Raw genomic sequence first — 57671 nt, forward strand, 5'->3', positions numbered from 1 at the left:
ATCCTGATCCAGACACTTTCTACCGGTCAATGCAACGGATCAATCCGACTGATTACGTCGTTCGTGAAGTACCGACAATGAGATCGGTCGAGGAGCACTCACGGGCTGATTCTGTTCACTCATCATAACCGCTCACCGACGCTTTCAGAAGCGTCTACACAAGGCCGAATCGGTCGATACAGAGCGTTCACGTATCTATCTGTCTGATTTACTCAGTACCGGTCAAGACTGCCGTGAAAGAGACAGGGTGCGTATTCAGCACAAGATCATAACGCAAACGAGAAGCAAGATAGCGCGTTGCGTACAGCACCCGGATTTTGAAAGCCAACTTTGCGTACATCGACCGGCCCGGCAATCGCTCGGCGGCGAGCGAAGATACGGTTTCTGCGTGCGCCAGATAGTCCTTCAAACTGACTATGACAGTAAAATATAATTATTTGATTATACTCTGCCGCTCTGAGCGCTCGGGTAGATAATGCTGACGGCAAGCTCGTTTATTCTTTCTCTTAGCCTCAAAACGGGTGAATAGTCGCTTGAGTGCGAATTATCGGTTTGGGTTCGGCCTGACATAGGTCCGACCGGGTATGTCGATCGCTGAGTACGCACAATACTAGAGTAGACGTCTTAAAACGATTTTAGAAACTGTGAAAGATATTAAGTGGTGTATAGATCTTGACTCTCGGACGATACCGTGCGATCGACGGTCGGCTGATTCGTACGCTTGAATCGAGAGAGGTAGAACGTATATATAATATTGAAATCTGATAGTAATGTGTCGTAGCGGCGATGAACAAGTCACGCGAGAGCAGCCAATGACACTCTCGAGTTCGAGGAACGGGCGCGGAGGGCAAACCGGCTCGTAGTCCCCGATTGCGGCCTAAAATAACAACAGTACGTTTGTTATGAAAGTTACGCAAATCAATGAGCGGTTGACGAACAGTGACGGATCACCCATAGGTTTGGCGCTCCGACCGAACGAGGCGCGGAGACCTGCTGTGAAAGATATTTGTTCGGCCGCTACATACTGATCCAACAATCATCAAAAAGTGTATAACTAGGGCTCTGAGATGTTTCCAAAAATCGCTTTTAGGAGGTTTTCAAGCGCCTGATTGGACTATTAGACGTGAAGAAAGATAAGTCAGTACTCGGATCAGTACTTGGGTACTCAGCTCCTTGTTTTATATATGTATTCGTATATGTTTATACTGTCGTGCGATAGAAATTCATACCGGGAGAACTAGTGGTGAGCCATGGACCGAGACACGCTCAAACGAGCGCTGGAAAACGCCGACCTGACGGGGTATGAGGCTGAGGCGTATCTGACACTCGTCGACCACGGACGACTCCCTGCTGTCGACGTCGCAAAAAAGTCCAGCGTGCCGACCTCGCAGGTGTACGAGACGCTTCGGTCATTAGAGGGGAAAGGGTTCGTCGAGACCATCGATCAGGACCGGCTACACGCGGAGCCGTCAGACCCCGTTAACCTCCTCACGCACCTGCGCGACCGCGGAGAACTCTTCACTGACGCCGCCGAGGAGCTCGAAAACCGTTGGGAGCAGCCGGACCTCAACGAACACCGCGTCGGCGTCGTCAAACATACCGAGACGGTACTCGAACACGTCCGAACGCAGATTCGGGAGGCCGAGGTCGCCGTCGAGGTCGCGTTGACCGCCGAACAGTTCGAGTCGCTGCGTACGGACCTGAAGGCGGCCGCCGACCGAGACGTGATCATTCACGTCGCGGTGTATTACGAGCCAGACTTAGCCGCGCGGAGCGAGGAGTGGGACCTCTCGGATCCGAACTTGGAGATGCGCGTCGTCAAGATTCCGGGGCCGTTTCTCGCCGTCCTCGACCGGAGTCGAACCTACTTCGCGCCGAACTCGCGTGCCGGGGAGAACTACGGTATTCTGATCAACGACAACATCCTCTCGTTCATCAACCACTGGTACTTCCAGACCTGTCTCTGGTACTCGTGGGAGCCGCTGTCGTCGAATCAGCAACTCCCGAAGACGTATATCAGCCTCAAGGAGTTCATCCGCGACATCAGCGACGTGTATCACGGTGGCGCGACGGTCGTGGTGACCATCGACGGCCTCAACGTCGAGACGGGGGAGTTCCGGACCATCACCGGGACGGTTGCGAACATCTACTATCCGGACATATTCGTCAACCACAGCCCGTCGCTGGAACGGCTTTCGACGTACTCAGTCGTCTGGCTTGATACGGGGACGGAGGAGCTCTCCATCGGCGGTTGGGGGGCCGTCTTCGAGGACCTCGAAGCACAGAAGATAACACTCGAAGCGATCTCCTTCGACGGCGTCGATCAGTCGTAGGTCGTCTCGACGCGCAGTTCGACCGCCTGGTCACCGACGCGGACCGAGTAGTCACCGGCCGTGGTCTGTCGCACGCCTTCGGTGTCGACTCGACCGAGCGACGCCGCGTCGAGTTCGACGGACACCGTGGCCCTCTCGCTGGGGGCGAGCGAGACGCGTTCGAAGCCGCGGAGCTCTCGGACCGGCGTCACCCTAGAGCTGGTGTGGTCGGTAACGTACACCTGTACGACGTCGGTCCCGGGTCGGTCGCTCACGTTCTCGATCGGGACCTCCACGGTCGTCGTCTCGTGCGGGCCGACGGTCGAGTCCTCCAGCGCTACTTGGCCGTACTCGAACTCGGCGTAACTGAGCCCGTGGCCGAACTCGAACAGCGGGTCGTACGACGAGGGGTGTTCGTCCTGTCCGATCGGCGTCGGGTGCGGGAAGTGGTTGAAGCGGGTCGGCAGATGGCCCTCGGACTTCGGGATCGTAATCGGGAGCCGACCGCCGGGGTCGTTCTCGCCGAACAGCGTTTCGGCGACGGCCCGACCGCCCATCGTCCCGGGGTAGTACGCCATGAGCAACGCCGGCACGTTGTCGGCCATCCAGTCGACGACGAGCGGCCGGCCGGTGATCAACACGCCGACGACGGGGGTCCCCGTCTCGTGGATGGCCTCGACGAGATCGCGTTGCGCGTCCGGAAGGCTGAGGGAGTGCCGGTTGGGGAACTCGTCCGGTTCGGTGCCGGTGTCGGCCGTCGGACCGAACTCGTGGAGGTACCATGGCTCACCCACGGCAACGACCGCCACGTCGGCGTCCGCGGCCGCGTCGGCAGCGGCGTCGATATCGAGTTCGTCGTTCATTGTCGTTCCCTGTTCGTACGCGACGTCGCCGTCCGTGGCCGCCTCGATGCCGTCGCGCACGGTGACGATGTCCGTCCCATCGGGGTCGGGGACGCTCCAGCCGCCGAGCTGGTGGACGGGGTCGTCCGCGTTCGGACCGGCGACCAAGACGTCGGCGTCGGCGTCGAGCGGCAACAGGTCGTCGTTTTTCAACAGCGTCATCGACTCCCGGGCCGTCTCGAGGGACGCCTCCCGATGTGGCTCCGCACCGACCACGTCGCGTGCCTCGCTGGGGTCGACGAAGGCGTCCTCGAAGAGTCCGAGCCGGAACTTCTGTTCGAGCACGCGCTCGACGCTCTCGTCGAGGGTAGACTCGGCCAGTTCGCCCTCCTCGACCAGCGCAACGAGGTGCTCGGCGTGTTCGACGGCGTCGACCGAGGCGATGTCAAGGCCAGCATCGCGCGTCTGCCGGACAGAGCCGCGGTGGTCGGCGGTTATCCTGTGATCGTCGTGGAGCATCCGGACGCCGTTCCAGTCGGAGACGACGGTCCCGTCGAAGCCGAGCGTGCCTCGAAGCAGGTCGGTGAGATACCGTCGCGAACCGTGTGCCGGCTCGCCGTCGATGGCGTTGTAACAGGGCATCACCGACTCGACCCCCTCGTCGAGCGCGTCGAGGAACGATGGGAGAAAGACGTTCCACAGCACGTACTCGGACACCTCGACCGGAGCAGCGTCCTCGCCGCGGGCCGGTTCGCTGTACGCCGGGAAGTGCTTGGCCGTCGCGATGACGGACGAAGGATCTTCGATTCCCTCGCCCTGATACCCCCGAACCTTCGCGGCCGCCAGTGTCCCGCAGAGGTACGGGCTCTCACCGAACGTCTCGAAGGCGCGACCCCAGCGCGGTTCGCGGGCGACGTCACACGTGGGAGAGTAGTTCTGGTGAGCGCCGGATCGCCGTACTTCGGTCGCCGTGACGTCGGCGGCCTGCTCTACCGCCTCGGCGTCCCAGGTCGCCCCGACGCCGAGGCCGTTCGGAAACGCCGTCCCCTCGGCGACGTACGCGTGACCGTGGACGGCGTCGACGTTGAACAACAGCGGGATACCGAGACGGGTCTCCGAGAGGGCGACCTCCTGGAGTCGGTTGACGCTCTCGACGATGTCGTCTAGCCGCATGTCGGCCGCGCCGCCCCAGCCGAACGACGCGACCGCACCGACGTGGTGGTCGCGGACCTCGTCAGCGACGTCGTCGACGGTCTTGAACTCGCTGAGCTGGCCGGCCCACGTGCCGACGAGTTGGCCCGCCTTCTCCTCGAGAGTCATCCGGTCGAGGAGGTCCTCGACCCGGTTCGAGAGGGTGGCAGTCTCATCTCTGTATAGGGGTTGCTCGCTGCTTGACTGCATACGCATAGAGGGTGACCAAGTTGTTTTATAATTTTTGATGCTGAGAAAACGCCCTCAGCTGGCCGAATCGCCGGGAACGACGACGAGCCCCGACTTTGTGATCCGCAGCCGCTGGTCGGCGCCGACGTCCTCGAAGCGTCGTTCGGTCCCGTCTGGCCAGACGACGCGGAGCGATACCGTCTCGCTGGCGCCGAGCCCGACGTGTTCGACCCGGGTGTCCTGCGAGAGGAAGTCGGTGTTGGTGGTGTGACGGACCACCTGCTCTCCGTCGGCCGTCACGGTGACCTCGGCGCCCAGCGCCGTCGCGCCGCGCTCGTCGACGACGCGGAACTGGAGGCCGTTCCGGTCGCCGGTCGCGGCGTTGTCGTAGACGACGAACTCGGCGTCGTACGTCGCGACGACCAGTTCCTGGGCGCCGTCACGGTCGTAATCGAGCGTGGCCAGCCCCCGGCCGTTCGTCTCGCGCATCCCGTTCGTCTCCTTCCTCACGCGCTCGTACGCGCCGTCGTCGCCGGCTACGGTCCGGTTAGACTGGAACACCATCGGGTACGTGTACACCGGGTCATCGCGGTCGACCCTGATGACCCGCTGGGTCGTGTGGACGAGGTCGCGGTCGCCGTCGTTGTCGAAGTCGGTCATGCTCGCGGCCCAGCCCCAGCCGCCGCGCCGGACGCCGAGCCCGTCGGCGCGGTCGGTGAACTCGCCGCCACCCCGATTGACGAGGAGCGTGTTCCCCTCTGTCCGGCTCGAGTGGACCACGAACTCGAGTAAGCGTTTCAGCCGCTCGTACCGCTCCGGCTCCATGTTCGCTTCGAGGTCGGGGAACCAGATGTTCGAGACGAACACGTCTGGCCGCCCGTCACCCGTCACGTCAGCGACTTCGGACGCCATCCCGTTCCGGGCCGTCGAGCCCCCGAGCGACCGTCGCTCGAACTCGCCGTCGCCCCGGTTCACGTAGATCGTGTCGTTGTTGTAGTCGTTGGCGACGTGGATGTCGGGACGACCGTCGCCGGTCAGGTCGGCGAAGCTCGCCGCGAGGCTCCAGTGTGCCCCCTCGACGTCGTCCGTCCGGACGCGCTCGTAGGCGCCGCCGACGTTCTCGTAGAGGTAGTTCGGGTTCCCGTTGTCGACGTCGATGCTGGCGTTCGGGCTGAAGTACCCCGCCGGCTTCTGCTCGCGCCACGACCCCGACTGGTAGACGAAGAGGTCCGCGTCGCCGTCGCCGTCGTAGTCGGCGGCCGCCGCGCCGAGCGGATACGTGAGGTTTCCGAGCCCGTACTCGGTGGGTTCGAACGTGCCCCGGTCGTTGTGGAACGCGTGGACCGTCCCGTCGCGGGCGAAGAGGAACAGGTCCGGCCAGCCGTCCCCCTCGACGTCGACGAACGAGGCGCTCTTGATCTCGCCGTCGACGGACGGGAACGAGCCGCGCCGCGAGAACGTTCCGTTCCGGTTCTCGAACAGCGCCGGCGCCGCCCCGCCGACGGCGAGGACGTCCGGCCACGAGTCTCGGTCGACATCGGCGACGTACACGCCGGAGTTCCCGTTGCCGACGCCGCCGCCGCTCGCCTCGTACGCCAGTCCCGCGTCCGCTGTGGCGTCCTCGAACTGGATCCGCGGCGGCTCCGTCGCGGCGTCGTCGCCTCCCGTCCCGAACACTCCGGCGGCGGAGCATCCGGCGAGGAGGACGAACAGACAGGCGAGGCCGGCGCGCAAGCCTCGTCGCATCTCAGACCACCGGAAGCGCGCGCTTCTCGCGGGGCGGCGCGAGGTAACTGCCGCGGCGGAGCGTCTCCAGGTAATCGGTGATACCGTGGTCTTCGGCGGGCACGTCGTGGTCGTACTCGTCAGTGTTCATCGTCTTCCGCGTCTCGACGAAGTCGGCTATCGTCTCCTGGATCGCGTTGAACTGGAACCCAGCGCCGTCACGGACCGTGTCGGCGACGCCCTCGGTCCGCCGGAGGATGCGCGGTTCGAAGTCGTCGTCGCGGGCCCGAGCCACCTTCTGGGTGTGACCGACGCGGTCGTACGTCTCGGCGTGGGCGTCGATGTCTTCGACGTCTGACTCGGTGACGCCGCTGTCACCGCCGAGTTTGTCGCCGGTGGCGCCAATATCGTCGGGGTCGTGCGCCGGACAGAACATTTCGGCGGTCCGCTCCGCTTGGCCCTGGTCGTACCACCGGTCGAGATCGATCCGGAGCGTCGAAGAGGCGATCGTCGTCCCGCCGGCCATCGGCCCCTCGTCGATAGTGACGCGGTCCTCGGTCGGGAGGTTGTCGCGGAAGCCTGACTTGTACCCCATCGACAGCGGCGCGTCCTCGGGAACGTCGTCGTGGTCGAGCTTGTCGGCCGGCAGTCCCTTGCCGACGTAGCCGACGTGGCGGCCGGCCTTCGAGAAGATCCCGTCGAACGTCGACTCCACGGTGAGTCCGTTGAGTTCGTCGAGCTCACCGAACAACGCCTCCTCCGCGGCGAGGAGGATCGAGCCGACGTCGCTCGTCAGTATCATCACCGCGTCGTACTCGTCCGCGCGGGCGGGATCCTCGCCGACGGCTTCGAGGACGGACTCCGGCGTCGAGAGCCCCTCGGGGAGGTCACCAACCGCGTCAAAGTAGGCCGGTGCGTACCCGAGCATGAAGAGGAGCCCGCGGTGGAACGGCGCGCCCGCATCACCTCCGGTCCCCCACTGGAACGCCCGTTCCAGCGTTCGGAGCGCGTCCTCAACCGTCTCCCGCTCGGCGTCCGTCGGCGGGGCCGACCCCTCGTAGCGCATCCCGATTGCGACGAGCTGCTGTGGGGGGACCGTGTTGCCGTGGGAGTCCCGGACGAGGAACTCGCCCCAGCGGTGCTGTCCGGCAGGGATGATACCAGGGTCCCCTCGCGGGAACGTCGGTTCGGAGTCGTCCGTGGCCCCGTCGGTCGAGCCCGACGACTCACCGAACCGATCACGCTCCGTCTCAAGGCACGCGGAGAGGGCGCTAGTGCCGCCGATCGCCACCGCGGCACGAACGAACTCACGACGCGGAATGTCTCGCCGCTCGTCTGAAGGCATTACCCGTGGTAACAAGTGACTCGGGTTAATTCTTTTGTTGCGGTCACGCTCGGGTGTCCTACCGGGAGATTTCGGCTCGGTTCTCGGGACCACGATTCCGTACACGGCCGAGATCTGTCATTATAGACCGCTCACCATAACATTTATTAACAGATGACTAAACTTCATAATCGTTCCATGGCAAATCCCAACGACGACTATAGCAATATTGTCAGCCGGCGACGATTCGTCGCCACAGCAGGCGCCTCGGGCGCGGCGGCGCTCGCGGGTTGTGCGGGCGGTGAAGACGGAAGCGACGACGGTGACGGAGGCAGCGGGAGCGACGGGAACGACGGGAGCGACGGTGGCGACGGATCGGGCGTGATCGACACCGCGCTCGTCGGCGCCACGAACAACGGCGTGCCGTCGAACCTCCACGTGAACCCGATGGGGACGCAGAACTACGACTGGATCGCCGGCAACCACATCTTCGAGCGCTTCGCCGCGTACAACTTCTCGACGAAGGAGTTCGAACTCGCGGGGCTCGACGAGTGGTCGTTCGAAGAGACGTCCGTCACGCTCACCCTGCGCGACGACCTCACGTGGGACACGGGCGACGACGTGACAGCCGCCGACGTCATCCGACAGTTCCGCCTGATGGAAAAGACCGGCTCCGCGCTCTGGGACTACGTCGAGAGCGTCGAGGAGGGCGACGACGACAAGACGGTCGTCTTGAACCTCTCCGAGCCGACGAACCCGGAGATCATCAAACACACGCTGGCAAACGGTGACCTTCGGATCCACGCGTACGGGCCGGTGTACGAGGAGTTCGTCGACAAGGACGCCTCGGCAGTTCAGGAGTTCAAGTGGGAGGAGAACATCCACGGGAACGGCCCGTTCAACTTCGACGAGAAGCGCGACCAGGGATGGACGCTCACGCGGAACGAGAGCTTCCACTCCGCGGATAACGTGAACTTCAGCACGTACGAACTGCTCACGCGGACCGACAACACCGCGCTCCAGCAGGGCCTCTTGGGCGGCGAACTCGACGCCGTCACGAGTCTGTTCACACCGCCGACGACCGTCGCAAACTTCCCGGACCGCGTCGAGGAGGTTCAGCTGCCGGCGAAATGGGGGTACGGCGCCCTCATCAACCACAACGATGAACACTTCGGGAAACGGAAGGTGCGACAGGCGGTCGCACACGTGATCAACCGCCAACAGGTCGCCGACAACGCCGGTCCGCGGACGAAGGACCCGGCACCGAAGGTCACCGGCATCGCGCCGGCGGACCAGGAGTCGCGGCTGGGCGACGTCTTCGACAGCTTCGAGAGTTACGGCATGGACGCCTCTCAGACCGAGGAGGCCGCCTCGCTGCTCCGCGAGGCCGGGTACTCGAAGTCCGACGGCAAGTGGCGCGACGGCGACGGCAACGCGATCGGCGGCGAGTACCTCACCCCGGCCGGCTGGACCGACTGGACGACGGCGACGAACACCGTCGTCGACCAGCTCAACTCCTTCGGCTTCGACTTCGACATCAACTCGCTCCCGGTCGGTGACTTCTTCGGCAGGTACATCGAGTCGAACTTCACAATGGGCGCATTCTACTGGCTGCCCGGCGGTGCGCGGTCGTCGTTCCCGTACTTCCCGCTGCGCTGGCAGATGAAGATCCCGGACATCAGCGGCGGTCACGGGTTCACCGAGGGCGAGAAGACGGTGCCCGCGATGGACGGCTCCGGCGAGATGACAATCGACCCCCTCGAGGAGATCAAGACTGTTGCCACGACCCAAGACGAGGCGGCGGCACGGGAGACGATCCAGCGCGTCGCGTGGCATCACAACCAGAACATCCCGGTGTTGAGTCTGGTCGGGAAGGTCGACCAATCGTGGCTCACCGACGCCGACTGGGACGTCGTCGGTCCGGACGACCCGGCCCGCGGAGTCAAGTGGCCGTCGCACTGGCTCCCGAAGCAGGGCAAGTTGAGCGCGAAGGAGTAATCCAGCGACACTTAGTACGCAATGGTCAACTACTACGTGCGGCGGACCGCAAGAGTGTTCGTCACGATATTCCTCGTGGCGTCGTTAACGTTCGGCTTGGTCCGGCTCCTCCCCGGCGGTCCGTTCACGTTGTTGCGGGCGCAGCTGTTGCGGCAGGGAGTGCCGGCCGACGAGGTCGACGCCAGGATCGCTAACCTACAGAATATCCGACCGGACGAGCCCCTGTGGATGCAGTATATCGATTACATGACCGCGCTGGCACAGGGCAACTTGGGCGAGTCGATCTCGCTCGGCGAGCCGGTCGTGTCGGTGCTGGCGAGGGCGGCACCGTGGACGGTGTTCGTCGTCCTCGTTTCGACGATTCTCGTGTTCGTCGTGGGCATCTTCCTCGGATCGTTACAAGCGTACTGGGAGGGCGGTCGGTTCGACCAGTGGGTCACCGGCGTTTCCATCTCGATGATGTCGATGCCGTTCTACGTGGTGGCCGTTCTCTTGTTGTACGTGTTCGCTTACCAGTTCGGCTGGCTGCCGACCGCGGGGACGATAAGCAATAGCGTCGACCGGAGCCTCAGCGTCCCGTTCGTCGTCAGTGCGCTGAAACACAGCGTCCTGCCGATCGTCTCGTACACGCTCGGCGCCGCCGGCGGCCAGGCGCTCGCGATGCGGGGCAACAGCATCCAAGTGCTCGGCAACGACTACGTCCAGGTGGCGCGGCTGCGGGGCCTCTCCGACGGGCGTATCGCGACCCGGTACGTCGCGCGGAACGCCATCCTCCCGCTGTACACGGGGTTCCTGCTGCTGCTCGGCTTCCGCCTCGGTGGGACCGTCATCTTGGAGCAGATCTTCTCGTACACCGGGCTGGGCTACTACATGATCACGGCGCTGAACGCGAACGACTACCCGCTGATGATGGGGACGTTCCTCGTGATCACCGTGGCGCTCGTGGTCGGCGTGTTCGTCGCCGACCTGACGTACAGCTGGATCGACCCGCGGATAAGCGCAGGTGAGTCAGATGAAGCCTACTGAAACCGATAGTACAGCCGTCGACTGGCGAGGTGACAGCACCTCGTCGCCGGACGTGACGAGACGGGAACGGCTCGGAGAGATATACGACGCGCGGGTGCGGACGCCGGCGCTCGTCGCGTGGTCCGACTGGCGAACGCGGTTCGGCCTGCTTATTATCGGCGGCTACGTTCTCATGGCCCTCGTCGCGGTGTTCGGCCTCTGGCGGGAGCCGTCGACGAGTCAAGGGCCACGGCTCCTCCTGCCGTTCACCGACATGAGTTACCCGCTGGGAACGACCCAGTCGGGGGTCGACCTCATGGCGCTCATCGTCCACTCGACGCCGACCATCCTCATCCTGATCACCGCCGGAGCGGTCTGGGCGACCCTGATAGCCGTCATCATCGGCACGGTCGCCGGCTACAAGGGCGGTAGCGTGGATCGCGGGCTGATGTCGGTTTCCGACCTCGTAATGGCGATTCCGGGGCTGCCGCTCGTTATCATCTTGGCGGTGACGCTGAACCCGGAGAACCCGGTGGTCCTAGGCATCATCATAAACATCAGCTACTGGGCCGGACTCGGTCGGTCGCTCCGGTCGCAGGTGCTCACCATCCGAGAGAACAACTACGTCGAAGCGTCGCGGACCATGGGAATTAGCACGCCGCGTATCATCATCAAGGACGTCATCCCCAACCTGATGCCGTACATAACGGTCAACTTCGTGTTCGCCGCGCGCTACGTCATGTTTGCGTCAGTCGGGCTCTACTTCCTCGGCGTGTTGCCCTACTCGACGCAGAACTGGGGCGTGACGCTCAACTTCGCGTACAGCAACGGGGCGCTCTTCTCGTGGCAGGCGGCCCACTGGCTGTTGGCCCCGATGCTCGCGATCATGGGGCTCTCGCTCGGGCTCATTCTGCTCGGGCAGGGGCTCGACCGCGTGTTCAACCCGCGCGTCCGAACGCGGATGGCCGGCGAGTCGAAATCGACAGCCGCCGACGACGACGACGACACCGTGACGGAGGTATTCTGAATGGCATCACACACGACGACGGCCGACAGCCGGTACGACGACCCGACGGGCGCGACAGATCCGATAATCGAGATGAGCAACGCCAAGGTCACTTACGACGGCGGCGAGACGTTCGTCTTAAACGACGTCAGCTTGTCCGTCGAGCGAAACGAGGTCGTCGGCGTGGTCGGGGAGAGCGGCAGCGGGAAGTCGATGCTCGCCTCGGCGATGCTCGACGCGATCCCCGATCCGGGCCGGCTGTCCGGCGAGGTGCTCTATCACCGCCCCGACGGGACGACCGTCGACGTGCTCGAACTCGGCGACGAGGAACTGCGCCAGTTCCGCTGGGAGGAGGTCGCGATGGTGTTCCAGGGCGCGATGAGTTCGTTCAATCCCACGATGAAGATCGGCGGGCACTTCAAGGAGACGCTGAAGGCCCACGACGCTCGCGTACCCGAGGGGATGGAGTTCGCCCGAGAACTGTTGTCCGACCTGTATCTCGACCCCGAGCGCATACTCGACTCGTACCCGCACGAGCTGTCAGGCGGGATGACACAGCGGGCGCTGATCGCGCTCTCGCTCGTGCTCGAACCCAACGTCCTCGTGATGGACGAGCCGACGGCTGCGCTCGACCTGCTGATGCAGCGGTCGATCCTCACGCTTCTCGAGGAACTCCAACGAAAGTACGACCTGACGATGGTGTTCATCACGCACGACCTGCCGCTGGTGGCCGCGCTGGCCGACCGGATGGCCGTGATGTACGCGTTCGACCTCATCGAGGTGGCGCCGCGCGACCAACTCATCGGGAACTCCGGGCACCCGTACACTCGCGCGCTGCTCAACTCGACGCCGAACCTCGACGCGCCGCTGGAGGAGATGCGACCCATCGAAGGCCAGAGCCCGGCACCGGTCAACGTCCCGTCCGGCTGTTCGTACGCGCCGCGCTGTCCGCTCGCCACGGACGAGTGCCGCGAGGTCGACCCCGAGTTCTACAAGACCGGCGATGACCATCGAACAGCCTGTCACCGCTGGGAGGAGGCCCGAAAGAGCATCAAGCTGAACTTCGAGGCCACGGAAAGCGGTGCGGCGAGCGGCGGCTCGGAGGGCGACTCATGAGACAGCCGGACGCATTCGGCCCGTCCGACGCCGCCGGGCAGGACGACGAGCCGCTCGTGTCGCTCGACGGCGTGGAGGTCCACTTCGAGAAGGACCAGGGCCTGTTCGAGTTCTTCGAGGAGCCGGACACCGTCAGGGCCGTCGACGGCATCTCGCTGGACATCGAGGAGAACGACGTGGTCGTGTTGGTGGGCGAGAGCGGGTGCGGCAAGTCGACGCTCGGCAAGACGGCGATCGGCCTCCAGCGTCCCACGGGCGGGACCGTCCGCTACCGCGGACAGGACATCTGGGCGGCCAAAGACGGCGTCGGCGACGTGGAGATTCCGTTCGACGAGATCCGCTCGTCGCTACAGATCATCCACCAGGACCCGGGCAGTTCGTTGAACCCGAACCAGCAGATAGTCGAGATCCTCTCGCAGCCGATCAAGTTGACGCACCCGAACGTCGGGCTCAACGAGCGCCGCGAGCGCATCTACTCGCTGCTCGAACGCGTCGGCATGAACCCGGCCGCGGACTTCGCCGACCGGTACCCGCACCAGCTCAGCGGCGGAGAGAAACAGCGCGTCGCGTTGTCGCGCGCCCTGTTGATGAACCCGGACCTCATCCTCGCGGACGAGGCGATAAGCGCCTTGGACGTCTCCCTGCGCGTCGAGATGATGGACCTGATGTTGGACCTGCAAGAGGACTTCGACACCTCGTTCGTGTTCATCTCGCACGACCTGTCGAACGCGCGGTACTTCGCCCAGCACGGCGACGGCCGCGTCGGCGTGATGTATCTCGGAGAGATCGTCGAGATCGGCCCGGCAGAGGATCTCATCGAGAACCCGGGCCACCCGTACACGAACGTCCTCCGGTGGGCGACGCCGGACTTAGCGCTCGACTCCGCCGACGCCGGGAAACCGCCGGTGCGCAAGATCGACGTTCCCGACCCGGTTAACCCGCCGAGCGGCTGTCGGTTCCACACGCGCTGTCCGGAGGCGCGGGCGGTCTGTCGCGAGGAAACTCCGGAGCTGCGCGGCGAGCCGGGCGGTCACCAGAGCGCCTGCTTCCGCGGCGAGCCGGATCACGAGTACTGGGACAGTCCGCCCATCGAGGACTGAGTAGCCCGCAGCGTCACCTTTTTTTCCGCGTCGGCGAGAAGATTCGTATGGACGCGAAGCCACAGACGCTCATCGTGACAGGCGCGCTCGGCGGCGCCGGGCGCTGGGTAGTCGATCGCCTCACAGAGGAATCGCACGATATCGTCGCCGTCGACCGCGAACTTCCGGTGGGGACGCCGCCGGAGGGGGTAGACTTCCGCGCGGTCGACCTCGTCGACGCCGGGGAGACGACGGATCTCATGCTCTCGGTCGACCCCGACGCGGTCGTCCACCTCGCGGCGATCCCTGACCCGTTGAACCACGCCGGCGAGCGCGTCTACCGCAACAACGTGTTGAGCACGTACAACGTGTTGAACGCGGCCGGTCGAATCGGCGCGGACGTGACGTGGACCTCAAGCGAGTCCGCGTACGGATTCCCCTTCGCCGAGTCGGCGCAGGCCCCGGACGCCCTACCGATCGAGGAGACGCATCCGCTCCGCCCCGCGGATCCGTACGGCCTCTCGAAGGTCAGCGGTGAGGAGGCTGCGAAGGCCGTCGTTCGACGAGACGGCATCTCCGTCGCGTCGATCCGCCCCTCGTGGGTCCAGTACCCCGGCGAGTACTTCGTCACAGACATCCGCGAGTCGTTCGACCTCGACGCCTTGGCGGCGAACCCGGCCGAGGCGGTCGGGGGCGGCCCCGGGAACTACTGGTCGTACGTCGACGTTCGCGATCTCGCCGACCAGATCGCGAGGACGCTGGAGGTGGCCATCGACGGTCACGAGGCCTTCCACTGCCACGCGACGGAGAACTACCTCGGGGAGGACACGGCCGAGTTGTTCACGGCACTGCTGGGCGATCTCCCCGAACCGTGTACGCTCTCGGGCGACGCGTCGGCGTTCTCGACCGCGAAGTCGGCGGAGCGGCTCGACTGGACGCCGAGCCACAGCTGGCGCACCGAGTCGGCCGTGCCGGGCCCCGATTTCGACGCACCCTGAGCGCGCAGTCAGCAGTTTTTTCCGACGGCGACGAGACCGCGCGATATGGAGTATACGACGCTCGGAGCGACCGGAACGGAAGTGAGCCGTATCGGACTGGGCTGTATGAGTTTCGGCAGCGAGGAGCCGTGGATGCTCGACGAGGAGGAGTCGAGGGCGATCATCGACCGAGCCGTCGAGCTGGGGATCAACTTCTTCGACACGGCGAACGCCTACTCGGCGGGCGAGAGCGAGGCGATCCTTGGCCGAGCGCTCGACGAACGCGACCGGGCGGAGCAGGTCGTCGCGACGAAGGCGTTTTTCCCGGTCGAGGAGGGGCTCAACCGGAGCGGGCTCTCGCGGAAGGCGATAGAACAGGAACTCGCCGACTCGCTGGACCGGCTCGGGATGGACACCGTTGATCTCCTCCAGATCCACCGCTGGGACGAAGATACGCCTATCGAAGAGACGCTTCGGACGCTCGATGACGCCGTCCGTCGCGGCGACGTGCGACACCTGGGTGCCTCCTCCATGTGGGCCTACCAGCTCGCGAGAGCACAGGAGACCGCGCGGGCCAACGGACTGGAGCGGTTCCAGACGATGCAGAACCACTACCACCTGGCGTACCGCGAGGAGGAGCGAGAGATGCTGCCGCTCTGCGAGAGAGAAGACATCGGCGTCATCCCGTGGGGGCCGCTGGGGCAGGGATACCTCACTCGGCCGCACGACGAGCTACAGGCGACCACGCGCGGTGACCCGTCGAACCACCACAACCCGACGCCGGAGTACGGGGCCGGCGGCGGTCGGGACATAAACGAGCGAGTCCAGGAGCTCGCCGACGACCGCGGCGTCTCGATGGCACAGCTGTCGCTCGCGTGGCTCCTACACAAAGACTGGGTGACCGCCCCCATCGTCGGCACGACGAGCGTCGAGCACCTCGAAGAGGCCGCGGAGGCGGTCGAGATCGACCTCTCCGACGCCGACATGGAGTACCTCGAGGAGCCGTACGAACCGCAGCCGATCATCGGTCACGACTAGGGGACGGAGCGGTCGCTCGAGGGCCGACCTCGGTCCCGCTACTCGTCGGGCGACGACGGCGACAGCCGACCCGACGCCACCATCGCCTCCAACGGGTGGTCGGACCCGTCCGCGGGTAGATCGACCCGGCCGGTCCGACGGACCGACTCGTATCCCGCAAACACGATCTCCGCGGTGTTGAGTCCGATCCGTCCGCTGAGCGACGGCTCGCGCCCGGCTTCGAGCGCGTCGACGACCTCGGCGACCGCCCGGTCCTGAAACCCGGAGCCGTATCGGTCAGTCTCGGATCCCGTGGCGTGCATCGTCTCCCCGTCGACGTCGACGGGCTCTCGGTCCCCACCGTGTGAGACGGTCAGCATCGGACCGTCAACGACGTCGATGCGTATCTCGCCGTCGGTCCCGCGGAGCACGAACGAGGCGTCGGCGAAGTCGCTCCCCTCGCCGCCCGAGATCAGTCCGTAGACGCCGTTCTCGTACCGCCACTGGGCCCACATCTGGTTCTCCTGATGCGTCCCGAACCGCACGTCTTCGTCCCGGTAATCGAGCGCGGCCAGCACCCACTCCGCGCCGTGTTCGTCGTTGAACATTCCCGCCAGATCGATCGTGTGAGCGCCGGTGTCGTAGAAGTCGCCCCACGTGATCTCGATCCGTCGCAGGGCACCGATCTCACCCTCGTCGAGGAGTCGCTTCGCCTCGACGAACGGCTTTCCGAACCGTCGCTGTCGGTTGAACGTCAGCTGAACGTCCTTCCGCCGACACTCCTGTACCATCGACCGCGCGTCGTTCCACGACGTCGCCATGGGCTTCTCGCAGTGGATCGCCGCGACGGTGTCGCTCCGAGCGCAGCCGACGACCACGTCGTGGTGTACCGCGGGCGGCACGGCGACGGTCACGAGGTCCGGGTCCAGGTCGGCGAGCATCCGCTCGTACTCCTCGTAGACAGCCGTCTCCGGAAGGTCGAACGCGTCGGCAAACGCGGCTCCGTTCTCCGGGACGATGTCGGCGACGCCGACGACCTCACACCGGGCGTCGTTCTCGAATCCTTCCGCGTGTCGATACCCCATCGCGTAGCCGTCGACGGACGGGTTCTCCGGGTCGGGACCTGCGCCGATGACGGCAACGGTGTACTTCGTCACGAGTTACCAATATCAAGCCGACCCGAGTGAAAGTCTTTACGCACGGCACGGGGCCATACAGCTAAACGGGATGCGTTCATCAAGGGGAACGTGAACGTACTCATCATCGGCGGCACGGGACTCATCAGCACGGCGATCACGCGTCAAGCGACCGCTGCGGGCCACGACGTGACGATATTCACTCGCGGGAAGACCGATGCGGACCTGCCGGAGTCGGTGGACCGCATCACGGGAGATCGCACCGACCGCGCCGCGCTGGAACGGGCCCGCGACGCGCTCTCGTTGGGGTGTGTGATAGACATGGTCGGTTTCGCCCCCGCGGACGTCGAAACGGCCGTCAAGGTGTTCGCCGGCCACGTCGACCAGTACGTCTTCTGTAGCACCGTCGACGTGTATCACCGACCGGTCGAAACGATGCCGATCCGGGAGCGCGCCGCCCGCGAGCCGCCGGTCAGCGAGTACGGCGCGGACAAGGCGGCCTGCGAGGACCGCCTGTTCGACGCCTACCGGAGCGACGGCTTCCCGGCGACGATCATCCGGCCCTGGCACACCTACGGCGAGGGAGGCGGCCTCATCGACACGCTCTCCAGCGAGACGTACGTCGACCGCCTCAGGAAGGGCAAGCCGATACTGGTCCACGGGGACGGTACCTCCGTCTGGGGGCCCTGCCACCGCGACGACGTGGCCGCCGCCTTCGTCGCGGCGATTGGGAACCAGGAGGCCATCGGCGAGGCGTATCACGCGACGGCGACCGACCCGATGACGTGGAACCAGTACCACCGGCGCGCGGCGGCCGCTCTGGACGCGCCGGAACCGGACCTCGTCCACGTGCCGACCGACGCGCTTCGCGCAGCGGTCCCCAACCGGGTGTCGCCGCTGGTGGATCACTTCCAGTTCTCTACGGTGTTCGACACGCAGAAGGCGGAACGTGATCTCGGCTTCCGACAGACCGTCTCCTGGGAAGCGGGAGTGCGGCGGACCGTCGCGCGGCTCGAGGCCGACGACGCGGTCGAACGCTGGGACGCGGACCCGACGTACGGCAGGATCGTCTCGGCCTGGCGGGAGGCGACCGACGCGTTCGTCGCCGAGTTCGACTAGCCCGCCCCGTCGTCGCGGACGGCGGCCAGTATCCAGATGAGTTATACCGCGGCGTCGCGACGTTCCGGTATGACAGAGTTCGGCTTCCAGCTCTACAGCCTGCGCGACGTCGAGGACCCGCTCACGACCGTACTCGACCGCGTCGGCGACACGACGTTCGCCGGCGTGGAGTTCGCCGGACTCGACGGCGCGACGCCGGCAGCGGTCGCCGAGACGCTCGCGGACGACGGGCTGTCCCCCGCCGCCGCCCATGTCGGCCTCGAGGAGATCGAGGCCGATCCCGACGGCGTCGCAGCGACCGCCTCCAAAATCGGGACCGACGACGTGGTGGTCCCGTGGCTCGGCCCCGAGCATTTCGAGTCGGTCGCCGCCGCCGAGGCGGCCGCCGACCGACTCTCGGCCGCGGCCGACGCGCTCGCCGACCGCGACCTCCGACTACACTACCACAACCACGATCAGGAGTTCGCCTCTCTCGACGGCCGGCCGGCGCTGACGCACCTCCTTGAGGCGGCCGACGGCGTCGGTCTCGAACTGGACGTGGGGTGGGCCGGGGTGGCCGGGCAGGATCCGCTCGCCTACCTCGAAGCTCACGGAGACCGGATCACGCTCGTCCATCTCAAGGATTACGACGCCGCGGCCGGCGACACGGTCGTTGTCGGCGCGGGTGACCTCGATCTAGAGCGAACCGTCGAACTCGCCCGCGAAAACGCGGTCGAGTGGCTCATCTACGAGGCGGAGGCGGGCGCCGACTCGTACGCCACGCTCGAGAAGGCGGCGGACACCGTCGACGGACTCCGGTAAGGAGTCGGCTCGAGAGGCGCTCCCGACAATCGAGGGATCGGCGACTCGGTTCGCGGACCGGTCACACGGTCCGGACGGTCGTGTATCCCTCGAAGTCGAGGACCACCCGCTGGGCGAAGTCGCCGAACACGGCCTTTCCGGTCGGGGATCGCGAGTCGCCGATAATGAACACGTGGTCACAGTCGTGCTCGTCGGCGGTGTCGAGTACTCGGCCCGCGCGTCCGTCTTCGGACCCGACGTCGACGACGATCCGTACGTCGGCGTCGGTGTCGCCCAGCACGCTCCTGACGAACGACCGCGCGTTCGACGCCGCGCCGTCGATGATGCTGGAGTGGTCGTACTCGACGTTCTCGATCCGACCCACGGCTTCGAGGGTCGTCACGTTCTCGTTGTACTCGTCGGCGTCGAGGTGCCACAACGCCACGAGGTCGCCGTCGCTCCCCCGAGCGCTGGCCGCCGCCTCCGCCAACAGGTCGCGGTGTGCGTCCGTCTCTTCGAGGCTTACGAGACCGCGTTTCATACCACGTACACCGACGGCAGGGGCATAAAAACACCGGCGGAACGCGCGGCGTCACCGCGAGCGCCTTCCGGCCGTACCGGGACGTTAATCACCGTCGACACAGTGTCACGGGTATGACGCTCAGAGAAGCGCTCGTCGACGCGGTGTGCGAACAGCGGACCCAGTTGCCGCTGCTGTTGGCCGTCGTCATCGTGATGGGACTACTCCTCGCGTTTTCGCTCCTGTTCCTTCAGCCTGGAACCGCCGCCTACGTCATCGCGCTGGTCGATGCCATCCTCGTCGGCGGCTGCCTGGTCGTTTTCGGCGGCGCGTACTGGTACTGCACACAGCGAGCGATGGACGAGTGAGGCGTCGGCGGTTATCGGGCGATAAACGACGCCGTCTCTCCGGCGAACGTCGCGATCTCCTCGTCGGCGTCGGACTCCGCGACTCGTTCGAGCGCTTCGACGTACTTCCCGTCGCCGAGGAAGCCGAACAATCTGACGGCCCGCGCTCTGACGACGCTCGCCTCCGCGTCCAGCGCCGTCACGGCGACCGATACGTGCGGTCGCACCGATTCGGGCGACTCCTGAGCCAGCGTTCCGAGCGCGTCCAGCGCCGCGCTCCGAACGACGACGTCGTCCGTGGCAGCCAGGTCGGCGAGGGCCTCGGCGTGGTCGGCGACGGCCGCTGGTTCGGCGTTCGCCGCCGCAATGACGACGTTCGACGCGAGCTGGCGCGCGTGCTGCTCGTACTCCTGGCTCTCCCGCTCGCGCTGTTGGATGGCTTCCTTGGTCCCGCGATCCTCGACGTGGGCGGCGTACGAGTCGTCGCCGGCGGTGACCGGTGCGTCCTTGAGCCCGTCGAGGAGGTCGCCGAGGACCGGCACGCAGTCGGCCGGCCGCTCCTCGGCCACGTCACCGAGCAGCCGAGCGCCCGCCAACTGGATGCTCGGGAGGTCCGACCCCACCAACACCGCGAGGTCGTCGACGACCGGAACGACCGAGTCCACGTCGATCGCCGCGATTTCTTGGAGCGCCGCGGCCGCAGTCTGGACGACGCCCGCGTTCTCGTCGCGTAACACCGCGCCCAGTTCGTCGACGAACGGACGGACCCTGTCGACGTCGTCCGCGGCGAGCGCCGCACAGACGCGCGCACCGCGCTGACGGACCAAAGAGCGCTCCGACTCGAGAGCGGCACGGAGTTCGGTCGGCGCTATCGACTCGGGATCGACATCGTCTAACACCACTCCTTCGAGTGGGGCGTCACTGCGGCCCGACATTCGGACGCAAGTTGCTTGTCGACAGTCAAATACGTACCGGTCAGTCGCCCTCGTCGTCTGAGCGAACCGGCGGTGGCGGTTGAACGGTGAGATCCGGCCGCTCCGGCAGTGTTCGATGCTCGTCAAGATATACATACGACATTTTATACTATTTATTTTCGAAATTTTATTGCTACAATCACAGTAAGAGAGCGCTCCGATATAGTCATTAAATTGTTATGTATGCGCTCTTGTGATAAACTCTTGTCTCGTGTTCCACACCAAGCGCGGTCCGACGCCGGGCGCCGTCGCCCGCCCGGGTAGCTGAATAACAACAGTACGACTGTTATTTCGGTCTGCTGTCGTCGATGCGCGCCGAGCGATAGTCCGGGACGGTTAGCGGTCAGGGAGACCGAACAGCGTCTCCCGCGGACGCGCCGCGACTATATCTCGGCGACCCGTTCGTACTCGTCGGAGAGGGCGGCCGCGTCCTCGGGAAGCAGCGCCACGAGGAGGTAGCCGGTGTAGTCGCCGAGGTACTCGACGAGCGTCGCTATCCGCTCGGAGTCGATGGCCTCCAACGAATCGAGCACCACGAACGGGACCGTCTCGTACACCTCATGGGCAAGGTAACCGGCGAGAGCGAACACGAGGCCCGTCACCTCGCGCTCGCTCTCCGAGAGGTGGTCGATGGTATCCTCGTAGGCGGCGCCGGACGCCGACGTACGGATGACATGGAGCTCGAACACGGTCTTCGTGACCTTCCGGCGCCCTTCGCGGACCTCCCGCTGGACCCTCTCGATCCAGATCCGCTCGAGGTTGTCGTAGTCGAGCAGCTCCAGCACGTTGTCCATGTGTTCGTTGAACTGCTCAACCGCGTCCTCCTCGATGCGCTCGATCTTCGTCCGGAGCGACTCGATCTCGTCTGAGACCGCCTCCTGCTCGCGCTCGACCTCGTTTTGATCGGCGAGCCGGTCCTCGATCTCCGTAACGTTGGAGTCGACGCGTTCGAAGTCGTTCTCTAGCTTGCCGAGTTCGTACTCGAGCTGGTTCACTTCCTTATGGAGGTCGAGCACCGCGCCGTAGTCGTCTCTTTCCAGTTCCTCGACCTCGGCTTGGATCACCTCGATCTCTTCGATCAGCGTCTCGCGACGCTCGCGGAGGCTCTCGGTGCGTGCCTCGATCTCTTCCTGCTCGCGTTCGATCTCGGACAGTCGCTCTTCCAGTCGGTCGCGCTCACGCTGTGACCGCTCGTACTCGCGCTTTTCCGTCTCAAGCTCGTCTATCTCGCGTTCGAGCTGTTTCGCTCTGCCGACCGCCGTCCGGCTGCGGTCTCGCAGCTGTTCGAGGGTGGCTTCGATCTGCTCCCGTTCGACGCTGCTGCCGCACGTCCAGCAGGTCACGTCGTCTGCCTCAAGCAGCTTCCCGGTCACGTCCTCGGCGTCCTCGCCGCCGAGCCCGTCGAACGCCCCCGATCCGGCGTCATCGAGCATCTCCTCGTTGAATCCGATGACGCTCTGAAGCTCGTTCACCCGACTCGTTATCCGTTGTTCCTCGTCCCGAAGTTGACGTATCTCCGATTCGAGCTCGTCGACTTTCTCCGCCGGGACATCGGGGAGATCGGTCAGTTCGCTCTCGAGTTCTCGCTGGTCACGAGTGATCGCCTCGAGGCTTTCCTGTTCCGTCTCGAGTTCGTACCGGGTGTCGTCCAGGGCCGACCGCTTCGACCCCAACTGTTCGAGCTTCTCGTCGAGGGCGGACGTCTCGTCGCGGCTCTCGTCAACGGTGACGTCAGCCGCCGCGAGTTCCTCCTGTTTCGCGCTCAGTTCCGCCTTCTTGCCCTCGATCTGTGATCGCAGGTCGCTCCGTCTCTCTTCCAGCGGCGGGAGCTTCTGTTTGAGAGACTCGAGCTCGTCGAGTTCCGACTCGAGGGAGTCCCGCCGTTCGACGAGGCGATCGATCTCCGCTCGAATGTCGTCGACATCGATGGGCCGCATGATGACTTCTCGGAGGTCGGCGTTGACGGCCACGGCTCGGCGCGCCTCGTTCGATTCGAGGAGGAACGCGAACAGGTCCGCGGGGTCGGGGTCGTCGAGGTACGGCTCACCTGAAGACGAGATGCTGTCCCCTCGACGGTGGAATCGCCGCGTGTACGTTTCATCGGCGATCGAGAGTTCAACTGCGGCTTCGTCGGCGTCGCCTTTGACCGCGACGTTCTCGCTCCCGAGCGCGGCCATGACGGCCTGTAGGAAGGAGGTCCGGTTCGTAGCGTTGCGTCCGACGAGCACCGTCACGCCGGGGGAAAACGAGACTGTCGTCTCTTCGATCCCCCCAATGTTCTCTGCCCAAAGGGTGGCGTCGTGATCGTCTACCTGTTCGACCTGCATTATGAACGGATGGCAGCGGTAGACAAATAAATCTTAAGGATGCGTCCCTGAACGGTCGGAAAGACGCCAGAGCAGCGGGTTCGTGACTCGCGAACCGACAGCGCAGTCACTCCGAACACTCACAGCCGCCGCGTTCGAGCAGCCCCTCTATCTCGTACCGCGTGCCACAGTCCTCGCAGAACACGTTGATCTCCGCGAAGACGCGAAAGTCCCCGAGCTGAACGTGACCACCGCTCCGTAGCTGTTCCAGCCGATCTTCCGTGACCGTCGTTACCCGCCCTCGGAGTCGCTGGATGTTCTCCGCTTCGACGACGGTCCGCGGACGGTCGTCCGTGGTGTGCTCGGCACCGCGGTCGTCCCTCAGGTAGGACCGGATCGCTTGGTAGGTGACGAAGTCGTCCTGTAGGCTCTCGACGTCGACCCCGTTGCGCTCGAGTCGGCGGCGGGTCCGCGTCCGGTCGGCGCTGCCGACGTCGTCGTCCGTCAGCAATCGGTAGGTGTTCTCGGTCTCACCGGCGAGGGGTTGCATTCCCGCTTCCCCCATCCGGTCCGCCAGCAATTGCTGGTTGAAATGGTCCGCAAGCGCACGCAGACTCAGTCGGTCGTCACCGTCTGAGGTCCATCGGCGCTCCATTTCAGGGCCCAGCGCCTCTAACCCGTACTCGTCGATTAACCTGGCGACCTTCGTCTGCCGGCCGCTCCTGCTGTCGCCAGGTTCGCCTGAATCGCTCATACTGGAGGCACGTTCACCGAGAGGAATAGTCTTCTGGGAACGAGCCATTCGGTGAGCCGCTCGCACCACTTCGCGCTTCGGTAGTCGATCGGTCGGGACTGGATCGGGAGAGTAAAACGAGGACCGAGACAGCGATGGCGTGGTGGCTCCGCAGTCACAGCCAACCATAACTATCTAAATAAAATAATATATTTGAATTTGATAATTCATTAGAAAGGCCCGCTATCGCCGGTGAGATAGTTTGCGAGTTCAGAATCCACAGAAGCCAATCAGATGGATTTGAGCGCGGTTTTGGCGGTATCTGTTATCGTACCTGTAAGCCAGTCGTGGCTGCCGAGTACAGCGCTGAAAGCGACAGATCGCCGGTAGAAGCCACTATAGAAGCTCGTTCAGAAGCAGCTGAGGTCGACACGCTTGAACTTCCACCAATCGATGACTTCGTGGATCCTGACGCCATCAATCAGCTCTTTGGGAAGCACAGCGGCGCATCCAAAGCGGAGAATTTGGTTAGTTCTCAGGTCAATACTTGGAATGTGTTCATTCGAAATGACGGTCGTATTCGGATCTGTGATAACACTCAACTCACCGATCCGGAACCAGTCTTTGAATCCACACCTGCGTAGTTCCACAGCCACGATTCGCTAACGCTAATTGAGACAAAGCGGTAGGGTATATTAGTGTAGACACTTATTTTCAAAAATCTTAACGAATTTTTAGAGGTACTGATCCGTCCTCAAGAAAGTCAAGGTAGTAAGTCATACTTGATTGATAACCTCACAGATGCGATCTTCGAGTTCGATAGATATTATACAATAAGCCAAATATAAACAGTCACATATCGAAAGCATATAATATATTTCCCTGGTCATTTGTCGGAATCACAAGGCTAAAACCTCGCCCTTCACAGTAGTTGCCGAACCTCTCAACACAGCGCATATCGAAGGTGCTGATCGTCGAACTCGGCGCATTCCATTTATATACTCCTTTATCGGGTATATGTACGTAGATCGTCGTTCACACGAGATCGATGGCTGAAACGAACTGATTCAGCAGCTACTGTTCAGCGCGGGGAGGATGTCAAAGACGGTGAAAGAGAAACTACGTGCTCGAGCGCGGGGAGGTCGTCGATCGGTCGCCACCGGGCTCAATCCGTCGCCATCGAACTCAATCCGCCGCCATCGCGCCCGTTGTCGACATCATGTCCCGGCGCGCAGTCATGATGGCACCGCTGGCGAGCATCAGCAGCGCGATGGCGACCATCCCCGCGTCCCAACCCATGCCGCCCGCGACGGTGTTCACGTCGTTCATCCCGCTCATTCCGCCGCCCATTCCGGAGCTCCCCATCGATACCATCCACACCTGATTCAGGAGCATCACCGCCGCGTACCCGAGCATGAGCAGACCGCTCGCGCTTCCGAGCCGAGCGGCAAGCGGCGTGAGGAGGACGGCACCGTGGACGAGCACGACGACTCCCAACGCGAGCATCAGCCACGCCGACGTGGCCATCCCGGTTCCCGTTGTCGCCAGGTATATCGAATACCCGCCGGAGACGAGCGCGATGATACTTCCGTACAATCGCATCGTGGAGAGGGAATTTGACGTCGCCATAACCAATAAAACGTGCTTGACGGGCTTATAACCCGTCGGAACTGGTCACGGCATACGCAACGGCGACGCCATGAGGAGGCTTATAAATGGGACTTCCCGTCCGGCAGCGCGCATTCGTCGCCGTGACACCCCGCTGCGCGCTCAACGGCCGCGAGGTCCGGCTCGTCGGTGGTCTCCTCGCTCCGCCACGCGTACTGGAGGGTGCGGTCGGGGTCGACCACGAAGACGGCTGAGCGCGCGACCCCGCGGTGGTCGTCGATCTCGTCGGCGCGCACGCCGTACGCCTCGGCGACGCGCCCGTCGCTGTCCGAGAGGAGCGGGAAGTCGATCCGGTGCTTCTGGGCGAACGCGCGGTGGCTGTAGACGCCGTCCGTGGACACGCCGAGCACGACGGTGTTCTCACGCAGCGACAGCGCCTCGCTGTCCCGCAGGGTGCACATCTGCGTCGTACACACCGGGTGGAAGTCGAAGGGGTAGAACACCACCACGACGGCCCACCCGTTGTCGGCGTACTCGGCCAGTCCGTGCGTGTCGATCCGCCCGCCGTCCGCGCCGGGAAGATCGAACGTCGGCGCCGTTTGTCCGGTCTGGAGCATGGGTTAACTACGGCGGGCGGGCGGTATGAGCCTCGGCCGAGCGTGCCCTTGCGCCGCACAGACAGCGGTCGTTTATAAATGCCCGCCCCCTCACGGGCGTATGACCCTCGCGCTCTCCGTCGGACTGGTGGCGACGATCACCCTCATCGTCGCGGTCGCGGGCGCCGTCAACGGGGTCGCGGGGTTCGGCTTCGCTGTCGTCGGAACGATGGTCCTCGCGACGACGCTCGACCCGGCCACCGCCGTCGCGTTTATGATCCTTCCGATGTTCGCCGTGAACGTCGCGCTCGTCGGCGACCTCACCCGCGATGAACTCCGGACCTGCGGCGCCCGTTTCGCGCCCCTGCTCGTCGCCGCCCTCGTCGGGACCATCGCGGGGATGGCGCTGCTCGATCGGCTCCCGGGAGCCCCGCTCCGCGTGCTGCTCGGGCTCGTCTCGCTCGGCTTCGTGGCGACGAACCAACGCGCCGTCCCCCTCCCGTCGCTGCCGAGTGTGAGCGACCGGAACCTCGCCGATACGCCGCTCGTCATGGCGATCGTCGGCGGCGTCTCCGGCGTCCTCTTCGGGGCGACGAACGTCGGCGTGCAGCTGGTCGCGTTCGTCCGGAGCTTCGACCTCTCACACGGACTGTTCATCGGTGTCGTCGCGCTCGTATTCGTCGGGATCAACGGCCTCCGCGTCGTCGCCGCGGGCGCGCTCGGGCTCTACCCGGACGTGGGATTCGCCCTCGCGTCGGTCGCTGCCGCGGTCCCCGCGGTCGCCGGCGTTGCCGTCGGGAAGCGCCTCCGGGGACGCGTAAGCGAGCGCCTCCGTCGAGGAGTCGTCCTCGGGCTGTTGACGGTTATCGGTATCCGACTGATCCTCGGCGGCGCGGGAATCGTCTGAGCGTCGACGTCGCTCACGCTTACCGGTTCAGTCGCCATCGGATCGCGACGGCCGCGACGAACACCGTCGCGAACGTGACGCCCCCGGAGATCAGCGCGCCGCGGGCGCTCGACGCGCCCGTGGTGACAACGGTGGCGGAAGCGCCGCCGCCCGCGAGGACCGCCCCGCCGGCGATCCCGCCGAACCCGATACAACAGAGGCTCAAGAGGCCGACAACTGACAACGACTCCAGCAGGCCGTCGTCGCTCATTTCCGTGGCAGCCGTGAATCCGATATGAGTACAGAACCGGAACCGCTAGCGGTATGGTGTGCGGGTAGCGAGTGGTGACCCATCACGACGACTGCGACGCTGATCGGCAAGAAATGGCATCCGGTCGTTATTCACCGACTCTTGGAGAACGGCCCGCTGGGATTCAACGCGCTCAAAGAGGAGGTCGACGGGATCTCAGGAAAGGTTCAGTCCGATGTCCTCGAGGACCTCGAGGAACACGGGTTCGTCGACCGAACTATCGTCAGCGAAAAACCGTTCCGCGTGAAGTACTCGCTAACTGATCGTGGGCGGTCTTTAGAGCCGGTGATCATCGCTATGCGTGACTGGGGAAGAGAACACCTCACGGACCCCGACGACCAGTGAACGACCCGAGCGAGTCGGCGATGAATGTCATTTCCGTCCTCCCGAAAGAGGCCATCCCGAGCATCGACCATCCGACGTTCGGCGACGACTATTTTGGCGACCCAGACGATGACGTGTTGGTCGTCGAGCCGGCCGACGAAGCGTCGCCTGCACGCGCCTACCCGATTCAGATCCTCAACTACCACGAGGTCGTCAACGACGTCGTTGGTGCCGCAGACGGCGATCCGGTTGCCGTCACGTGGTGTCCGATCGGCGGTCGCTTCAAATTGGTCGACGCCGGTACCGAGCGTTCACGGTCGCATCGCTCGTGCGAACCACGTCTCCGGGTTCTGTCGCTTGACGCGGAAGCTGAGGAGCTCGTCGGCGTCGACCAGATCGAGCAGGAATCCCCGGACCGGTGCGGGGTCGCGGTCGCTCACGATGAAACACTCATCGCCCGAGTCGAGTGCGCGGAACTGAGCTTCGACGCGCTCCTTACGGGTCTCCGGATCGAGTCCGCGGAGGTCGACTGCGTCGGCGGGCGGATCGACCGACCAGATCTCTTCGTAGCGCTCGTCGACAGCGGTCGCTAACTCCGCCGCGTACTCGGGGAGGGCGTCGGCCCCCGGCTCCGGCGTCGACTGCAGCTCCGGATCGAACGGGAGCTCCGCAAGCATCGGCAGGTCAAGCGCCTCGATGGGGTTGTCGCCGCCAAACAGGTCGTGGGGAGTGCCGCACTCCTCGCAGACAAACTCACCCATATTCGAGACGACGCCGAGCACGGGCACGTCGTTCTCCTCGAACAGCTCCAGCGCGCGCCCAGTGTCGGAGACAGCGGCATGGAACGGCGTTGTGACGAGAACAACGCCGTCAACCGGCACCTCCTGAAGAGTCGTCAGCGCCACGTCACCCGTTCCCGGGGGCATGTCGACAACGACCGTCTCTGGGTCGCTCCACGCGGTCGTCTCGAACAGGTCCGAGAGCGCGTCGTGGGCCATCGCACCCCGCCACGCGAGCGGCCCGTCGTCTGAGAGCATCGCCATGCTCATCACCTCCAGCCCACCGGCATCGACCGGGACCGGGTTCCCCTCATCGTCGCTGTAGACGGGGCCGCTCGCGCCGACCACTTCGGGGACGTTCGGGCCGTAGATGTCGGCGTCGAACAGCCCGACTGAGGGGGTATTGTCACTATCGGCCTCACCCGCCGCAAGCGCGCACGCCAGCGTCGTCGCGATCGTTGTCTTCCCGACACCTCCCTTCGTACTCGCGACCGCAATCACCCGGTCCGCGGCTTCGATCCCCGACGACCGACCGTCGAGGTCCGGGCTCGGGTCGACCTGCTCGACGCGCGCGTTCGAGACACCTGGCGCGTCGGAAGCCGCACGCACCATAGCGGCCGACACCCGCTCGGCGGCGTCCCGCGGGAACTCCCGCAGGTCCGCGGTGATCGTTGCGGTCTCGTCCGTGACTGTCACGTCCTCAACGACGCCGGCCTCGAACACGCTCACGCCGGCGTCCGGGTCCCGGACCTTCCGGAGCGCCGCCTCCACTGCGTCGGCGGGCGATTCCTGAGCGTTCGGTTCGTCCGCGTCGTTGACGTCGTCGATTTCTGCGGTGGGGTCTGTCATGGTGTCTGAGTCGGTGTCGTTGTCGGTTCCGGAGCCGAGCAGTTCACAGGTCCGGTCGGCGGTTGAGCATGCTTTCGCCGGGCAGGTCGGCGCTGTCGTTTTCGGTGCCGCCGCTGAACTGCCGCCGGAACTTCCCCGGGTCGGCGTCGAGCGCGCGGACGGCGGTGCTCCGGACGACTTTCGGCTGCGTCTCGTCGTTTGCGACTGCGTCGAGGCGAGCGGTGGCTCGCTCGTCGTCGACGCCGGCCAGCAGGTGGACGGCCCACTCCCGCAGCCGTTCGCTGTCCGCATGCGACAGCTCCAGCAGGACGGGGCACAGCGCCTCGCCGCGCAGCTTGAACAGCGAGACCATCGCGTTCCTGACGACCGCGTGGTGGTCGTCGTCCAGCGCCGCCTCGATCGTCGCCGCGTACTCGCTCCGGTCGAGCCGGTCGAGCGCGACGACCGCTTCGGCGCGAACCCACGGATCTGGGTCGTCGCACGCCGATACCGCGGCCTCACCAGCCCGCTCGCCGCCGAGTTCGCCGAGCGCCTCGACCGCGAACTGACGCACGTCGGCGTCGTCGTCCGCCAGGCCGTGTTCGATCAGCGCGCCGACGGCGGCCGCGGTGGGTCGATCCTCGCCGAGGGCCAGCGCGGCCCGCCGGCGCTCGACGGGGTCACCGGCGACGAGGTTCTCAATCTTCTCTGTGGCGTCAGTCCCTCGGAGCGGCGCGGTGTCGGTCGCCTGTAGCTCCCGTGGGCTCGCGTCGCCGATCGTCACGTCGCGGCTCACCTCGATGTCTTCGAGCCCGTCAGGCTCCTCGCCGAATCCCGGGCTCTCTTCGGGGTGAACACGGGGATCGGTGGGTCCGTCAGTCGCCTCGTCGGGGTCTCTCATTGGGCGCTCACCCTCGTTTTATCGGACGTGTCCGGCGCGTCCGGCGTGTCCGGCGCGTCCGGCGGCCCAAAGAACTCCTCTGGGTCGAGGATCGCGAGCGCGGCGCCGAGACAGACGGCGGTCGCGGCCCCCGGCGTCGCGGGGACGCCCGCGAGCAGCAGCAGGGTCGCGCCGACCGCGAGCCACGCGTCGCCGTCGCGGAGCCCGGAGACGGCGGCGGCGACCCCGCCGAACGCCGCGGTCGCGACGAGGAAGTGCGGGCTCCCGACGACGGCGAACCCGACGAGCAGCGCGCTCCCGGTGACGTACGGCGCGGCGGCGCTCGCGGCGACGACCCCCGCGAACGCGAGCGCGCCGGCGCCGAGCGCGACCGCGTCGCCCTCGGCACGAACGCCGAGGAGGGTCACTCCCGCGAGGAACGCGACGGAACCGGCCGCTCGGAAGGACGACCCGACGAGCCCGGCCGTCGCGGCGAGCGAGAGCCCGACGGCGAGCGCGAACGCCAGCGCGATGACGCCGCGCCGGAGCTGGAAGTAGGACGCCGGCACCCCCAGTGCGCGGGCGAACGCGATCCCCGCGCCGACCGGGATCGCGACGGCTGCAGCGACCGTCGCCGCGCCGGAGAGCGTCGCAAGCACGCCGAACACGCCGACAAACAGGAACCCGACGCGGACGACCGGACGCCCCGTCGAAAGCGCGACAGCCGCGAGCGCGATTCCGGTCGCGAGCGCCGCGACCGTCCCGACTGTCGGGACCAGTCGGGGCGGAAACGCGATCGGTTCGAGCGGCGCGTTGTACAGCACGCGTACCGCGGCCGCGACCCCGACGGCGACAGCGGCGAGCAGGCCAACCGAGCCGACGCGACCGCCGAAGCGACCGAGGGACCGCGGTGAGGTCGCTCGCGCAGTCGCGCGTTTCGTCGGCGAACTCACGAGCGATCACCCCCGTCAGCCCCGTCTCCGTCTGGATCGTCAACGACCGCGTGTTCACGTTCGCCTCCGACTCCCGCGTCGAGCCGGACGGCCAGATCGTCGACATCGGCGGTGACGAATGTGTCAAAGAAGCGCGCGAGTCGCCCGTAGACGCTCGTCCCGGGTTCCTCATCGAGGGTACTCCGGAGCCCCGACGCGAGGACGGAGAGGTGACGGTCGTGGAAGTCGAGCCGCGCGCGGTCGAGGTTTGACGGCTCGACGGGGTCAGTACCTCCGCCCGCATCGGAGTCGGCGGCGGCCAACCGACAGAGATACCCTGCGAACTCGAGCTCCAGCCGGACGTGGTCGTGATGTCGGCGCCCCTCGCCGCCGATCTCGCACCCGAAGTGCTCGTACGCTCGGGCGAGGTCGAGGTTCACGTCGTTCCACGACACGTCCGAGCGGTACGTCGACTCGTACAGCGAGACCGGTGGCCCCTGGTTCTCGATCGTCCCGTCCGTCCCGTCGATCACCTCGGAGTAACCGACGACGAACAGGTCATTATACCGGGCCGAGAGTGTCTCGCGGTCGTCCTCGACTGTCAGGTCCGGCGGCTCAACACCAAGGTTACTCCGGTCGACGTGCGCCGCCATCACCTCGTCGAGCGAACCGTCCGCGAACTGCTCGTAGATACCTCCGCTCGGCTCTGCGAAGGCCGCCGCCGCGAGCGCGTAGACGCTCCCGCGGGCGGCGGTCTGGTCGTCAACTCCGTCGCTCTGAAGTTCTGTGTCAGGCTGCGCTCCGTCGCGTTCGGGTGTCGATCCCGACACGGTCATTCACCCCTCGTTCGGCGGATGCCCTCGACGGTCACGAGCGTGGTGAACACGACGGCGATGCCGGCGAGCGCCCACAGTACCGTTTCGTACGGCGCCCCGCCCTCGTCCGGGCCGAGCGAGAGGTAGTACCACTCGCTGGCCGCTTTCTGGCCGGAGCGCTCGTCGTTCGATCCTTCCCAGACCGCGAACGCGGCGTTCACGTCCTCGTCGGCGTCGATGTCGGTCACGTTCGCGCGGTCGGACGCGAGCGGTCGACTGAACACGACGCTCCACCGGTCACCGGTGTGTGTCGCAGTCGTCTCCACCGTCGACTCCGATAGTTGCGTCGTACTGCCGGCGCCGCCGGCGAGCAGCGACTCCGTCCCGTCGGCTCCGTTCCAATACCAGACGTTCACCTGATTGTCGCTCGACCCCATCGCGATCGGCGGCCGTTCCTCGGACGAAACGGGGAACTGGACCGCGGCGGCGTCGGCGAACGCGCGGAGCGAGTCAGTCGACGTGTTCGCCGTCCCGTCGCTCCACGACAGCCGGAGGTAGAGCCGATCGTCGGTCCGCGCGGCCGCGACGCTGGCTGAGTCGATTGCAGTATCTGAGCCGCCCGGAACCGCCGCGCCGGAGCTGCTCAGCGGGACGCTCACAGTCTCAACCGATTCCCACGCGTCGCCGGACGGATCTGCGAGTTCGCTGGCACCCGTCTGCTGTTCGACCGGGATCTCGTAGGCCGCGCGGGCGTCGACCATCATCGGGAACGCCGCGGTCGCGACCACGACGGCGAGCGCGATCGCGGCCGCCACGGCGAGTTCCCGCGACCCGAGTCCGCTGCCGGCCATCGAATCGTCAGCCGTCATCGTCGAACACCTCCAGCCGGTACTGGTCGTCGTTGTTCACCGTCGAGAGGATCTCCATGAGTTCGCTCTCCTCGCCGCGCTCGGCCTTCTCCCGCTCGCGGGTGATCGTGTTGAGCGCGGACTCGACTTGCGGGCCGAACAGCTCTTCTAAGTAGTTGCGCGGGATGCGCTCCGCGTTTACTGTCTCGCCGCTTTCCGAAGTCTGCGGCGGCGCGTACGGCGGGATGTAGTAGACGTTCGGCTCCGTCCGGTACTCGGGGTGGAGCCGTAAGGCGACCTCGTACTCGTTGACGAGCTTGTGGATGGGGCCCTCCTCGTCGTCGAGGAAGCCGACGTGCCGGAGCTGTGGCGGACAGTCCTCGGCACAGGACGGGGGTCGAACCTCGCCCTCCGGACCTTCGCCCTCGATCCGCGGGTAACAGAAGATGCACTTCTCGCTGGTCTTCGTTTGGGCGTTGTAGAACACCTTCTTGTAGGGACACCCCTCGACGCAGTACCGGTAGCCGCGACAACGGTCCTGGTCGACGAGGACGATCCCGTCCTCCTCGCGCTTGTAGATCGCGGAGCGCGGGCACGCCTCCACGCAGGAGGGGTGCGTGCAGTGGTTGCAGATCCGGGGGAGGTAGAAGTAGTACGAGTTCGGGTACTCGCCGGCGCCCTCGTCCTCGTCCCAGTTCGGCCCCCAGTCGGCGTTCTCCATGGGGCGGAGCGGCTCGTCGCTCCCCTCGTACATGATCGCCTCGTGGTTGAAGTCCCAGGCGCGACCGTAGTTCTCCTTCTCCGGGAGCTCGCCGGGCGTTCGTGACTTCCCCTCCTCGTCCCAGCCGCCGCCCATCTCCTCCCAGTCGCGGGGGTAGCCGGAGCCGGGCTTGGTCTCGACGTTGTTCCAGTACATGTACTCGCGGCCCCCGGACTCGGTCCAGTTGGTCTTACACGCGATCGTACACGTCTGGCAGCCGATGCACTTGTTCAGGTCCATCACCATCGCTACCTGGTGATCGACGCCCTCCGCGAGCGGGACATCACCGTCGTCGGTTTGGCGGACAGTGTCGTCTGTACTCATCAGTCGTCACCTCCGAGAAGGTCCGAGACGCGATCCAACGCACTGCGCGACTTCGATCCAGAGTCGGACGGCGCTGACCCAGTCGCCGACTCCTCGAGCAAGCCGGCAGCGAGCGACGCCGCGCCGTCTTCGACCTTCTCGACTTCGATCCGAACGTCGCTGTTCACGCCGGTCGGCCCCCAGTAGTTCGGGAAGAAGTGGAGGTGCTCGCCCGTGTCCTCGGGGTACTGGACAAGCTGCGTCGGCTTCATGTACATCGGCACGAGCGAGTTGAAGTTGTTGCGGTCGGGATACTGGAACCGCTCCCAGCCGAAGAAATGCCGGACCGTACCGGGCTCCCCGCTCGGGTAGATCTTCGCCTGCACCTCGACCGAGTCGAGGTCGTTGTACACCCGCACGGTGTCGCCGTCCTCGATACCACGTTCCTCGGCATCGTCGGGGTTCAAGAACACGGTCGGCTCACCCCGCTGCAGCCGGAGCATCTTGGAGTTGTCACGCCACGTCGAGTGGATCGACCAGCGGCTGTGGGGCGTGTTGTATCCGAGCGGGTACTCCGATTTCTCCTGTAACACCGGCGCTTCCTTGTGTGTCGGGAGCTGCTCGTCGAGCTCCAAGAACCAGTCGTGGTCGATGTAGTACTGCTGGCGCCCCGTGAACGTCGGCCACGGGTTCTTGTCCTGCACGTAGTCCTTCCACGGCGTGTACGCCTCGCCCTCCTCGATGTCCGAGGTCCAGTGGTCGCCGGCTTCGAGGAGGCGACGCGGCTGTTCGTCGATGTCGTCGAACGTGAGCTGCTCGTCGGTCCCCTCGGGGTTTGATTCCTCGGAGTGGTCGAGGATGAACTCCGCGGCCGCCTTGTCATCCGCAAGCGCACCGGGATCGTCGTCGAGCCAGTCACGGGTGTAGTCGTCGTGGACCGACTGGAGGTCGATCTGTCGGTCGAACTTCCGGTCGTCGATCGGCTCCGTGCCACGCTCCTCGGCGAGCTCCTGGATCTTCGCGGCGAGCTCGCGGAAGATCTGCCAGTCCGTCTTCGACTCGCCGAGGGGCTCCACCGCCGGCGTGAACGGGTGCACGTAGGTGTGCATATCCGTCACCGACAGGTCGTGTTTCTCGTAGTGGCTCGCCGTCGGGAGGACGATGTCGCTGTTGAGCGCCGTCGAGTCCATCCGGAAGTTGATGTCGACGACCAGATCGAGCTTCGGCCACAGCTCCTCTTCGAGCGCGATGTTCCCCTTGGCCTGATTGAAGTAGTTCCCGCGCCAGACGAACATGACCCGGGGGTCGGGGCGGCTGCCGTCGTCGCGCTCGCTCGGGTACAGCGGCATCCATCCCTTGTCTATCGACTCCTGAATTTTCGCTGCCGTGTCCGGGTCGGTGTTCTCCATGATCCCGGCGTGGTAGTACGTCCACAGCGTCGTCGGGACGCCTCGGACGCTTCCGGTCGGGAACGAGAGGTTCTTCCACCCGTTGAACGTCCAGATCTTCTCCTGACCGACGTAGTGGTCGAGGCCGGTCCCCTGTCGACCGAGGTTCCCCGTGAGCGTGACGAGCAGCTGGATCGCGCGGTTGCCCAGGTCGTTGTGGTACCAGTCGTTGACCCCCTTGCCGTGGATGATCTTCGCGCGGTCGACCGCGGCGAACTCGCGAGCGATCTTCTGGTGGGTCTGCTCGCCGACGCCGGTGATCTCGTTGACCCGCTCGGGGGTGTACTCCGACAGCTCGTCGCGGAGGTTCAGCCACACCGAGCGCGTCTCGACGTCGCCGTCGGTCGTGGTGACCGTTCGCTCGGCGGCGAGTTCGGGGTCGAAGTCGAGCTCGATGCTCACAGAGTGGTCGTGCTGCCCGTCGCGCTCGCCCAGCGATCCGGGCGCCGTCCGGAGAGTGCCGTCGGCGTCCTGCATGACGAACACCTTCTCCGGTCGGTCGGCGTCGACGCTCAGCCCGGATACCTCGCTCGCGCGGAGGAACTTCCCGGTGTCCTCGCGGACGAGCAGCGGCATGTCCGTCTGCTCTTTTAAATGCTCGTCGTCGTACAGCTCCTCGTCGACGATGGTGCGCGCCATCCCGAGCGCGAGCGCGGTGTCGCTCCCGGGTTCCGGACCGATCCACTCGTCGCAGTGGATCGCCGTCTGGCTGTAGTCGGTGAAGATCCCGACGCGCTTGGCACCGTCGTAGCCGGCTTCGAGGAAGTACTTGGCATCGGGGATGCGTGTGACGTTGATGTTCGAGCCCCACGCAATGATGTAGTCGGCGTTGTACCAGTCCGCGCTCTCGGCGTTGTCGGTCTGGGTCCCCCACGTGATCGGCTGTCCCGGCGGGAGGTCGGAGTACCAGTCATAAAAGGAATGGCTGACACCGCCCAAAAGGTTGACCAGACGACTCCCCCCAGCGAACGACACGGGGCTCATCGCCGGGATCGGGGTGAAGCCGCTGATCGCGTCGTACTCCTCGTCCTCCACGGTGTCGATGACCTCTTCGGCGATCTCGGTGAGCGCCTCGTCCCAGGAGATCCGCTCCCACTTTCCCTCGCCGCGCTCGCCGGTCCGGCGGAGGGGGTGCGTGACGCGCTGGTCCGCGTTCACGTAGTCGGTGAAACACGCCCCTTTCTGACAGCCGCGGGGGTTCGGGTCGGGAAGCGACTCGTCGAATCGCGGGTAGTCGCCGGCTTGCTCCTCGCGCCACACCTGCCCGTTCCGCGTATAGACTTGCCACGAGCAGCTGCCCGTGCAGTTGACGCTGTGGGTCGAGCGGGCCTTGTCGTCCCAGTCCCACTCTTCGCGGTAGAGGTCCTCCCAGTCGCGGTACGGGTAGTTGCCGATCGGGTCGTCGACGACCTCCAGCGTCGTCATCTCCGTGAGGTCCTGCGCGGAGCCAAGCCCGGTGGCGCCGACGGCGGCTGCCACCCCGACCCCCTTCAGGAAGTCGCGGCGCGCGGCGCCGGAGGCGTCTCGTCTCGATTCGGTCGGTGTGTCTGTCGTGTCAGTCATTGTTTTCGATGAGAACTGTCGCGAGGCCGAGCGTGACGCCGAGCAGCGCGAATGCGATGCCCGCGGGCGTCCCGCCGCCAGCGTTGAGTCCGACGGCGATCAGCCCCACGCCTGCCAGTTTTGTCACTCGATCCGCCCAGCGGTACCGACGGGGCGACAACTCAGCCAACTGGAACGCGCTCGACTCAGTCATCGCCCGATCCCTCCGTGGTCGACGTGGTTCCGTCGGCTCCCGATATCGTCGGTTCCTCGCCGCCGCCCTCCGAATCGTCCTCGAAGCCGCCGAGGATCGCGTAGGTGAGCGTGCCGGCCGCGGCCGGGACAAGCACGAGCGCCGCAATCAGGTAGGGTCGGAGCACGGCGGTCGAGGTGCCGAGAATCTCGGCGACAATCACGTCCATGCCGGCGATAGAGGCGACCATGACGAGCGTGATGCCGACGATACCGACCGCGGTCGGGAACGGGCGGTCGAGGTAGTTCTGGGAGAAGTGCTCTGGCTCCTCCGCGCGGTCGATGAACGGCCAGACCACCACGGCGATGAACACCAGGCTCGGGAGGAACAGGCCGCCCACGAACTCCGAGCTGATGTGAACGCCGAGCACGTCGAAACTCAGCCACGAGGGAGTGAGCTTCAAAAATCCGTACCCCCACATCAGGAACCAGTCCGGCATGACGAGCGAGGGTGTCGACGCCGGGTCGTTCGGCCCGTACTCGGCGATGTTGTGCACGGGGAGCAGTCCAGCAAGCAGCGAGAGCACGGCCATCGTGAGGAAGAACACGACCGCACTCACCGCGGCCTGATTCGGGAACGCGGGGAGCCCAATCACGACGCTGTCGTCGTCGCGGTCGATCAGGCGTGCGCCGCCGTCGGCCGCCTCGGGGCCTCTGCCTGCGGGCGGAGTGCCATCACTCGTCTTCGCAGCACCACCTGGTTCCGCGGCGACGACGTCCTCGTCGCGCTGCGCCTCGGTGTGTTTCTGCCGGATGAGGATGGCCATATGTACGGCGATGAGCCCCGCGATCGCGGCCGGGATGAGGAAGACGTGGAGGAAGAACAGCCGCGGGATCGTCGCGCTCGTCGGGAACTGCCCGCCGAACACGATGCTCGCGAGGGGATCGCCCACGAGGGGGATAGAAGCGGCGACGTTGTAACCGATACCGACTGCCGTGCTCGCGAACTCGTCGTACGGGAGCGAGTAGCCGGTGTACGCGGCGAACATCGCCAGCCCGGCGAGGCCGGTCCCAACGAGCCAGTTCAGCTCACGGGGGTTGCGGTACGCCCCGGTGAAGAACACGCGGAGCATGTGTAAGGCGATCGACGCGACGAACAGGTGTGCCGCCCAGTGGTGCATGCGCCGCAGAAACATCCCGAACGGCACGTCGTAGGTGATGTTGAGGACGCTTTTGAACGCCGCCGGCACCTCTTGGCCCTGGTACTGTGCGACGCTGCCGGCGTACTCGACGGCGGCCGTGCTCGGCTCGTAGAAGAACGCGAGGAACGTTCCGGTGGCGACAAGGATGCCGAAACAGAACAGCGCGACTTCGCCGAGGAGGAAGGAGTCCTCCGCGGGGAACGCCTTGCCGAGGAAGTCGCTCCCGTCGTCCAGATCCAGCCGCGAGTCGACCCAGTCGTACGCGGACTCGGCACGGTCGGTCGCGGCGTCGATCCGAGACATCAGTCACCCCCGGGGCCGATCGGCCCCTGAAAGTCGCCCGTCGCGACGAGGTAGCCGTCGCTCGAGAGCGTGATCGGGAGCTGCGGCAGCGACCGCGACGGTGGTCCCCCGACAACCTGTGCGCCCGTCACCGGGTCGAACCGCCCGGAGTGACACGGACAGACGAGGATGTCGCCGTCGCGGTCGGCGACCATGCAGCCCGCGTGAGTACACACCTTCGAGAACGCGGCGTACCCGCCGACGGTGAACTCGTCGCGCACCGCCTCGCTGTACGCCGACTCCTCGAAGCGCACGAGCAGCGTCGGGGCGTCCTCGACCCCCGGACGCGGCTCGGGAAAGACGGTGAGCTGTTCGCCGGGAGCGATGCGGTCCTCCGCGATCCGCTCGCCGGCGTCGTCGACGAGGGGGATCCCGTCTTCGTACACCGGTCCTTGATACTTGGTGTCGAACACCCGCGTGAGCCCTGCAACGGGCGCGGCGAGGCTCCCAACCGCCGTGATCCCCCCGACTGTCGCGAGGATCTTCGCGTAGTCACGCCGTTTGAGCTCGGCGCGCGCGTCTTTCCAGAACGGCCGGTAGATGCTCGGGTCGACGGCGAGCCCGTCGTCGTTCTCCGGGCAGGCGTCGCACAGCTCGCCGTCACCGGGGTGATCGTCGGTTTCCTCTCGCGTCGGTCGTGGATCAGGTACGTCGTCTCCCATCAGTGGTCCCTCCGTTCAGCGACTTCGATGTGGGGCATGAACCACGCGTAGTACGACACCGTCGACCCCAGCAGCGACATGAACAGCCCGAAGGCGTAGATGCCGAAGTACTGAGTCCGCGCGAGCGTGAGGTACTCGGCGGTGAGCAGCGCCGAAAACACGATGGCGAGGGCGGTGAGCCCACCCATTGCGACGAGCCCCTCGATGGCGTCGCTCGCGTCGTGGTACTCGACGACCCACCGGTCCTCCGTCTCGAACCAGGGGAACGTCGCTCGGTTCACTCCCTCCGGCGGCGGGGCGTCAAGCCCCCCGCCGTCGGTGGCGGCCGCGTCGGTCGCACCGCCCGCATCGCCCGGGCCGCCGCCGCTCGGGTCGGGCCGTGCGGCTTGGTTCATGAAGCGGTGGAAAAACGCCATGGCTCCCAGAAGCCCGAGCAGCGCGACCCAGACGATCACGCCGACCTGACTCGGCGAGAGCTTGTTCGGCGTGTCCGCGAACCCCTCCAGCGGTTGCATCTCGCTTACGCTCTGGTCGATCCTGACCTCCTCCGACGGTGGCTCGCCGTGCAGTCCGACGTACCACGTCGGCAGCAGCACGGCGAGCACGATGAGGAGAATAGCAATCGTTCGTCGGTCCATTATGTTGTATCGTGTAGTGTGTCGATGAGCCGGTCCGGCGGTATGGACTCGGTCTTGCAGATCCGTTCCGTCTACTGAGGCGTTCGTCCACGTGCTCCCGTTTTCCGTGGTCCGATCGTCCGGTATTAATCACAGAACACAGTAGCGTAACATATCATACGGTGGTCCAGAAGCGAGCAAGTAGCTACTCCCGAACTATTCGGGAGTTTAAGTGTCCTTGCCGAAAAGCTGAGACAGTACGGTCGCCGTCACGAGCCGGAGGTGTTCGGAGACGGTCGACTTCGCTAGATCGAGGTCGGCGGCGATCTCGTCGGCTGTGGCACCGTTCGGCTCGAAATACCCTTTTTTGATCGCGACGGTAGCTACTGTTGCCTGTCGTTCCGTCACTTCGGAGAGATCAATCGGGACTATGTTCGACTGGTCGCCGCTTGTATCCCGTTGAACGAGGATCTGGCGAATCTTGGCTGTACCGAGCGCGTTGACGATCGACTGAAGCTCGTCATATCCAGTCAGAATAAACGTAGCGATCAGCTCACCGTCATCGATCCGAGCCTTGTGTGGCGACACAGGGAAGCTAGAAAACGCCGATATAAACCCGTTACAGGCGCAGGAGTTACATGCATCGCGTTCTGAGTCGAGCAGATCCATGTCGCCGTCAGAAGCATCACAGTTGTGATCTTCATCCTTGAGGTCGTACCGGCCGTGAGCTTCTCCTGCAAACTCCAGCAACTCCAGATTGCTCGGTTGGTCTGCCGAGGGCTGGTCGACGACGAAGTCAACGCGCTCGTCGATAGGATCGACCCGCACTTCTCGGAGGGGCATTCTCTCCGAGAGTGCCCCTACTGGACAGCGATCGCAGGCGGATGTCTCCAATTTGACCAGAAACGTATCAGCCACGGATGGTTGCCGATACGACAGTAGGTTTCAAAAAGCTTGGCGCGTAGCAACCTGATCTGCTGTCGTTCAGTAATCTCACCCAGGTGAGGTTTCTCAGAGGGACGCCCGATCACGACCGTTCCGGTGCGAGACTGTTACCAACATTAAGGCGAGAATGCCCCTTCCTCCACGAGCGAGCACCGCGAGCGAGTAGGGAGGCCACCACTATCTCGAGTGAGCCCGCTTCTCCTGACGGTTCACCCCAAATGCGGTCGCAATCTTGCCCGTTCACGACCGGACTCCCACCGGGCCCACATAATGAGGACCACCGGAAGCACGACGGTGGAAGCGATGAACGCGTAGGTGACGCTAATGGCGATCAACGCTCCAAACTGGATCAGGATCGGTGTAATCGAGAGATAATACAACGCGATACCGGCACTCGCAGTCGTGACTGTGGTTCCGAATAAGGCACCGCCAGTTCCTTGAAGCGTAATCTGGACCGCAGCGAGCCCGTCGTCCCTGGCATCGAACTCATCGGTGAACCGATGGACGACGTGGATCGCGTAATCGATGCCGATTCCGACCGTGACCGACAGAATTGTCGCCGTGAGCGTATTGAACGGGATACCGAGGTACCGCATGGTTGCAACCAGAAACAGGAGTGTGACGACGATCGGCGAGAGCGTCACTACGCCCAATATCGGCCGCCGTTCTAGCGCGTAGTACAGTCCCGTCAGGAAGATCACGCCGAGCGAGAGAGCGATCATCAACGCCGTGATCGCCGAGTTGCGGACCTCCTCGGAGACCCGCTGGAACACAATGATGTCTCCGCTCTCGATAGCTTCGTATCGGTAGGACCCGTCCGCCATCGACTCCGCATCCGCGGTGATCGCCGCATCGGTCGAATCGGTCTCGACAGAGTAGACGATCCGTATCTCTCGGTAGTCCGCAGTGATGTATCGGAGCGCCTCCGCTTCGTACGGCGAGGAGAGCAACTCATCGTAAATGCGCTCCACGTTGGCGTCCGGAACGCCGTTACCCGTCCGATCGCTCCGTTCGACGAGCGCGTTGAACGACGCGGACTCGTCGGCATAGGCGTCGATCACGGTCAAAATGCTCGTCGTCTCGGCGTGTCGAGAGTCGTCGGTGACGACCGACGATGGAGGATCGTTCCCCGCCCGATGGATCGACTCCAACGCGTGGTCCTCCGCGAACGATCCCTGTAGATATATCGTTACGGTCTCACCCTCCGTCGTCTCGAACTCGTCTTCGAGGAAACCGAGGCTCTCCGTGACGGTGTACGTTCCGGGCTGCAGTCCTGCCGGTAACGCGTTTAAGTAGTCCGGAAGCTCCTCGGGAGGGAGCATATCCTCGTCCTCGAACGACGATCCGACGTCCTGCCCGTAGTAGCCCGCTGCCCCGGCGGTCACCACCAACACAAGCAGGAACAACACGGGCATGCGGTTCGTGATGTTGAGATGGTACGGAATGAGCCTCCCCAGTATCGAATCTTCGTCACCAAGCGGTTTCGAGGTGAACGCCGGTAACGGCGTTCGGTGCCGGAACTGCTCGATCAGGAGCTTTGCGGCCGGCAAAAACACGGCGAAGATCAACATTACGGCGACGATCCCGACCGCGGCGACGAGCCCGAAGTCAGCGATGGGCGACAGCCCGCTCGCCATGTTTGCGGAGAATCCAATCACCGATGTCGTCGTTACCATGAAGAACGCCACCATGAGCGGGGCGATCGCCCGGCGAACCGTTTTTGCCACCGTCGCGTTATCGACAGGATCCGTAACCGCAGAGTCGTCGATCTCCTCGCGGTAGCGATTGATGACGTGGATCCCGAAATCGACACCGATAGCCAGCAGAAGTGGCGGTAAGGCCACCTGTAACTGGGTAAACGGGATTCCAGCGTGGCCGAGGAAGCCGAACGTCCAGATCAACGACATCGCAAGCCCGACAACGGCTAAAAACAGGTCGAACGGGTCACGATAGGAGATCGCCAAGAAGAGAACCAGCAGGATGATCACCGCAGGAATCGACGCCGAGAGCGAATCCTGTAAGACCTGCATGTTCTCGTGTTCGGAGATTCCCGAACCGAACACGCGGATGTCCCCGTCGGCTGCGTTCGTGATACGCTGTGTTTCGAGTTGGATCTGTTCGAAGGTTTCAGAACTGTCTTTCGCGTCGTGGCTGACGACGCCGATCGCCGCCGTGGCGGATGCGGATTGCGGACTGAAGTCATCTCCAACCAGCCGCGTGAACTCCGGATTCTCGCTTTGGACCCGTATCGCCCGCCGCACTTCGGTGTCAGTTGCCATCCGTATCGTTCGGATCTGCGCGTCGGTCGTCATAGCCGACGGATCGAGTTCGGTCGCCACGAATGCCGCCGGACTCGCCGTCTCTATCACGCGCTGTGAGGTGCGATCCTCCATCTCGCGTTGGACGGAGAGCATCCGCAACAGGCTCTCCTTCGAAAGAACATCTCGATCGTCCTGAAGCAGGAGCGTCGTATCCGGGTCGTCCTCGAAGGTGGAGCCAAACGTTTCGTCGACATACTCGTTGACTTGGTACGCATCGATATCTTCGGAGAACTGGTCGGTTCCGCCCGCCATCCGGATATCGTTCATTCCGGTTGCAAACCCGGCAGTGAGCAGTAGAAACAGGACGACGACCTGTACCGGATGGGTAACGATCCAGTCGCTCAGTGCCGAGACGAGGACGTGCTCGTCATTCATCGTTTCGAACCGGCATTATCGGAGTCTCCAAGCGTACAGCCCCGCCGTGAGAACGACGAAGAGTACGACGGCGACCCCGATGAGAAGCGGGTTCGTCGTCTCGTCGGGCTCACCGACCGTGATCGTCACCCGATGCGTGTCGGAGATCTGGCTTTCGCCGTCGGCATCGTCGTACCGCATGTCGACGGTCGCCGCGTACGTCTTCGGTACCGTGTCTTGGCCGACGCCCACTTCGAAGCGAATCGTCGTCGTTTCGCCAGGTTTCAACTCGGGAACGAACGCGATATCATCGGGGGCGGACAGCGGGTCGTCGCTGAACAGTTTCGGTTCGATATCGGTGACCGTCTCGTCGAGATTATTGGTCACCTCGATGGTGATGGTTTCTGTCTCTCCGGGGGTGATCTGGTGTTGCTGTGAGGCGAGGCGGAACTCGCTGCGGCGGTCCTGTACATCGACGATCACGTCACCGTCGTCGTCCACCCGCTTGTTGCGGTCCGTGGTCCGATACTGAACGTCTACGTCGATGAGTTTTCGAACCGCCTCGGCCTCGCCGCCGACATCGAGGCGCAGTTCGAACGCCGCCGTTTCCCCCGGTTCAAGCGTCCCGACAGCGTACGAGTCCTCGATCGGATACAGGTTCGGATCCGCCAGCTGAGCGCGGACCTCGACGCTTTCGGCGGTGGTCGGTCCGGTGTTCGTCACTTCGCCACGAATCCACCCCTCCTCGTCGACCCGCAGCGTCGACTCGGTCAGCTCGATCTCGAACTCCTGTGCGGGAAGCGGTAACACGCTGCTACTGATCCCGTCGTCCACGTTCTCGATCCCGTCGCGGTCGTCGAACGAGACGGCAGTGTCGAACGTGTACGGACGAACGCTGGTGTCGTCCCTGACGGAAAGATCGTGTGTGACCGTTTTTACCTCTCCTGGCTCCCACGACCCGGCGTGCGTCTCATCGACCGCGGACTCGCCAAAGACGACGTTTCCGTTGGTCGATGTCGTCCTAACGCTCGCATCATACGCCGTCTGCGTTCCGACGTTCTCCATTACCAGCGACAATGCACCCGAGTCACCGATCTGCGCGGACGTCGACGTGTTCCGGACGATGAACTGGGGGTCGTCGTCGATCTCGATCGTGACCGTTCGAGTTTCCGACGCGGACCGTTCATCCGTTATGCCTGACCGATCGGATATCTGTCTCGTGTACGAGTAGTCGAGTTCCACGTCCAGATCGTATTCACCGGGATCGGCGTCTTCGGGAACCGTCAGCCGGAACGAGGTAGCCTTCGGTTGGTCGTTCGTAACTGAGCCCACCGCTTGCGTTCCGGTCTCGGCCGTGATCGGCGAGTCATCGTCGGCCTCGACGGTCACTCGGACGTTCCGTGCTTTGGTAACGGAATTGCGGTTGTTGACTGACCCGACCTGGATCTCCCCGTCGTTCGTAACGAACAGCTCGATCGCTTGGGTCTGGCCCGGAACGACCGTGTTCGACGGCACATGCACGTCGAGGTCCGGTTCGCCGCGAACGAACCGATCGTCGCTCGTCGGTTCTTGTGCGTCCACGAGACCGATACCGCTAACGGGAGTCAACAAGAGGACTGCCGTGAGGAACAGTACGAGAATAACACGTCTGCGGATGCGACTCCGTGTGTCCCGCGTATCGCCATCATCTCGCCGCTTGAATGGAGTGTTAGGCACGTTAGTTAATGAAGAAGGACCAGACCATTATCCATTTATACGAATATATATGCTGTAATCTAATATGTTCGCATCCGAATCTACTGAGTTCGACGTCCTACGTCAGATCGGATGCCGCTCGTCAAGATCGATCCACTGGTTGAAATAGAAGGCGAGGAGATCGTTCAGACACTCTCTCAAGCCACCAGCGATGCCGACATCGTCAAACTGGATCTACTATTAAAACACCGTTCAGTATCTCAAACGGAGTCACCTCCTGGGAACTATTCACGTCACACTCGAAGCTCTCAAATTATTGGGTGACACCCTAACATGTTTGTAACCGCTGGTATTATAAGCGGTCTGTTAGGGGAACCTACCGGCGATGCCACACGCGAAACTCGTAATAGATCTTCCAGATCATACCTGGATTGGTGACCTCTCAACCAATTATCCGGAGGTCGTGTTTCAGGTCGTCACGAGTATCCCAGGTGAAAGAACCGGTATTGGACTCGTCCGACTCATTGCGACCGACCCGCTACCGATTATCACCGACATGCAGTCTCGTGACGACATCGAGGATCTCGAACTGCTCTGGAAACACGACGACGAGGCGCTCCTCCAGATAGAGACAATGAATCCACTCCCGCTTCTGCCGGTCTTGCGAGCCGGTGTCCCGCTCAAGATGCCCTTCGATATTCAGAATGGGGAGGCAACGTGGGAGGTGACGACATCCACGAGTCGGCTCTCGAGTCTCGGCGATCACCTCGACGATTTGGGCATCGGCTTTGCCATCGAGTATGTGCGAGAGATCGACGCAAGCCAAGCGGACCAGTTACTGACAGACCGACAGCAAGAAGTGCTGCTGGCCGCTGTCGGAGCAGGCTACTACCGTACACCACGGGAATCGACGTTAGGTGACGTGGCTGAGTCGCTCGACATCGCGAACGCGACGTGCAGCGACGTGCTCCACCGAGCTGAGGGTCACATCATCCACTGGTTCGCCGAGGAACATATGAACGTGTAACAGCCCTACGGCAAAAATCGTGACCGGCTGTCAAAGCCCGTCGTAACGAGGTTTTTGACGGGCTAGACTGTTTCCACGGTGAACAGTGAGTCGTCGCTGAGGACGACCCGCACGCGGCGGTGCCAGGCGTCGGAGAAGGCCTTCCGCTGCTGGTCGCTCGCCGACCCGTCGAGAATACCCTGGAGGTTCCCGATCGCGGGTCCGCCGTCTGGAACCTCGCCGACGTGGTACGTTACTTCGACAGTCTGGTCCGTGTCGGTTCGGCGGAAGCGGAACGTCGGCTCCGCCGTGTCCGGGTCGAACGACTCGAAGCGCAAGAGGTCACGGCGGCCGCCGTAGCCGCCGGCGAGCCCGCCGAAGCCGTCGTCTTCGGTCGCACCAGTGATGTACGAGATCATGCGGCTCATCACGCCGTATGCGGCGTCGTCCCGCGGACCTGCCGCCTGCACTTCGATCTCGCTTCGGACGGGATCGCTGTCGGGGTACAGCGCGTCGAGTCCGAGCTGGGCGATCCGGTAGGCCCCCGAGGCGGTCGGACAGGAGTGTCCCGCTTCTTTCACCGCGTCCATGTAGGTGATGACGAACGGAGCGCCCGGTTCGAGGACACCGAGTGCTTCCGCGACGGGATCGCGGACGCGGATCGGTTCGACGTCGTATTCGACGGCCCAATTCTCCTCGGTGCGGTTCGTGTCGGTCGGAGTCGTGTTTTCTGACATTGTGAGTCGGTTGCGATCGGTCGTTCGCGATTCGATGCCGTTCAGTACCGCAGCAGGCGCATGCCGTTGCCGATCACGGCGAGGACGCTGGCCTCGTGGACGAGCATCCCGAGCGCGAGGGTGACGTAGCTCGTCAGCACGCCCGCGAGCAGCAGCGTCACCACCACGAGGGCCAGCCCGACGTTCTCGAGGACGTTCCAGCGCGTGGCCTTGCTGAGTTTCACCGCGTAGGGGATGCGTTCGAGGTCGTCGGCCATCAGCGCGATGTCGGCCGTCTCGATGGCCGTGTCCGTCCCGGCCGCGCCCATGGCAACCCCGACGTCGGCAGTCGCCAGTGCCGGCGCGTCGTTGATGCCGTCGCCGACCATCGCGACGACCTGCCCGTCGGCCTGATACTCCGTGACGACATCCTGCTTGTCCTCGGGCAGCAACTCGGCGCGGTAGTCGTCGATCCCGATCTCTTCGGCGACTGCGGCTGCGACGCGTTCGTTGTCGCCGGTCAGCATCACCGTCTCGATCCCGGCATCCCGTAACTCCTGGATAACGCCAGGCGCGGCCTCGCGCAGTCCATCATGGAGCGCGATAGCGCCGACGACGACGCCGTCTCGAACGACGTGGATGGCGGTCTCGCCGCGCTCCTCGCGGCCGCGGACGTACTCGGCGACATCGTCCGGGAGATCGATTCCACGCTCGTCGAGCAACGCACGGTTCCCGACGACGATCTCGCGGCCGTCGTGGCGGGCGACAACGCCCTTCCCGGCGATAACCTCGAAATCGTCCGGTTCGGGAAGCGACCCGGTCCCCGTCGTCGACGGAGTGTCCGATTCGGTGGTCGTTACCCCGCCATCGGTCACGGGATCTCGGCGGTTCCGGGCCGCGTTGAGGATGGCGTCGCCAAGGTGGTGCTCGCTCTTCAGTTCGGCGATGGCCGCCAGGTTCAGCACCTCGTCGTCATCGGTGTCGAACCCTTCGACGTCGGCGACTGCCGTCTCGCCTTTCGTGAGCGTGCCGGTCTTGTCGAAGGCGACCAAGTCGATCTTACCCGCCTGCTCGAGGTGCTCACCGCCCTTCATGAGAACGCCGTTTCGCGCGGCGTTACCGATGGCCGAGACAATGCTCACCGGCGGCCCGATGACCAGCGCACCGGGACAGCCGATGACCAGCAGCGTCAGCGAGAGGATCGCGTTCTGCGTGACCGCGTATGCGCCGATTGCGAGCGCGATGACGGCCGGAGTGTAGTATTTGGCGAAGCGGTCGATCAGACTCTCGGTGGGCGACTGGGCTTCTTGCGCCTCCTCGACGCGTTGAATGATCCGTTGGAGCGTCGTGTCCGTACCGGCACCGGTAGTCGTGACTTCCAGCGCTCCTTCTTGGTTGACCGTCCCAGCGTAGACTTCGTCGCCGTCAGCCTTGTGGACGGGTGCGCTTTCGCCGGTGACCGGTGCTTGATTGACGGCGCTTTCCCCCTCCACGACGTCGCCGTCGACGGGGATCTTCTCGCCGGGTTTGACGATGACGATCTCGCCCGCTTCGACCTCGCGAGCGGGCACCGCTTTTTGCTCGCCGTCACGGCGCACGGTGGCCGTATCCGGCGTCATTTCGAGGAGCTCTTCGAGCGCGTTGCGCGTCTTGCGCATCGTCCGCCCTTCGAGGTACGATCCCAGCGCGAACAGGAAGACCACCGCGGCGGCTTCCCAGTACGATCCAATAGCGATCGCGCCGACAGCGGCCAGCGTCACCAGCGTCTTGATGCCGAGTGTTCGGCTTTTGACCTCGTAGTAGGCGGTCTTGGCGATGTCGTAGCCGCCGATGATCGCCGCGAGGATCAAGATCGCGGTGCTCGCGGCGTCAAAGCCGGGGACATACCCGATACTCCAGCCGCCAGCGTAGAGGAGACCACTCATCGCGACGACGATGGCCTTCCGATGGTGGCGATAGTACCGTTTGATCGATTGGGTATCCATGATAGATCTCCTTAGGCGGGCTGGGGGGTGTAGCCCTGGTTTTCGATGGTCTGTTCGAACATAGCCGGGTCGGCGACGCCGTCGTCGTACCCGATCTCGACGCGACCGGTCGAGTAGTGCACCTCGACGTCTTCGACGCCGTCGACGTTCGAGAGAGCGCGTTCGACGGTGCTTGCACAACTCGGACAGTCGAAGTCCAAGACGCGGAACTGCGTTGTGTCGTTCATTGCGATTTGAGATAGTGGCCATACCCCAATAAGTATTTTTTAGATGATATGTTTGGGTACGGAAATAGGTTGTTGGAACAATCAAACGGGTCGTCTAGGGCTTTCGCTCTCGCAGGTCGGGACCCTGCTCTTCGAGAGACACCAACTCCGCTCGCACCCCGCTATTTTTCCGCGTGCTCACAGTCAGTCCTCGTATGAGTAATCCAGACACTGACCACCGCCTCGACGATATCGCGGTGCGAGACACGCAAATTTCGGACGCCATCGACGAACCGATGCGAGCGATGATCCTCGATATTCTGTCCGGAGAAGCCCTGACTGCGGCCGAGGTCCACGAGAGCCTCGTCGATCGGGGCATCGACCGGACCGAGAACACGGTTCGGCACCACATCAACGAGCTGCGGGACGCCGGCCTCGTCGACGTCGTGCGCTTCGAGGAGGGTCGCGGTGGGACGACGAAGTACTACCACGCGAACACGATCGTCCTCTCGTACTCGCTCCCGGATTCAGCGGATACCGCAGTCGAAGAGATGATCGACGCCGTTCAGCCTCAGATTACAGACGCGCTCGCTACGCTCACCGACGAGTACGATGATGCGATCGAGGAGATCGTTGCGGACATGCAGCCCTGTGAGCATTGCCAGACCCAGAAGTACGAGACGTACGTGCTTTTAACCGTCCTCCGTCGTGCGTTCGTTGGTGCTCATAGGGATTCTTAAGGAGAAACGTAGACGTGTCGTGGAAATTAATTGTAGAAAATCAAGGAGAATACCTGCGCCTTTAGGCGCAGGATGAATCCGACAGTGCGTTCAACAGCCTACGTCCGACGACAGTTCAGAGTTTCCAATCCGCACTTTTAATTACGATTACCTCGTATATACAGGTAAGGTCAGGTCGGAACGGAGCGATTCCGAACGACCTTCGGAGGCGGTCTACCCGCCACTAATGAGACAATATCCGGAACGCCAACACGGTGAACACGAATCCTTGAAGGGTTCGTCTCGTGCCCGTTGGTCGAGCAAGCCCACGATACCTCTGAGTCCGCCGACGTGTCAGCGACTCCCTGCTGGCAAAAACAACAGATGGGAGTCAACGAGGCCGAGGATAGGAGTACCGGCGGTTTGGCACCGCCAGACAACCGCTGACCACGACGACTGGGTTAAACGGATTCCCGCAAAGTGGCAGAAGCATGGTTGCAAACCTGAAACTCCCAACGCTCGGGATTCCTCCGCCTTCAGGCGGAGGAGGATGTCAAGCCAAATACGGAGTGAATATCTGCCACGAATCCCGACAAAATTCATTCAGTGTACTGCTTCGGTCAATCGGAGTGGAAGCGAGCGCATAGCGACAGCACACGTGTGAACGAGGGTCCCGAACGTGTTCGCTATGTTCCCGCCGAATGAGTCCATCTGTGGTGGTTTAATTCAACCCAGCGACTATCGGCGGGTGAGTACATGAATCTCGATACGCGATTCGATCGGCGACGGTTCGTACAAGCGACGGGAGCAGCAGCGGTGGCGACGTTCCTCGCGGGCTGTTCCGGCGGAGACGGCGGTGACGGAACGACTTCCGGTGATGAGACGACCGACGACGGGGGAGACGACAGCGGATCGGACGACGGCGGATCAGAGTTCCTCGCCGAAGAACCGGACTACGGCGGCTGGTTCGACGACGTCGACAACTACGAGGGAACGGTCGACGCGACCGGAAGCGATAGTGTGACCGTCAACGTCGGCGCGGGGTCCGGCCTCTCGTTTGACCCGCCGGCGATCGCGGTAAGCGCTGGGACGACCGTCGTCTGGGAATGGACCGGCGAGGGCGGCGGCCACAACGTCTCGGCAGAGAGTGGTGCGTTCCAGAGCGAAACGATCGACGAGGAGGGACATACCTTCGAGTACACATTCGAGGAGACGGGTACTCACGAGTACGTCTGTACGCCACACAAGGCCGTCGGGATGAAAGGCGCCGTCGTCGTCCGGTGAACGGCTCATTCCGACGAACCGTCGGCGGATTCTCATTCTTGGCCCGAAGCGACGTCCCGGGCTGCTCGTTTCGATCGGCGGCGAGCACGATCGTCGCCGTGTCGGCAAGTACGATCGGCGTGAGCCGTCCGACGACGCGCGAGCCATAGAGGCGGCGATCGTTCACTCGTTTCTCGCAGCAGAGGGCTAACCGACAACCGGTCAAGATCTATCTGCAATACCGGCGTCTATGCGGGCCCCGAACGTGTTCGCGCGGTTCTAATCGGGTAGGAATCGCCTCGATAACCTATATCCGTCGGGTCACGACGCCCGACCGTAGCAGACGATCGCGCTACGGCGGAGGTCACAATGTCACAACAAGAACGCCGCTCGACTGAAGAGGCAGCGAACGATGAATCGACCGAAGGGGCATCCGAGGAGCCCCACGAATCACTGCTGCCCGGGCTGGCACGCCGTGACTTCATGAAGGCCGGCGCGGCCGTCGGTGGACTGAGCGGGTTGGCCGGTTGTAGTAGTTTGCTTAGCGACGACGGCGACGGCGGGACGGTGTCGGCCGCGCCCGACCACTCAGTCCCACCGGGGGAGAAAGACGAGTACTACGCGTTCATCAGCGGCGGACAGGCGGGTGACGTTCGCGTGTACGGTCTCCCGTCCATGCGCGAACTGATCCGCATCCCCGTGTTTCAGCGGGACAGCGCAACCGGCTACGGCCACGACGACGGGAGCCGCGAGATGTTGGAGAACGCCGGCGGCTACACGTGGGGAGACACCCACCACCCGCGGATCAGTCAAACGGATGGTGACTACGACGGTCGGTTCGCCTACGTCAACGACAAGGCGAACGGCCGGATGGCCCGGATCGACCTGACGTACTTCGAGACGGACGCCATCGTCGACATCCCGAACCAGCAGGGGACACACGGCGCCTGCGCGCAGTTGCCCGACACCGACCTGATCTTCGGCGTCGGCGAGTTCCGGGTTCCGTTGCCCAACGACGGTCGCGACCTCGAGGACCCCGACGCCTACGAGTCAGTCCTCGCGGCGATCGATCCGGAGTCGATGAACGTCGAGTGGGAAGTCCGCGTCGACGGCAACATGGACAACGGCGACGGGAGCAAGGAGGGCCGGTACTTCTTCACGACCGGCTATAACAGCGAAGGAGCCGTCACCGAGTCAGGCATGACGCGGTCCGACCGTGACAACGTCAAGGCATTCGACCTCCCTCGTATCAAGGAGGCGGTCGAGGCCGGCAACTACGAGACCATAAACGAGGTGCCGGTCGTCGACGGCCGGAAGGACAGCCCGCTGAATCAGGGCGAGGACCCGGTCGTCACCTACATCCCGACGCCGAAGAGTCCGCACGGCGTCAGCGTCACGCCGGACAACAAGTACGCGATCGCCAGCGGGAAACTCGATCCGACCGCGTCGGTCATCGACATCGACGCGATCGACGAGGTCGACGATCCGACCGACGCCATCGTCGGACAGCCGCAGCTCGGACTCGGCCCGCTTCACACCGCCTACGACGGTCGTGGACATGCGTACACCACGCTGTTCATCGACTCGCAGGTCGTCAAATGGGACATCGAGGCGGCCGTCGAGGCCGAACCCAAGTCGGAGAGTCCAGTCATTGAGAAGATCGACGTCCACTACAACCCCGGCCACCTGATCGCCGCGGAGTCGTACACCGAGGACCCGGCCGGCGACTGGCTCATCTCGCTGAACAAGCTGTCCAAGGACCGGTTCCTCCCGGTCGGCCCGCAACACCCGGAGAACGACCAGCTCATCTACATCGGTGACGACGAGGCGGGAATGCAACACGTCAAGGACTCGCCGGCGACGGCGGAGCCACACGACGCCTCGATCTGCCACCGTTCGAAGCTCGACCCGGCGAAGACGTACGACCCGGACGACATCGACCTCGAGTACACCGCCGAGGGCGAGGAGAGCATGGAACGCGTCGGCGACGACCGGGTCGAGATCAAGATGTACTCGACGCGAAACCACTACGGATTCCAGGAGATGGCGGTCAAGGAGGGCGACACCGTCGAGATGCAGGTGACGAACATCGAGACGACGAGCGACCTGCTCCACTCGGTGGCGATCCCCGAACACGACGTCCACATGCGGGTCGCACCGCAGGAGACGAGTAAGGTGACCTTCACCGCCGACGATCCGGGGGTCTACTGGATCTACTGTGCGCACTTCTGTAGCGCACTGCATCTTGAGATGCGCTCGCGGCTCATCGTCAAACCGGAGGAATAAGCTCATGGTATCGTCGCTTGGGCGGTTCACCGAGATCCGACGGGCGCTCCCCCTGATCGCAGCGGCGCTGCTGATCGGCGCGCTGTTGGTTCCGGTGTGGCGGATCACGCTCACCGCACCGCAGTATCCCGGTGAGCCGCTGTTGATCGATCTGTACGCCTATCCGCGTCTGGGCGGCGATTATATCGAGATCCAAGGGCTCAACAAGTACGCCGGGTTCTACTTCCCGGACCCGGTGTATATGGACCCGAACTACGCCGTCCACGAGAACGCGATCAAGGTTCCGGAGTGGCTCCTCGGCCCCGTCGTGTTCGTCGCGCTCGCGTTCACGGGAGTGTTCGTCGCGCTCGCACCAACGGTCCGAAAGCTCAAGCTCGGGCTGACCGCGCAGTTCGCTGGCACAATCGCCGTCTTCGTCGCGATGTTCGGGGTTATTCAGTACCGCCTGCACCAAGCCGGTCACGCGCTTGATCCGGACGCGCCGCTCAGGGGGATTGAGGGATTCACTCCCCCGCTACTCGGGGGATACGAGGTCGCGAACATTAGTGGGTTCGCGTGGTTCGGGCCGGGCGGATATATGACGGTCGTCGCTATTGGTCTACTGGCTATCGCGTACGCCGCCCGAGACACCGACGCGACCGTAACGGAGCTCCCCGTGCTGGCCCGCAGCGCGGTCGGAACTGTCCGCGGAGGGACGGCAAATGACACCGACCAACAACCGACCCGCGGAGGTCGAGAGAGGACCGACGAGGAAGGGACTGACCATGTCCAGTAGCCGATCCGAAGTCGGGTTCCTACTCGCTGTCTGTCTCGTCGTGGCCGCCGCGGCGGTGGTCCCACTCGTTGGCGCCGGCTCGACACCAGCGACCGAAACGAATGCGACTGTTTCCGTCGAAACAAATTTTGCCGCGAGCAACGTCACAGCGCCTGAATCGGTCGGAATCGCTACTGTGGGAAGCGAGCGCTACGACACCGTCCAGGCAGCGGTCGATGCCGCTGACCCCGGTGAGACGGTTGTCCTCAACGGTCGGTTCTCTGAGCGGGTGAACGTCTCGACGGCCGACGTCGCTGTTGTCGCCGGTGAAGACGGCGCCGTTATCGACGGGGGCGGAGAGGGTCGTGTACTCACTATCAGCAGCGAAAACGTGACTGTGTCCGGACTCTGGATACGGGGCTCCGGCAGCGATCTCAATAATGAAGACGCCGGCGTATTCGTCGCCGGCGAGGGAACCCGACTCGAAACACTTCGGGTCACCGACACCGCATACGGGGTCTGGATCGATGGGGCCGACGAGGCAGTGATCGAGGACGTGCGTATCGACGGCCGGGAGGACGTCTACCCGGTCACTGACCGCGGCAACGGGATTCACCTGTTCGAGACGACCGGAACCGTCATTCGCGACACCGAGATCACCGATGTCCGCGACGGGATCTACTTCTCGTGGAGTACCGACGTCCTCGCCGAGAACAACACAATCCGGCACACCCGGTACGGCGTCCACTACATGTACTCGGATGACAACCGCCTCGTCAACAACGTCGCCGCCGATAACGGCGTCGGGTACGCCCTCATGGTGAGCGAAGGGCTAACGGTCCGGAACAACACCGCCCTACGGAGCGACGACACGAGCGGCCATGGCATCCTCGCAAAGGACATCGAGGAGTCGACGATCGCCGGGAATCACCTCGTGGCGAACCGCGACGGCCTGTACATCTACAACGCACAGGACAACCGAATCGTCGACAACCTGTTGTACCGCAACACAGCCGGGGTTCACAGCTCCGCCGGCAGCGAAAGCGAAGTCGTCGCGGGCAACAGCTTCGTTCGCAACGACCGTGCAGTTCAGACGCCGCGGAGCACGCTCGTCAAGTGGAACGACACCGACCGCGGCAACTACTGGTCGGGCGCCCGCGTCGTCGACCGCGACGGCGACGGCATAAGCGAGATTCGACACCGGCCCGTCGGACTCGTCGAGAACATCGTCGCTGAGCGGCCGCAGGCGGCGGTGTTCGCCAACAGTCCGGCGTTCGAGGCGGTACGGCTCGCCGAGAGCTCCTTCCCCGTCATCGAGGCGCCCGGCGTCGTAGACCACCGCCCGCTCACCGAACCGAACCACGATTGGAGCGCCTACGAACCGGACGAGACGACGGAGCCGGATTCAGGCCGAGAGACCAACACGGAGGCCACAGCATGAGAATCGATGCGAGCGACGTTCGGAAGACGTACGGAGACGTGACTGCCCTCGACGGGCTTTCGCTCTCGATCCCGAGCGGGTCGACGTTCGGGATTTTGGGCACGAACGGGGCCGGAAAATCGACCCTGTTCCGATTGCTCGTGGGCCACGACCGGCCGGACACGGGAACCGTCGCTGTCGGCGGATCCGACGTGACTGAGGACGGACGACAAATTCGTGAACGGGTCGGCTATCTCCCCGAACACATCGGGTTTCCCGACGGACTCACCGGCCGGGAAGTCCTCGCCGTCCACTCGGCGATCCGCGGACTTCCGAGAGACGGACGGATCGCCCACGCCGTCGAGCGAGTCGGGCTAACCGCAGACGAAGCTGACCGCCGCGTCTCGGGCTACTCGAACGGGATGCAACGCCGGCTTGGTCTAGCGACGATACTTCTACCGGACCCCGACGTCCTGATCCTGGACGAGCCGACGGCGGGGCTCGACCCCCGCGGAGTCGACGAGTTCCACGCCATCGTCGAGGAGATCACCGCCGAGACCGACGCGACGGTCGTCTTCTGCTCGCACGTTCTCTCTGAGGTCGAGCGACTCTGTGACCGCGCGGCCGTACTCCACGAGGGCCGCGTGCGCGCGGCCGGTCCCATCCAGGAGCTCGTGGCCGATGTCGCGGGACCGGCTGACGAAGCGGAGCGCAACACCGGGGATCGGACCGAGGAGGGTCGCGGCCATGGCGGCCTCCGGGCGGTGTTCCGAGCGGCGGTCGCCGACGACCCGGCGAGGGAGTCGCCGGTCGACGGTGGCGAGGTGACGTCATGACCGAGACAGAGCCAACCGAGACGCGGCCCGACGGCGGACATCCGGACGTGGCGGTGTTCGACGCCGGAGACGCAGGTCCGGACGGCGACGGCGAGACCTCCGAGTCGACGGCGGCCTCAAGGGCGACCGAGACCACGACCGCCGAGGGTGTTCGGGCCACGCTCCGTCACGTCTTCGTCGTCGCCGTGACCGAGTACCGGCTCGCGGTTCGCAGCCGCTGGGCGCTCGCGCTGACCGGCCTGTTCGTCGTCTTCGGCGCGATGATACTGACGTTCAGCGGTTCCGCGGTCGGGCCGGAGGGCGCAGAGCGCGTCGTGGCGTCGCTGACGAGCCTCGCCGCGTACCTCATCCCGCTCTCGGCGCTCGCGCTGGGCTACGACGCCATTGTCGGCCGCGAGGACGAGGGCTGGCTCGCAGTCGTGTTCTCGCTGCCCGTCCGCCGTAGCGAGGTCGTCGCCGGGACGTACCTCGGTCGGCTAACGGTACTCGCGGGTGCGACGGTGCTCGGATTCGGATTCAGCGGCGCGCTGCTCGTCCGCGAGTTCGGTATCGGCGAGTGGACATCCTTCCTCGGATTCCTCGTTGGCGCCGTCGCCGCTGGCGCCGCATTCCTGGCGATTGCGGTGCTGTTGTCGACCATCGCTCGCGAGAAGACGCATGCGCTCGGTGCAGCGCTGCTCGTGTGGGTCTGGTTCGTCCTGATCCACGACCTGATCGCGTTGGGCGTTGTCGCCGCGTTCGAGCTGCCTGACGCCGTCCTCTCGGCGTTCGTGTTCTCGAATCCGGTGAGTACGTTCCGCGTACTCGTGTTGAGCGGGCTCGGAACCACCGCCGGCGGCGGGTTCACCGCCGTCCTCGCCGGCAGCAGCCTCTCGACGGCGTCCCTTGCGGCCGCGCTGGCCGCGTGGTGTCTCATCCCGGTCGCTGCCGCAGCACGACTCGTCCGCCGTCGTCGGCTCTAACCGGGCCCGCGGTTCGACCTAATGCCGATCGGCTACAGCACCACGACCGCCATCCACCCGTACTCCACCACCCATGTGTAATCACGGTCATCACCATCACGAAGCGAACATCCGAACAGATAACGGGCAGTCTTCCACCGATGCGCCCGACCGCCCGAGATCCGAGGGCGATCGACCATCGCGCAGGTCCGTCCTCAAATGTGTCACAACCGCAGTAACCATCGGTATCGGCGGACTCGCCGGCTGCCTCGGCGACGAGGCGTCGGCACCGACGGAACCTCCGGCGCCGGTCGCGCTCGACGAGGGAAAAGCCTGTGACGCATGCGGAATGATGATCGCGGATCACGGCGGCCCGAACGGGCAGGTGTTCTATGCCGGTGACCATCCGCCGGGCCGCGACGGCCCCGCCTGGTACGACAGCCTGTCCGAACTGGTGACCGACCGCGCCGCAGCGGTCGATCGCGGCCACGAACCGGTCGCGACGTACGTCACCGATTACGCCGCGGTGGAGTACGAGATAACGGAGGCGGGCGACGGCCGGGTCATCTCTTCGCACGTCTCCGCCGAGTCGTTCGTCGACTGGGATGATGCCGTTTACGCCGTCGAAACCGGCGTGATCGGTGCGATGGGACC

51 protein-coding genes and 1 pseudogene (1 of these 52 running past the window's edge) are annotated in these 57671 nt (G+C 64.3%); 24 read left to right on the forward strand and 28 right to left on the reverse strand.

Annotated features, from left to right (window positions below; all coding sequences use genetic code 11):
- The first annotated feature begins 1250 nt into the window (after positions 1-1250).
- Positions 1251-2333 (forward strand): TrmB family transcriptional regulator, encoded by a 1083-nt coding sequence (locus ACNS88_RS09775; RefSeq protein ID WP_435096570.1) that lies wholly within the window; start codon positions 1251-1253, stop codon positions 2331-2333.
- Here ACNS88_RS09775 and ACNS88_RS09780 read toward each other — a convergent pair.
- Genes ACNS88_RS09780 through ACNS88_RS09790 form a run of 3 tightly spaced genes read right to left on the reverse strand, consistent with a single transcriptional unit; the run spans position 2324 to position 7604 of the window.
- Positions 2324-4555 (reverse strand): glycoside hydrolase family 3 N-terminal domain-containing protein, encoded by a 2232-nt coding sequence (locus ACNS88_RS09780; RefSeq protein ID WP_435096573.1) that lies wholly within the window; start codon positions 4553-4555, stop codon positions 2324-2326. The genes ACNS88_RS09775 and ACNS88_RS09780 overlap by 10 nt on opposite strands.
- 54 nt (positions 4556-4609) lie before the next feature.
- Complete coding sequence (locus tag ACNS88_RS09785) at positions 4610-6280, reverse strand: CRTAC1 family protein (RefSeq protein WP_435096576.1); 1671 nt, start codon at positions 6278-6280, stop codon at positions 4610-4612.
- Position 6281: 1 nt separating this feature from the next.
- Positions 6282-7604 carry a DUF7405 family protein gene (locus tag ACNS88_RS09790; protein ID WP_435096579.1) on the reverse strand — a complete coding sequence of 441 codons (1323 nt, stop codon included), beginning with the start codon at positions 7602-7604 and terminating at the stop codon, positions 6282-6284.
- 177 nt (positions 7605-7781) lie between these two features.
- Between ACNS88_RS09790 and ACNS88_RS09795 the strand changes: the two genes are divergently transcribed.
- Genes ACNS88_RS09795 through ACNS88_RS09825 form a run of 7 tightly spaced genes read left to right on the forward strand, consistent with a single transcriptional unit; the run spans position 7782 to position 15802 of the window.
- Positions 7782-9581, forward strand: a complete 1800-nt coding sequence (locus ACNS88_RS09795; RefSeq protein ID WP_435096582.1) for an ABC transporter substrate-binding protein — start codon at positions 7782-7784, stop codon at positions 9579-9581.
- 21 nt (positions 9582-9602) lie between these two features.
- Positions 9603-10607 carry an ABC transporter permease gene (locus tag ACNS88_RS09800; RefSeq protein ID WP_435096585.1) on the forward strand — a complete coding sequence of 335 codons (1005 nt, stop codon included), beginning with the start codon at positions 9603-9605 and terminating at the stop codon, positions 10605-10607.
- Positions 10594-11613, forward strand: a complete 1020-nt coding sequence (locus ACNS88_RS09805) for an ABC transporter permease (protein WP_435096588.1) — start codon at positions 10594-10596, stop codon at positions 11611-11613. Before ACNS88_RS09800 ends, ACNS88_RS09805 begins: the two co-directional genes overlap by 14 nt.
- Complete coding sequence (locus tag ACNS88_RS09810) at positions 11614-12708, forward strand: ABC transporter ATP-binding protein (protein ID WP_435096591.1); 1095 nt, start codon at positions 11614-11616, stop codon at positions 12706-12708.
- Positions 12705-13808: an oligopeptide/dipeptide ABC transporter ATP-binding protein gene (locus ACNS88_RS09815; RefSeq protein ID WP_435096594.1), complete on the forward strand. Its 1104-nt coding sequence runs from the start codon at positions 12705-12707 to the stop codon at positions 13806-13808. The genes ACNS88_RS09810 and ACNS88_RS09815 overlap by 4 nt, the downstream gene beginning before the upstream one ends.
- 47 nt (positions 13809-13855) lie before the next feature.
- On the forward strand, positions 13856-14785 hold the full coding sequence (locus tag ACNS88_RS09820) for an NAD-dependent epimerase/dehydratase family protein (RefSeq protein ID WP_435096597.1): 930 nt from the start codon (positions 13856-13858) through the stop codon (positions 14783-14785).
- Between the two features lie 45 nt (positions 14786-14830).
- Positions 14831-15802: an aldo/keto reductase gene (locus ACNS88_RS09825; RefSeq protein ID WP_435096600.1), complete on the forward strand. Its 972-nt coding sequence runs from the start codon at positions 14831-14833 to the stop codon at positions 15800-15802.
- Positions 15803-15840: 38 nt separating this feature from the next.
- Here the strand turns inward: ACNS88_RS09825 and ACNS88_RS09830 are convergent, their stop codons facing one another.
- The gene (locus ACNS88_RS09830; RefSeq protein WP_435096603.1) at positions 15841-16938 is read right to left on the reverse strand and encodes a Gfo/Idh/MocA family protein; all 1098 of its coding nucleotides are present in this window, start codon (positions 16936-16938) and stop codon (positions 15841-15843) included.
- Positions 16939-17028: 90 nt separating this feature from the next.
- Here ACNS88_RS09830 and ACNS88_RS09835 point away from each other — a divergent pair, with 90 nt between their 5' ends.
- On the forward strand, positions 17029-18036 hold the full coding sequence (locus tag ACNS88_RS09835; RefSeq protein WP_435096606.1) for an NAD-dependent epimerase/dehydratase family protein: 1008 nt from the start codon (positions 17029-17031) through the stop codon (positions 18034-18036).
- Between the two features lie 69 nt (positions 18037-18105).
- Positions 18106-18837 (forward strand): sugar phosphate isomerase/epimerase family protein, encoded by a 732-nt coding sequence (locus ACNS88_RS09840; RefSeq protein WP_435096609.1) that lies wholly within the window; start codon positions 18106-18108, stop codon positions 18835-18837.
- A 61-nt stretch (positions 18838-18898) separates the two neighbouring features.
- Here the strand turns inward: ACNS88_RS09840 and ACNS88_RS09845 are convergent, their stop codons facing one another.
- Positions 18899-19357 (reverse strand): universal stress protein, encoded by a 459-nt coding sequence (locus ACNS88_RS09845; RefSeq protein ID WP_435096612.1) that lies wholly within the window; start codon positions 19355-19357, stop codon positions 18899-18901.
- Between the two features lie 113 nt (positions 19358-19470).
- Between ACNS88_RS09845 and ACNS88_RS09850 the strand changes: the two genes are divergently transcribed.
- Positions 19471-19704: a hypothetical protein gene (locus ACNS88_RS09850; protein ID WP_435096615.1), complete on the forward strand. Its 234-nt coding sequence runs from the start codon at positions 19471-19473 to the stop codon at positions 19702-19704.
- Positions 19705-19715: 11 nt separating this feature from the next.
- Here the strand turns inward: ACNS88_RS09850 and ACNS88_RS09855 are convergent, their stop codons facing one another.
- The 3 genes from ACNS88_RS09855 to rdfA all read right to left on the reverse strand — a co-directional run bounded on the left by ACNS88_RS09855 (position 19716) and on the right by rdfA (position 23717).
- A complete protein-coding gene (locus tag ACNS88_RS09855) occupies positions 19716-20618 on the reverse strand; it encodes a HEAT repeat domain-containing protein (protein ID WP_435096618.1) in 903 nt (300 codons plus the stop codon).
- A gap of 422 nt (positions 20619-21040) precedes the next feature.
- Positions 21041-22984 carry an archaea-specific SMC-related protein gene (locus tag ACNS88_RS09860; RefSeq protein ID WP_435096621.1) on the reverse strand — a complete coding sequence of 648 codons (1944 nt, stop codon included), beginning with the start codon at positions 22982-22984 and terminating at the stop codon, positions 21041-21043.
- A 106-nt stretch (positions 22985-23090) separates the two neighbouring features.
- Positions 23091-23717: a rod-determining factor RdfA gene (gene rdfA / locus ACNS88_RS09865; RefSeq protein WP_435096624.1), complete on the reverse strand. Its 627-nt coding sequence runs from the start codon at positions 23715-23717 to the stop codon at positions 23091-23093.
- Between the two features lie 326 nt (positions 23718-24043).
- Between rdfA and ACNS88_RS09870 the strand changes: the two genes are divergently transcribed.
- Positions 24044-24340 carry a HalOD1 output domain-containing protein gene (locus tag ACNS88_RS09870; protein ID WP_435096627.1) on the forward strand — a complete coding sequence of 99 codons (297 nt, stop codon included), beginning with the start codon at positions 24044-24046 and terminating at the stop codon, positions 24338-24340.
- A 541-nt stretch (positions 24341-24881) separates the two neighbouring features.
- On the opposite strand, the gene ACNS88_RS09875 is transcribed toward ACNS88_RS09870, so the two are convergent.
- Together ACNS88_RS09875 and ACNS88_RS09880 are read right to left on the reverse strand one after the other, a co-directional pair.
- Positions 24882-25298 carry a hypothetical protein gene (locus ACNS88_RS09875; protein ID WP_435096630.1) on the reverse strand — a complete coding sequence of 139 codons (417 nt, stop codon included), beginning with the start codon at positions 25296-25298 and terminating at the stop codon, positions 24882-24884.
- A gap of 107 nt (positions 25299-25405) precedes the next feature.
- On the reverse strand, positions 25406-25921 hold the full coding sequence (locus tag ACNS88_RS09880; RefSeq protein WP_435096633.1) for a redoxin domain-containing protein: 516 nt from the start codon (positions 25919-25921) through the stop codon (positions 25406-25408).
- Positions 25922-26021: 100 nt separating this feature from the next.
- Between ACNS88_RS09880 and ACNS88_RS09885 the strand changes: the two genes are divergently transcribed.
- The gene (locus tag ACNS88_RS09885) at positions 26022-26807 is read left to right on the forward strand and encodes a sulfite exporter TauE/SafE family protein (protein WP_435096636.1); all 786 of its coding nucleotides are present in this window, start codon (positions 26022-26024) and stop codon (positions 26805-26807) included.
- Between the two features lie 19 nt (positions 26808-26826).
- Here the strand turns inward: ACNS88_RS09885 and ACNS88_RS09890 are convergent, their stop codons facing one another.
- The gene (locus ACNS88_RS09890; RefSeq protein ID WP_435096639.1) at positions 26827-27057 is read right to left on the reverse strand and encodes a hypothetical protein; all 231 of its coding nucleotides are present in this window, start codon (positions 27055-27057) and stop codon (positions 26827-26829) included.
- 81 nt (positions 27058-27138) lie between these two features.
- On the opposite strand from ACNS88_RS09890, the gene ACNS88_RS09895 reads away from it, so the two are divergent.
- Both ACNS88_RS09895 and ACNS88_RS09900 read left to right on the forward strand, forming a co-directional pair.
- Complete coding sequence (locus tag ACNS88_RS09895; protein ID WP_435097074.1) at positions 27139-27441, forward strand: winged helix-turn-helix transcriptional regulator; 303 nt, start codon at positions 27139-27141, stop codon at positions 27439-27441.
- A gap of 20 nt (positions 27442-27461) precedes the next feature.
- A pseudogene (locus ACNS88_RS09900) lies at positions 27462-27686 on the forward strand (DUF3179 domain-containing (seleno)protein); the annotation flags it as partial.
- Between the two features lie 45 nt (positions 27687-27731).
- On the opposite strand, the gene ACNS88_RS09905 reads toward ACNS88_RS09900, so the two are convergent.
- The 14 genes from ACNS88_RS09905 to ACNS88_RS09970 all read right to left on the reverse strand — a co-directional run bounded on the left by ACNS88_RS09905 (position 27732) and on the right by ACNS88_RS09970 (position 44771).
- Positions 27732-29048, reverse strand: a complete 1317-nt coding sequence (locus ACNS88_RS09905) for a P-loop NTPase (RefSeq protein WP_435096642.1) — start codon at positions 29046-29048, stop codon at positions 27732-27734.
- 43 nt (positions 29049-29091) lie between these two features.
- Positions 29092-29928, reverse strand: a complete 837-nt coding sequence (locus ACNS88_RS09910) for a HEAT repeat domain-containing protein (RefSeq protein WP_435096645.1) — start codon at positions 29926-29928, stop codon at positions 29092-29094.
- Positions 29925-30860, reverse strand: a complete 936-nt coding sequence (locus ACNS88_RS09915; protein WP_435096648.1) for a DUF8068 family protein — start codon at positions 30858-30860, stop codon at positions 29925-29927. Before ACNS88_RS09915 ends, ACNS88_RS09910 begins: the two co-directional genes overlap by 4 nt.
- Positions 30857-31675, reverse strand: a complete 819-nt coding sequence (locus ACNS88_RS09920) for a molecular chaperone TorD family protein (protein ID WP_435096651.1) — start codon at positions 31673-31675, stop codon at positions 30857-30859. The genes ACNS88_RS09915 and ACNS88_RS09920 overlap by 4 nt, the downstream gene beginning before the upstream one ends.
- On the reverse strand, positions 31672-32523 hold the full coding sequence (locus tag ACNS88_RS09925; RefSeq protein WP_435096654.1) for an ethylbenzene dehydrogenase-related protein: 852 nt from the start codon (positions 32521-32523) through the stop codon (positions 31672-31674). Before ACNS88_RS09925 ends, ACNS88_RS09920 begins: the two co-directional genes overlap by 4 nt.
- Positions 32513-33586 (reverse strand): nitrate reductase subunit beta, encoded by a 1074-nt coding sequence (narH, locus tag ACNS88_RS09930; RefSeq protein WP_435096657.1) that lies wholly within the window; start codon positions 33584-33586, stop codon positions 32513-32515. The genes ACNS88_RS09925 and narH overlap by 11 nt, the downstream gene beginning before the upstream one ends.
- Positions 33586-36576, reverse strand: a complete 2991-nt coding sequence (narG, locus tag ACNS88_RS09935; protein ID WP_435096660.1) for a nitrate reductase subunit alpha — start codon at positions 36574-36576, stop codon at positions 33586-33588. Before narG ends, narH begins: the two co-directional genes overlap by 1 nt.
- Positions 36569-36769, reverse strand: a complete 201-nt coding sequence (locus tag ACNS88_RS09940; protein ID WP_435096663.1) for a DUF8120 family protein — start codon at positions 36767-36769, stop codon at positions 36569-36571. Before ACNS88_RS09940 ends, narG begins: the two co-directional genes overlap by 8 nt.
- A complete protein-coding gene (locus ACNS88_RS09945; protein ID WP_435096666.1) occupies positions 36762-38252 on the reverse strand; it encodes a cytochrome b in 1491 nt (496 codons plus the stop codon). Before ACNS88_RS09945 ends, ACNS88_RS09940 begins: the two co-directional genes overlap by 8 nt.
- The gene (locus tag ACNS88_RS09950) at positions 38252-38953 is read right to left on the reverse strand and encodes a QcrA and Rieske domain-containing protein (protein WP_435096669.1); all 702 of its coding nucleotides are present in this window, start codon (positions 38951-38953) and stop codon (positions 38252-38254) included. The genes ACNS88_RS09945 and ACNS88_RS09950 overlap by 1 nt, the downstream gene beginning before the upstream one ends.
- Complete coding sequence (locus ACNS88_RS09955) at positions 38953-39591, reverse strand: hypothetical protein (RefSeq protein ID WP_435096672.1); 639 nt, start codon at positions 39589-39591, stop codon at positions 38953-38955. Before ACNS88_RS09955 ends, ACNS88_RS09950 begins: the two co-directional genes overlap by 1 nt.
- Positions 39592-39798: 207 nt before the next feature.
- Complete coding sequence (locus tag ACNS88_RS09960; protein ID WP_435096675.1) at positions 39799-40488, reverse strand: helix-turn-helix domain-containing protein; 690 nt, start codon at positions 40486-40488, stop codon at positions 39799-39801.
- Between the two features lie 236 nt (positions 40489-40724).
- A complete protein-coding gene (locus ACNS88_RS09965; RefSeq protein ID WP_435096678.1) occupies positions 40725-43211 on the reverse strand; it encodes an efflux RND transporter permease subunit in 2487 nt (828 codons plus the stop codon).
- Positions 43212-43226: 15 nt separating this feature from the next.
- A complete protein-coding gene (locus ACNS88_RS09970) occupies positions 43227-44771 on the reverse strand; it encodes a COG1361 S-layer family protein (RefSeq protein WP_435096681.1) in 1545 nt (514 codons plus the stop codon).
- A gap of 670 nt (positions 44772-45441) precedes the next feature.
- Here ACNS88_RS09970 and ACNS88_RS09975 point away from each other — a divergent pair.
- A complete protein-coding gene (locus ACNS88_RS09975) occupies positions 45442-45912 on the forward strand; it encodes a helix-turn-helix domain-containing protein (protein ID WP_435096684.1) in 471 nt (156 codons plus the stop codon).
- 62 nt (positions 45913-45974) lie between these two features.
- Here the strand turns inward: ACNS88_RS09975 and ACNS88_RS09980 are convergent, their stop codons facing one another.
- From ACNS88_RS09980 to ACNS88_RS09990, 3 genes are read right to left on the reverse strand one after another with little or no spacing between them, the layout of a single operon-like run.
- A complete protein-coding gene (locus ACNS88_RS09980; RefSeq protein WP_435096687.1) occupies positions 45975-46628 on the reverse strand; it encodes a hypothetical protein in 654 nt (217 codons plus the stop codon).
- 41 nt (positions 46629-46669) lie between these two features.
- Positions 46670-48592: a heavy metal translocating P-type ATPase gene (locus ACNS88_RS09985; RefSeq protein WP_435096690.1), complete on the reverse strand. Its 1923-nt coding sequence runs from the start codon at positions 48590-48592 to the stop codon at positions 46670-46672.
- 11 nt (positions 48593-48603) lie between these two features.
- Entirely contained in the window at positions 48604-48819 is a 216-nt protein-coding gene (locus tag ACNS88_RS09990) for a heavy-metal-associated domain-containing protein (RefSeq protein WP_435096693.1), read from the reverse strand.
- Positions 48820-49013: 194 nt separating this feature from the next.
- On the opposite strand from ACNS88_RS09990, the gene ACNS88_RS09995 reads away from it, so the two are divergent.
- The 8 genes from ACNS88_RS09995 to ACNS88_RS10030 all read left to right on the forward strand — a co-directional run.
- Positions 49014-49538, forward strand: a complete 525-nt coding sequence (locus ACNS88_RS09995; protein ID WP_435096696.1) for an ArsR/SmtB family transcription factor — start codon at positions 49014-49016, stop codon at positions 49536-49538.
- A 735-nt stretch (positions 49539-50273) separates the two neighbouring features.
- Positions 50274-50801 (forward strand): halocyanin domain-containing protein, encoded by a 528-nt coding sequence (locus ACNS88_RS10000; protein ID WP_435096699.1) that lies wholly within the window; start codon positions 50274-50276, stop codon positions 50799-50801.
- Between the two features lie 348 nt (positions 50802-51149).
- A complete protein-coding gene (gene nosZ, locus ACNS88_RS10005; protein WP_435096702.1) occupies positions 51150-53066 on the forward strand; it encodes a TAT-dependent nitrous-oxide reductase in 1917 nt (638 codons plus the stop codon).
- A gap of 4 nt (positions 53067-53070) precedes the next feature.
- The gene (locus ACNS88_RS10010; RefSeq protein ID WP_435096705.1) at positions 53071-53841 is read left to right on the forward strand and encodes a hypothetical protein; all 771 of its coding nucleotides are present in this window, start codon (positions 53071-53073) and stop codon (positions 53839-53841) included.
- Positions 53831-55261 carry a nitrous oxide reductase family maturation protein NosD gene (gene nosD, locus ACNS88_RS10015; protein ID WP_435096708.1) on the forward strand — a complete coding sequence of 477 codons (1431 nt, stop codon included), beginning with the start codon at positions 53831-53833 and terminating at the stop codon, positions 55259-55261. The genes ACNS88_RS10010 and nosD overlap by 11 nt, the downstream gene beginning before the upstream one ends.
- On the forward strand, positions 55258-56076 hold the full coding sequence (locus tag ACNS88_RS10020) for an ABC transporter ATP-binding protein (protein ID WP_435096711.1): 819 nt from the start codon (positions 55258-55260) through the stop codon (positions 56074-56076). Before nosD ends, ACNS88_RS10020 begins: the two co-directional genes overlap by 4 nt.
- Complete coding sequence (locus ACNS88_RS10025) at positions 56073-57038, forward strand: ABC transporter permease (protein WP_435096714.1); 966 nt, start codon at positions 56073-56075, stop codon at positions 57036-57038. The genes ACNS88_RS10020 and ACNS88_RS10025 overlap by 4 nt, the downstream gene beginning before the upstream one ends.
- Positions 57039-57111: 73 nt before the next feature.
- Positions 57112-57671, forward strand: the 5' portion of a protein-coding gene (locus ACNS88_RS10030) for a nitrous oxide reductase accessory protein NosL (protein WP_435096717.1). The gene runs 112 nt beyond the window's last position; 560 of the gene's 672 nt are visible here — the first part of the coding sequence; it begins with the start codon at positions 57112-57114; its stop codon lies beyond the right edge, outside the window.

It is taken from the genome of Halorubrum shenae, from assembly GCF_051194165.1.
Lineage (GTDB): Archaea > Halobacteriota > Halobacteria > Halobacteriales > Haloferacaceae > Halorubrum.

What these genes read in the sequence shown, in the direction of transcription:
- ACNS88_RS09775 (WP_435096570.1), top strand. Translation starts at nt 1,251, where the DNA reads ATGGACCGAGACACGCTCAAACGAGCGCTGGAAAACGCCGACCTGACG.
- ACNS88_RS09780 (WP_435096573.1), bottom strand. Translation starts at nt 4,555, where the DNA reads ATGCAGTCAAGCAGCGAGCAACCCCTATACAGAGATGAGACTGCCACC.
- ACNS88_RS09785 (WP_435096576.1), bottom strand. Translation starts at nt 6,280, where the DNA reads ATGCGACGAGGCTTGCGCGCCGGCCTCGCCTGTCTGTTCGTCCTCCTC.
- ACNS88_RS09790 (WP_435096579.1), bottom strand. Translation starts at nt 7,604, where the DNA reads ATGCCTTCAGACGAGCGGCGAGACATTCCGCGTCGTGAGTTCGTTCGT.
- ACNS88_RS09795 (WP_435096582.1), top strand. Translation starts at nt 7,782, where the DNA reads ATGGCAAATCCCAACGACGACTATAGCAATATTGTCAGCCGGCGACGA.
- ACNS88_RS09800 (WP_435096585.1), top strand. Translation starts at nt 9,603, where the DNA reads ATGGTCAACTACTACGTGCGGCGGACCGCAAGAGTGTTCGTCACGATA.
- ACNS88_RS09805 (WP_435096588.1), top strand. Translation starts at nt 10,594, where the DNA reads ATGAAGCCTACTGAAACCGATAGTACAGCCGTCGACTGGCGAGGTGAC.
- ACNS88_RS09810 (WP_435096591.1), top strand. Translation starts at nt 11,614, where the DNA reads ATGGCATCACACACGACGACGGCCGACAGCCGGTACGACGACCCGACG.
- ACNS88_RS09815 (WP_435096594.1), top strand. Translation starts at nt 12,705, where the DNA reads ATGAGACAGCCGGACGCATTCGGCCCGTCCGACGCCGCCGGGCAGGAC.
- ACNS88_RS09820 (WP_435096597.1), top strand. Translation starts at nt 13,856, where the DNA reads ATGGACGCGAAGCCACAGACGCTCATCGTGACAGGCGCGCTCGGCGGC.
- ACNS88_RS09825 (WP_435096600.1), top strand. Translation starts at nt 14,831, where the DNA reads ATGGAGTATACGACGCTCGGAGCGACCGGAACGGAAGTGAGCCGTATC.
- ACNS88_RS09840 (WP_435096609.1), top strand. Translation starts at nt 18,106, where the DNA reads ATGACAGAGTTCGGCTTCCAGCTCTACAGCCTGCGCGACGTCGAGGAC.
- ACNS88_RS09845 (WP_435096612.1), bottom strand. Translation starts at nt 19,357, where the DNA reads ATGAAACGCGGTCTCGTAAGCCTCGAAGAGACGGACGCACACCGCGAC.
- ACNS88_RS09850 (WP_435096615.1), top strand. Translation starts at nt 19,471, where the DNA reads ATGACGCTCAGAGAAGCGCTCGTCGACGCGGTGTGCGAACAGCGGACC.
- ACNS88_RS09855 (WP_435096618.1), bottom strand. Translation starts at nt 20,618, where the DNA reads ATGTCGGGCCGCAGTGACGCCCCACTCGAAGGAGTGGTGTTAGACGAT.
- ACNS88_RS09860 (WP_435096621.1), bottom strand. Translation starts at nt 22,984, where the DNA reads ATGCAGGTCGAACAGGTAGACGATCACGACGCCACCCTTTGGGCAGAG.
- rdfA (WP_435096624.1), bottom strand. Translation starts at nt 23,717, where the DNA reads ATGAGCGATTCAGGCGAACCTGGCGACAGCAGGAGCGGCCGGCAGACG.
- ACNS88_RS09875 (WP_435096630.1), bottom strand. Translation starts at nt 25,298, where the DNA reads ATGCGATTGTACGGAAGTATCATCGCGCTCGTCTCCGGCGGGTATTCG.
- ACNS88_RS09880 (WP_435096633.1), bottom strand. Translation starts at nt 25,921, where the DNA reads ATGCTCCAGACCGGACAAACGGCGCCGACGTTCGATCTTCCCGGCGCG.
- ACNS88_RS09885 (WP_435096636.1), top strand. Translation starts at nt 26,022, where the DNA reads ATGACCCTCGCGCTCTCCGTCGGACTGGTGGCGACGATCACCCTCATC.
- ACNS88_RS09890 (WP_435096639.1), bottom strand. Translation starts at nt 27,057, where the DNA reads ATGAGCGACGACGGCCTGCTGGAGTCGTTGTCAGTTGTCGGCCTCTTG.
- ACNS88_RS09905 (WP_435096642.1), bottom strand. Translation starts at nt 29,048, where the DNA reads ATGACAGACCCCACCGCAGAAATCGACGACGTCAACGACGCGGACGAA.
- ACNS88_RS09910 (WP_435096645.1), bottom strand. Translation starts at nt 29,928, where the DNA reads ATGAGAGACCCCGACGAGGCGACTGACGGACCCACCGATCCCCGTGTT.
- ACNS88_RS09920 (WP_435096651.1), bottom strand. Translation starts at nt 31,675, where the DNA reads ATGACCGTGTCGGGATCGACACCCGAACGCGACGGAGCGCAGCCTGAC.
- ACNS88_RS09925 (WP_435096654.1), bottom strand. Translation starts at nt 32,523, where the DNA reads ATGACGGCTGACGATTCGATGGCCGGCAGCGGACTCGGGTCGCGGGAA.
- narH (WP_435096657.1), bottom strand. Translation starts at nt 33,586, where the DNA reads ATGAGTACAGACGACACTGTCCGCCAAACCGACGACGGTGATGTCCCG.
- narG (WP_435096660.1), bottom strand. Translation starts at nt 36,576, where the DNA reads ATGACTGACACGACAGACACACCGACCGAATCGAGACGAGACGCCTCC.
- ACNS88_RS09940 (WP_435096663.1), bottom strand. Translation starts at nt 36,769, where the DNA reads ATGACTGAGTCGAGCGCGTTCCAGTTGGCTGAGTTGTCGCCCCGTCGG.
- ACNS88_RS09945 (WP_435096666.1), bottom strand. Translation starts at nt 38,252, where the DNA reads ATGTCTCGGATCGACGCCGCGACCGACCGTGCCGAGTCCGCGTACGAC.
- ACNS88_RS09950 (WP_435096669.1), bottom strand. Translation starts at nt 38,953, where the DNA reads ATGGGAGACGACGTACCTGATCCACGACCGACGCGAGAGGAAACCGAC.
- ACNS88_RS09955 (WP_435096672.1), bottom strand. Translation starts at nt 39,591, where the DNA reads ATGGACCGACGAACGATTGCTATTCTCCTCATCGTGCTCGCCGTGCTG.
- ACNS88_RS09965 (WP_435096678.1), bottom strand. Translation starts at nt 43,211, where the DNA reads ATGAATGACGAGCACGTCCTCGTCTCGGCACTGAGCGACTGGATCGTT.
- ACNS88_RS09975 (WP_435096684.1), top strand. Translation starts at nt 45,442, where the DNA reads ATGCAGTCTCGTGACGACATCGAGGATCTCGAACTGCTCTGGAAACAC.
- ACNS88_RS09980 (WP_435096687.1), bottom strand. Translation starts at nt 46,628, where the DNA reads ATGTCAGAAAACACGACTCCGACCGACACGAACCGCACCGAGGAGAAT.
- ACNS88_RS09985 (WP_435096690.1), bottom strand. Translation starts at nt 48,592, where the DNA reads ATGGATACCCAATCGATCAAACGGTACTATCGCCACCATCGGAAGGCC.
- ACNS88_RS09990 (WP_435096693.1), bottom strand. Translation starts at nt 48,819, where the DNA reads ATGAACGACACAACGCAGTTCCGCGTCTTGGACTTCGACTGTCCGAGT.
- ACNS88_RS09995 (WP_435096696.1), top strand. Translation starts at nt 49,014, where the DNA reads ATGAGTAATCCAGACACTGACCACCGCCTCGACGATATCGCGGTGCGA.
- ACNS88_RS10000 (WP_435096699.1), top strand. Translation starts at nt 50,274, where the DNA reads ATGAATCTCGATACGCGATTCGATCGGCGACGGTTCGTACAAGCGACG.
- nosZ (WP_435096702.1), top strand. Translation starts at nt 51,150, where the DNA reads ATGTCACAACAAGAACGCCGCTCGACTGAAGAGGCAGCGAACGATGAA.
- ACNS88_RS10010 (WP_435096705.1), top strand. Translation starts at nt 53,071, where the DNA reads ATGGTATCGTCGCTTGGGCGGTTCACCGAGATCCGACGGGCGCTCCCC.
- nosD (WP_435096708.1), top strand. Translation starts at nt 53,831, where the DNA reads ATGTCCAGTAGCCGATCCGAAGTCGGGTTCCTACTCGCTGTCTGTCTC.
- ACNS88_RS10020 (WP_435096711.1), top strand. Translation starts at nt 55,258, where the DNA reads ATGAGAATCGATGCGAGCGACGTTCGGAAGACGTACGGAGACGTGACT.
- ACNS88_RS10025 (WP_435096714.1), top strand. Translation starts at nt 56,073, where the DNA reads ATGACCGAGACAGAGCCAACCGAGACGCGGCCCGACGGCGGACATCCG.